Annotated in this window: 46 protein-coding genes (1 of these 46 only partly in view); 28 read left to right on the forward strand and 18 right to left on the reverse strand. The window is 72.9% G+C overall.

All coding sequences use genetic code 11. The features are described from left to right. Nucleotides 1-104 precede the first annotated feature (104 nt). Nucleotides 105-452: an oxidoreductase C-terminal domain-containing protein gene (locus ACWDRB_RS50480; RefSeq protein ID WP_449907130.1), complete on the forward strand. Its 348-nt coding sequence runs from the start codon at nt 105-107 to the stop codon at nt 450-452. A 188-nt stretch (nt 453-640) separates the two neighbouring features. On the opposite strand, the gene ACWDRB_RS50485 is transcribed toward ACWDRB_RS50480, so the two are convergent. Next, nucleotides 641-1,537 (reverse strand): LysR family transcriptional regulator, encoded by an 897-nt coding sequence (locus ACWDRB_RS50485; RefSeq protein ID WP_449907134.1) that lies wholly within the window; start codon nt 1,535-1,537, stop codon nt 641-643. A gap of 292 nt (nt 1,538-1,829) precedes the next feature. Between ACWDRB_RS50485 and ACWDRB_RS50490 the strand changes: the two genes are divergently transcribed. Next, entirely contained in the window at nt 1,830-2,078 is a 249-nt protein-coding gene (locus tag ACWDRB_RS50490) for a hypothetical protein (RefSeq protein ID WP_449907137.1), read from the forward strand. A 25-nt stretch (nt 2,079-2,103) separates the two neighbouring features. On the opposite strand, the gene ACWDRB_RS50495 is transcribed toward ACWDRB_RS50490, so the two are convergent. Beyond that, entirely contained in the window at nt 2,104-2,925 is an 822-nt protein-coding gene (locus tag ACWDRB_RS50495) for a helix-turn-helix domain-containing protein (protein ID WP_449907140.1), read from the reverse strand. Nucleotides 2,926-3,025: 100 nt separating this feature from the next. On the opposite strand from ACWDRB_RS50495, the gene ACWDRB_RS50500 reads away from it, so the two are divergent. Beyond that, nucleotides 3,026-4,003, forward strand: a complete 978-nt coding sequence (locus ACWDRB_RS50500; RefSeq protein ID WP_449907143.1) for an NmrA/HSCARG family protein — start codon at nt 3,026-3,028, stop codon at nt 4,001-4,003. A gap of 16 nt (nt 4,004-4,019) precedes the next feature. On the opposite strand, the gene ACWDRB_RS50505 is transcribed toward ACWDRB_RS50500, so the two are convergent. After that, entirely contained in the window at nt 4,020-4,331 is a 312-nt protein-coding gene (locus tag ACWDRB_RS50505; protein WP_449907146.1) for an SCO4225 family membrane protein, read from the reverse strand. Nucleotides 4,332-4,699: 368 nt separating this feature from the next. On the opposite strand from ACWDRB_RS50505, the gene ACWDRB_RS50510 reads away from it, so the two are divergent. Beyond that, a complete protein-coding gene (locus ACWDRB_RS50510; RefSeq protein ID WP_449907149.1) occupies nt 4,700-5,707 on the forward strand; it encodes a carboxymuconolactone decarboxylase family protein in 1,008 nt (335 codons plus the stop codon). A gap of 166 nt (nt 5,708-5,873) precedes the next feature. Here ACWDRB_RS50510 and ACWDRB_RS50515 read toward each other — a convergent pair whose 3' ends face one another. From ACWDRB_RS50515 to ACWDRB_RS50525, 3 genes are all read right to left on the reverse strand, one after another. Continuing rightward, on the reverse strand, nt 5,874-6,992 hold the full coding sequence (locus tag ACWDRB_RS50515) for a phosphotransferase (protein ID WP_449907152.1): 1,119 nt from the start codon (nt 6,990-6,992) through the stop codon (nt 5,874-5,876). A gap of 13 nt (nt 6,993-7,005) precedes the next feature. Then, nucleotides 7,006-9,561 carry a DUF7825 domain-containing protein gene (locus tag ACWDRB_RS50520; RefSeq protein WP_449907155.1) on the reverse strand — a complete coding sequence of 852 codons (2,556 nt, stop codon included), beginning with the start codon at nt 9,559-9,561 and terminating at the stop codon, nt 7,006-7,008. Nucleotides 9,562-9,654: 93 nt separating this feature from the next. Beyond that, on the reverse strand, nt 9,655-11,109 hold the full coding sequence (locus tag ACWDRB_RS50525) for an MFS transporter (RefSeq protein ID WP_449907158.1): 1,455 nt from the start codon (nt 11,107-11,109) through the stop codon (nt 9,655-9,657). Nucleotides 11,110-11,240: 131 nt separating this feature from the next. Here ACWDRB_RS50525 and ACWDRB_RS50530 point away from each other — a divergent pair, with 131 nt between their 5' ends. Next, complete coding sequence (locus ACWDRB_RS50530) at nt 11,241-12,218, forward strand: Lrp/AsnC family transcriptional regulator (RefSeq protein WP_449907161.1); 978 nt, start codon at nt 11,241-11,243, stop codon at nt 12,216-12,218. A 24-nt stretch (nt 12,219-12,242) separates the two neighbouring features. Here ACWDRB_RS50530 and ACWDRB_RS50535 read toward each other — a convergent pair whose 3' ends face one another. Together ACWDRB_RS50535 and ACWDRB_RS50540 are read right to left on the reverse strand one after the other, a co-directional pair. Further along, entirely contained in the window at nt 12,243-12,818 is a 576-nt protein-coding gene (locus tag ACWDRB_RS50535; protein ID WP_449907164.1) for a TetR/AcrR family transcriptional regulator, read from the reverse strand. A 10-nt stretch (nt 12,819-12,828) separates the two neighbouring features. Beyond that, nucleotides 12,829-13,809: a helix-turn-helix transcriptional regulator gene (locus ACWDRB_RS50540; protein ID WP_449907166.1), complete on the reverse strand. Its 981-nt coding sequence runs from the start codon at nt 13,807-13,809 to the stop codon at nt 12,829-12,831. 88 nt (nt 13,810-13,897) lie between these two features. On the opposite strand from ACWDRB_RS50540, the gene ACWDRB_RS50545 reads away from it, so the two are divergent. Further along, nucleotides 13,898-15,031: an epoxide hydrolase family protein gene (locus ACWDRB_RS50545; protein WP_449907169.1), complete on the forward strand. Its 1,134-nt coding sequence runs from the start codon at nt 13,898-13,900 to the stop codon at nt 15,029-15,031. Between the two features lie 44 nt (nt 15,032-15,075). Here the strand turns inward: ACWDRB_RS50545 and rph are convergent, their stop codons facing one another. Together rph and ACWDRB_RS50555 are read right to left on the reverse strand one after the other, a co-directional pair. Continuing rightward, entirely contained in the window at nt 15,076-17,730 is a 2,655-nt protein-coding gene (rph, locus tag ACWDRB_RS50550) for a rifamycin-inactivating phosphotransferase (RefSeq protein WP_449907172.1), read from the reverse strand. A gap of 31 nt (nt 17,731-17,761) precedes the next feature. Further along, nucleotides 17,762-18,514, reverse strand: coding sequence for a TioE family transcriptional regulator (locus tag ACWDRB_RS50555; protein ID WP_449907175.1), 753 nt, complete (start codon nt 18,512-18,514; stop codon nt 17,762-17,764). A 42-nt stretch (nt 18,515-18,556) separates the two neighbouring features. Between ACWDRB_RS50555 and ACWDRB_RS50560 the strand changes: the two genes are divergently transcribed. Continuing rightward, the gene (locus ACWDRB_RS50560; RefSeq protein WP_449907178.1) at nt 18,557-19,774 is read left to right on the forward strand and encodes an erythromycin esterase family protein; all 1,218 of its coding nucleotides are present in this window, start codon (nt 18,557-18,559) and stop codon (nt 19,772-19,774) included. A 28-nt stretch (nt 19,775-19,802) separates the two neighbouring features. Here the strand turns inward: ACWDRB_RS50560 and ACWDRB_RS50565 are convergent, their stop codons facing one another. From ACWDRB_RS50565 to ACWDRB_RS50575, 3 genes are read right to left on the reverse strand one after another with little or no spacing between them, the layout of a single operon-like run. Continuing rightward, on the reverse strand, nt 19,803-20,945 hold the full coding sequence (locus ACWDRB_RS50565) for an NAD(P)/FAD-dependent oxidoreductase (protein ID WP_449907180.1): 1,143 nt from the start codon (nt 20,943-20,945) through the stop codon (nt 19,803-19,805). Between the two features lie 50 nt (nt 20,946-20,995). Continuing rightward, the gene (locus tag ACWDRB_RS50570; RefSeq protein ID WP_449907183.1) at nt 20,996-22,108 is read right to left on the reverse strand and encodes an ABC transporter substrate-binding protein; all 1,113 of its coding nucleotides are present in this window, start codon (nt 22,106-22,108) and stop codon (nt 20,996-20,998) included. Beyond that, nucleotides 22,105-23,235: an ROK family protein gene (locus ACWDRB_RS50575; protein ID WP_449907186.1), complete on the reverse strand. Its 1,131-nt coding sequence runs from the start codon at nt 23,233-23,235 to the stop codon at nt 22,105-22,107. Before ACWDRB_RS50575 ends, ACWDRB_RS50570 begins: the two co-directional genes overlap by 4 nt. Before the next feature lie 103 nt (nt 23,236-23,338). Here ACWDRB_RS50575 and ACWDRB_RS50580 point away from each other — a divergent pair, with 103 nt between their 5' ends. The 7 genes from ACWDRB_RS50580 to ACWDRB_RS50610 all read left to right on the forward strand — a co-directional run bounded on the left by ACWDRB_RS50580 (nt 23,339) and on the right by ACWDRB_RS50610 (nt 32,993). Next, entirely contained in the window at nt 23,339-24,607 is a 1,269-nt protein-coding gene (locus ACWDRB_RS50580) for an ABC transporter substrate-binding protein (RefSeq protein WP_449907188.1), read from the forward strand. Further along, on the forward strand, nt 24,608-25,507 hold the full coding sequence (locus tag ACWDRB_RS50585) for a carbohydrate ABC transporter permease (protein ID WP_449907191.1): 900 nt from the start codon (nt 24,608-24,610) through the stop codon (nt 25,505-25,507). Continuing rightward, on the forward strand, nt 25,504-26,319 hold the full coding sequence (locus ACWDRB_RS50590) for a carbohydrate ABC transporter permease (protein WP_431924246.1): 816 nt from the start codon (nt 25,504-25,506) through the stop codon (nt 26,317-26,319). The genes ACWDRB_RS50585 and ACWDRB_RS50590 overlap by 4 nt, the downstream gene beginning before the upstream one ends. A gap of 5 nt (nt 26,320-26,324) precedes the next feature. Beyond that, entirely contained in the window at nt 26,325-27,617 is a 1,293-nt protein-coding gene (locus tag ACWDRB_RS50595) for a Gfo/Idh/MocA family protein (RefSeq protein WP_449907195.1), read from the forward strand. Next, nucleotides 27,614-30,385, forward strand: coding sequence for a glycosyl hydrolase family 95 catalytic domain-containing protein (locus tag ACWDRB_RS50600; protein WP_449907198.1), 2,772 nt, complete (start codon nt 27,614-27,616; stop codon nt 30,383-30,385). Before ACWDRB_RS50595 ends, ACWDRB_RS50600 begins: the two co-directional genes overlap by 4 nt. 153 nt (nt 30,386-30,538) lie before the next feature. After that, nucleotides 30,539-32,041 carry a carboxylesterase/lipase family protein gene (locus ACWDRB_RS50605; RefSeq protein WP_449907201.1) on the forward strand — a complete coding sequence of 501 codons (1,503 nt, stop codon included), beginning with the start codon at nt 30,539-30,541 and terminating at the stop codon, nt 32,039-32,041. Nucleotides 32,042-32,153: 112 nt separating this feature from the next. Beyond that, nucleotides 32,154-32,993, forward strand: coding sequence for a helix-turn-helix domain-containing protein (locus ACWDRB_RS50610; RefSeq protein WP_449907204.1), 840 nt, complete (start codon nt 32,154-32,156; stop codon nt 32,991-32,993). Nucleotides 32,994-33,075: 82 nt separating this feature from the next. Here the strand turns inward: ACWDRB_RS50610 and ACWDRB_RS50615 are convergent, their stop codons facing one another. Continuing rightward, on the reverse strand, nt 33,076-34,074 hold the full coding sequence (locus ACWDRB_RS50615) for an ArsR/SmtB family transcription factor (RefSeq protein WP_449907206.1): 999 nt from the start codon (nt 34,072-34,074) through the stop codon (nt 33,076-33,078). A 96-nt stretch (nt 34,075-34,170) separates the two neighbouring features. Here ACWDRB_RS50615 and ACWDRB_RS50620 point away from each other — a divergent pair, with 96 nt between their 5' ends. The 6 genes from ACWDRB_RS50620 (at nt 34,171) to ACWDRB_RS50645 (ending at nt 43,401) form a co-directional block, all read left to right on the forward strand. Continuing rightward, nucleotides 34,171-35,739, forward strand: coding sequence for a serine/threonine-protein kinase (locus ACWDRB_RS50620; RefSeq protein ID WP_449907209.1), 1,569 nt, complete (start codon nt 34,171-34,173; stop codon nt 35,737-35,739). 1 nt (nt 35,740) lies between these two features. Further along, nucleotides 35,741-37,453: a protein kinase domain-containing protein gene (locus tag ACWDRB_RS50625; protein ID WP_449907212.1), complete on the forward strand. Its 1,713-nt coding sequence runs from the start codon at nt 35,741-35,743 to the stop codon at nt 37,451-37,453. Beyond that, a complete protein-coding gene (locus ACWDRB_RS50630; protein WP_449907215.1) occupies nt 37,450-38,781 on the forward strand; it encodes a serine/threonine-protein kinase in 1,332 nt (443 codons plus the stop codon). The genes ACWDRB_RS50625 and ACWDRB_RS50630 overlap by 4 nt, the downstream gene beginning before the upstream one ends. Continuing rightward, a complete protein-coding gene (locus ACWDRB_RS50635; protein ID WP_449907218.1) occupies nt 38,778-40,283 on the forward strand; it encodes a serine/threonine-protein kinase in 1,506 nt (501 codons plus the stop codon). The genes ACWDRB_RS50630 and ACWDRB_RS50635 overlap by 4 nt, the downstream gene beginning before the upstream one ends. Before the next feature lie 31 nt (nt 40,284-40,314). After that, nucleotides 40,315-41,331 (forward strand): aminotransferase class V-fold PLP-dependent enzyme, encoded by a 1,017-nt coding sequence (locus tag ACWDRB_RS50640; protein WP_449907221.1) that lies wholly within the window; start codon nt 40,315-40,317, stop codon nt 41,329-41,331. 243 nt (nt 41,332-41,574) lie between these two features. Continuing rightward, nucleotides 41,575-43,401 (forward strand): rhamnogalacturonan lyase, encoded by a 1,827-nt coding sequence (locus ACWDRB_RS50645; protein ID WP_449907223.1) that lies wholly within the window; start codon nt 41,575-41,577, stop codon nt 43,399-43,401. Nucleotides 43,402-43,405: 4 nt separating this feature from the next. On the opposite strand, the gene ACWDRB_RS50650 is transcribed toward ACWDRB_RS50645, so the two are convergent. After that, entirely contained in the window at nt 43,406-44,521 is a 1,116-nt protein-coding gene (locus tag ACWDRB_RS50650; RefSeq protein WP_449907225.1) for a TetR/AcrR family transcriptional regulator, read from the reverse strand. A gap of 112 nt (nt 44,522-44,633) precedes the next feature. Between ACWDRB_RS50650 and ACWDRB_RS50655 the strand changes: the two genes are divergently transcribed. From ACWDRB_RS50655 to ACWDRB_RS50675, 5 genes are all read left to right on the forward strand, one after another. Continuing rightward, nucleotides 44,634-45,671 carry a LacI family DNA-binding transcriptional regulator gene (locus tag ACWDRB_RS50655; RefSeq protein WP_449907227.1) on the forward strand — a complete coding sequence of 346 codons (1,038 nt, stop codon included), beginning with the start codon at nt 44,634-44,636 and terminating at the stop codon, nt 45,669-45,671. 14 nt (nt 45,672-45,685) lie between these two features. Further along, nucleotides 45,686-47,776: a beta-galactosidase gene (locus tag ACWDRB_RS50660; RefSeq protein WP_449907230.1), complete on the forward strand. Its 2,091-nt coding sequence runs from the start codon at nt 45,686-45,688 to the stop codon at nt 47,774-47,776. 31 nt (nt 47,777-47,807) lie between these two features. Next, nucleotides 47,808-48,533, forward strand: a complete 726-nt coding sequence (locus ACWDRB_RS50665) for a ThuA domain-containing protein (protein ID WP_350736561.1) — start codon at nt 47,808-47,810, stop codon at nt 48,531-48,533. 8 nt (nt 48,534-48,541) lie between these two features. Continuing rightward, a complete protein-coding gene (locus tag ACWDRB_RS50670; protein WP_449907233.1) occupies nt 48,542-49,576 on the forward strand; it encodes a Gfo/Idh/MocA family protein in 1,035 nt (344 codons plus the stop codon). A gap of 160 nt (nt 49,577-49,736) precedes the next feature. Further along, nucleotides 49,737-51,032 carry an ankyrin repeat domain-containing protein gene (locus ACWDRB_RS50675; RefSeq protein WP_449907236.1) on the forward strand — a complete coding sequence of 432 codons (1,296 nt, stop codon included), beginning with the start codon at nt 49,737-49,739 and terminating at the stop codon, nt 51,030-51,032. Here the strand turns inward: ACWDRB_RS50675 and ACWDRB_RS50680 are convergent. Continuing rightward, entirely contained in the window at nt 51,019-51,744 is a 726-nt protein-coding gene (locus tag ACWDRB_RS50680) for an alpha/beta fold hydrolase (RefSeq protein ID WP_449907239.1), read from the reverse strand. The two genes, ACWDRB_RS50675 and ACWDRB_RS50680, sit on opposite strands and share 14 nt — an antisense overlap. A gap of 104 nt (nt 51,745-51,848) precedes the next feature. Here ACWDRB_RS50680 and ACWDRB_RS50685 point away from each other — a divergent pair, with 104 nt between their 5' ends. The 3 genes from ACWDRB_RS50685 to ACWDRB_RS50695 are packed head-to-tail and all read left to right on the forward strand — an operon-like array spanning nt 51,849 to nt 55,483. Next, nucleotides 51,849-52,724: a helix-turn-helix domain-containing protein gene (locus tag ACWDRB_RS50685; protein WP_449907242.1), complete on the forward strand. Its 876-nt coding sequence runs from the start codon at nt 51,849-51,851 to the stop codon at nt 52,722-52,724. 57 nt (nt 52,725-52,781) lie between these two features. After that, nucleotides 52,782-54,443 carry a PP2C family protein-serine/threonine phosphatase gene (locus tag ACWDRB_RS50690; protein ID WP_449907245.1) on the forward strand — a complete coding sequence of 554 codons (1,662 nt, stop codon included), beginning with the start codon at nt 52,782-52,784 and terminating at the stop codon, nt 54,441-54,443. Next, a complete protein-coding gene (locus ACWDRB_RS50695; RefSeq protein ID WP_449907249.1) occupies nt 54,440-55,483 on the forward strand; it encodes a cobalamin B12-binding domain-containing protein in 1,044 nt (347 codons plus the stop codon). The genes ACWDRB_RS50690 and ACWDRB_RS50695 overlap by 4 nt, the downstream gene beginning before the upstream one ends. Before the next feature lie 32 nt (nt 55,484-55,515). Here the strand turns inward: ACWDRB_RS50695 and ACWDRB_RS50700 are convergent, their stop codons facing one another. Together ACWDRB_RS50700 and ACWDRB_RS50705 are read right to left on the reverse strand one after the other, a co-directional pair. After that, nucleotides 55,516-56,418 (reverse strand): carbohydrate ABC transporter permease, encoded by a 903-nt coding sequence (locus ACWDRB_RS50700; protein WP_449907252.1) that lies wholly within the window; start codon nt 56,416-56,418, stop codon nt 55,516-55,518. Further along, nucleotides 56,415-57,123 carry the 3' portion of a carbohydrate ABC transporter permease gene (locus ACWDRB_RS50705; RefSeq protein WP_363980023.1) on the reverse strand. The gene runs 173 nt beyond the window's last position, so only the last 709 of its 882 coding nucleotides appear in the window; the start codon falls outside the window, past its right edge; the stop codon is at nt 56,415-56,417. Before ACWDRB_RS50705 ends, ACWDRB_RS50700 begins: the two co-directional genes overlap by 4 nt.

The following is a 57,123-nucleotide window of genomic DNA, read 5'->3' on the forward strand; positions in this document are numbered from 1 at the left end:
CGCCGCGATCTGGCACAACCACGCAACCAACGCCCCGATCACCCGGTCACTGACCGCCTACGACCACTGACCGGAGATCGGACTTACTCGTCTAGGACAACGCCGTGATCCACGGCACCGCCGCCGCGGCCACCATGGTCGGCAAGCCCTCGACCATCGGCCACGTCGCCTACTTCTTCTCCACCCAGTACGGTTCCACCCTCGAATACCTCGGACTCCCCACGACCTGGGACCGCATCATCACCCGCGGCGAGCACGCCACTCACGGATTCACCGCCTTCTGGCTCGACCACAGCATCCCCGTGGCCGCCCTGACCATCGACAACCGGGGCGCCGCCGATCACCTGCGCACCCTCATCGCCACCGGGCACCCCGCCGACCCGCAACAACTCGCCGACCCCGACACCCCCTTGCCGAACCTCCTGCCGAACGCGCCGAGCCGTACCTCGTGAGACCCTTTCGTACGACAGGCCAAAGGGGCCGAATCAGGCCAGGGCGGCGCGAGTACCAGGCTGCTCGCTCGGCTGCGAGCCCCGTGGGCGGCTACCGACGGCGGAGGGCTGGTCGTCACCGCGCACCGCCCGATCGAAGCGGCGAGCGGATCACGCCTCACATCGTCGACGTCGCCGGCCGGACCCCCTTAGCGCTTCTCCTGTGGTTCGCCGGTGATCCAGTTCCAGTTGGCGATCGTGGTGCGCATCAGGCGGGCGGCGGTGGACAGGTGGCTACCGGCGCCCCAGTACAGGGTGACCGCGCGTCGGCAGTCAGGGCTGTCGACAGGGACCCAGGCGGCTGGGACCCGCGTGGAGCCGGTCCGGGCGAAGGCGGGGACGAGACCGATGCCGAGCCCAGCGCTGATCAGGGCCGCGATGGCACTGGGCTCGTCGACCTCGCAGACGATCTTCGGGGTATGGTCTCGTGCGGCGAAGAGCCGGTCCAGGAGTCGGCGTTGCCAGTGCCCTTTGCGGGCGCTGACGAAGGGCTGGCCGGTGAGCTCGTCGATGCTCACCGACGTACGGCTCGCCAGCGGATGGCCGAGCGGCGTGGCTACACCGACCGCCTCATCGAGCAGTTGGACCGCCTCCAGGCCCTCAGCGGAAATCGGCTGGGAGGCGACGCACAGGTCGACGTCCTGGGCCCGCAGGTGACGGCCCATCTCCTCGGCCGCCATCCAGCGGAGTTCGACCTCGATGGTCGGGTGAGCTCGTTTGAAGGCCGCCAGCGGCCCGGTGAGCGTGAGGAAGGTCTCCGACGCGAGCCGTACGGTGCCCACACCCTCGCTGACGGCCTCGGCGACGGCTCGCCGCCCCGCATCCAGCTCCCCCAGGGAGCGTTCGACGTAATCGCGGAAGAGCTTGCCCGCGTCATTCAGTCGCAGCCGGCCGCTCCGGTCGAACAGCGGTGTGCGCAGCTCGCTCTCCAGCCGGGCGATGGTACGGCTCAGCGACGGCTGGGCGACGCGAAGCTCCTCGGCCGCGCCGCTGAGATGTTCCAGCCGCGCCACCACCAGGAACTGCCTGAGCGAGTTCAGCTCCATCACGTCTCCAGGTACATAGCACTCCGGCGATATTAACCATAGTCAAGATAGCCTGTGAGCCATAGCGTCTGGATCTGTTCGCCCATCGAGTGGGGAGGATCCCTCACGGGACACGCGCCGGCTGTCTGGCACACCTGAGGCATGCGGACGAATGCCTCAGGATCGGCGCGACATGCCACGGGTCGGATGAGACCGAACACATACCGATCACGGTAGCCGGACGGAGCGCAGATGTGACACTGAGCCGCCTGGACCCGGCAGTCCGTACGTCCTGCTCGCCGCGGGGATCGGCGTGCTGGGGGCCGGCTTCGGGCTGCTCATGCAGAACCTGGTCGTCCTCGCGCAGAACGCGGCCTCCCCCGCGGATCTGGCCGCCACCACCTCGGCCACGGTGTCCGTCCGCGGGCTGGGCCTCTCGCTCGGCGTGGCGATCTTCGGCAACCTCCTGACCCGGGAACTCCAGGTCCGCGCCCCGAGCCCGGAGGCGACCCCGACGTCCTGTTCTGGGGCGCGCCGGCCGCGGCCGTGCTGGTGGCGCTGATGATCCTGCTGCCCTCGCCCCGCGGTCAGGCGCTCAGCGAGTCGAGCAGCCGCAGGCGCTCGGCCGAGTCCGTCCCGGGCGCCGCGCCGAGGAAGATGATCCGCTGGCCGGGGTCGTCGGGCACGCGCATGGTCTCCTCGTTGAGCTCCAGCGGCCCGACGAGGGGATGGTTGATCCGCCGTACCGAGTAGGTGCACTCGGCGACCCGCTGGCCGCCCCAGACGCGGGTGAAGTCGGGGCTCTTGATGCTCAGCTCGCCGATCAGCTCGGCCAGCAGGGGATCGTCCGGCATGTCGCCGGTGGCCATGCGCAGGTATGCGGCGACCTCGCCGGCGTGCGTCTCCCAGTCGGGATACAGGTCGCGCATGGCCGGGTCGAGGAACATCGTCTTGGCCAGGTTCACCCGCTGACCGGGGTTCAGGCCGTACAGCGCGTAGCCGAGCCGGTTGCCGCCGAGCAGGTCGAAGTACCTGCCGAGGATGATCGCCGCCTGGTCGGCGACCCCCTCCACCAGCGCCACCACCGACGGACGCAGCCGCTCGGGGCCGTAGGGACGGCGCGCCACCTGCACCTGTTCGGGACGGGCGAGCCGCACCAGGTGCATGCGCTCATCGGCGGTCAGCTGGAAGGCGTTGCCCAGCGCCTCCAGCACCGAGTCCGACATCTGATGGCTCTCGCCCTGCTCCAGGCGCGTGTAGTAGTTCACGCTGATCCCGGCCAGCTGCGCCACCTCGTCGCGGCGCAGCCCCGGCACCCGGCGCGCCGCACCGTAGGTCGGCACGCCGCCGGCCTCGGGCGTCAACGCGGCACGGCGGGCGCGAAGGAACTCCCCCAACTGCTCTCCCATGCCCCCATTGTCGCCGCATCCGCCGGCCGCTCCCATCCCCTGTCATGGGTACCCAGGACAGGGGCAGGCGCCCACGCGAGAACGCCGCCAAGGTGAAGGCATGACCGACAAGAAGATCATCGCTGTGGTCGGGGCCACCGGAGCGCAGGGCGGCGGACTGGTCCGCGCCATCCTCGCCGACCCCGACGGACCGTTCACCGTCCGCGCCCTCACCCGCGACACCGCCTCCCCGCAGGCCCGCGCCCTGGCCGAGCAGGGCGCCGAGGTCGTGTACGCCGACCTCGACGACGAGGACAGCGCGCATCACGCCTTCGCCGGGGCCTGGGGCGCGTACGTCGTGACCAACTTCTGGGCCCGGCGCACCCCCGAGCAGGAGGCCGCCCGCGATGCCGCCCGCATGGAGATCGACCAGGCGCACGCGGCCGCCCGCGCCGCCAAGGCCGCCGCGCTCAGGCACGTCGTGTGGTCCACGCTCGAGGACACCCGGCCGCACTTCGCCCACCTGGGCCGCCGGGTGCCGACGCTGCTCGGGGAGTACGCGGTGCCGCACTTCGACGCCAAGGCCGAGGCCAACGCGGCCTTCACCGGTCTCGGCGTGCCGACCACGTTCCTGCAGACCACCTTCTACTACGAGGCCTTCCTCCAGGGACAGGGCCCGCACCGCGACGCGAGCGGCCGCCTCGTGCTGACCCTGCCCATGGCGGGCAACCCGATGTCCATGATCGCCGCCGAGGACATCGGCCGCACCGCACTCGGCATCTTCCGGCGGGGCCCGGAGTTCGTCGGCCGCACCGTGAGCATCGCCGGCGAGCACGCCGACGGCAAGGAGCTCGCGGAGAAGTTCACCACACTGCTCGGCGAGCCGGTGACCTACGCGCCGCTGACCTACGACCAGATGCGGGCCGCCGGATTCCCCGGCGCCGTCGAGATCGGCAACATGTTCGAGTTCTACTCCGAGGCGTCCGCCTACTTCACCGGCGTACGCGACCTCGGCCTGGTACGCGAGCTCAACCCCCGGCTGCGCTCCCTCGACGACTGGCTGAACGAGCACCGCGACGAGATCACGGCCGCCATCTGACGGCCGCGGCGTACGATCACACTCCGTCTCCGGGGACCGGACGCCCCCGGAAGATCCGCCAGATCAACCACGCCTGCAGCAGACCGGCACCGGCCAGGACCACGGTGAGCAACACCGGGTTCGCGATCTGAGGCGGCACCAGGTCCCATCCCCACCGGATCAGCCAGCCGAGGGGGAAGGTGACGCCGACGAGCGCGACGCCGCTCAGCAGAATCGGATCCCGCACCGTCAGCAGGATCACCAGCGAGACCACGCCGAGAACCAGCACCAGAGCGGCGTAGACGACGGCGAGCACAGCCGCGACCTTGCCGTTCCTGTAACGGCGCATCCGACCACGTCCTTCACGGGAGACGACGGCGTCCACCCACGATCCTTTCACGGACGCCCGGCCACGACCCTCCTCGACGCCTCGAGCGCAGGGGCGGTGTCGCGCCCGCGGCTTCTCCCACGGCATGTCGAGCACGGCATGTCGAGCACGGCATGTCGAGGGCGAACCCGACCGCGTGGCCGAGCGCCGTCGCCTGCCCGGCCACGCCCGACCCTCGGTGGCGGTGTCGTCGTCCGTACTCCACCCGCCGTAGCCGCACCTCCCGATACCCCCCGGGGAGTATAGGGCGGTGACGTCGCCGGGACGACGACACCACCACGCCCGGACCGCGATGCTCGACACCTCATCCGGAAGAAAGGCATCGCCCCATGTCATCGACCCTGGTACGGCACATCACCCCCGTCCTCCCGCACCGCGCCCGCGGTGTGGTGGCCGAGGTGTACGCGCAGGTCAACGCCGAGTTCAGCAGCATCGGACCGGCCGTGATGATGATGTCGCCCTCCCCCGAGCTCATGGCCGCGGGCTGGTCGCTCATGCGCGAGAGCCAACTGGCCGGCGACGTCCCCGCGCTGGAGAAGGCCGTCGTGGCGCTGGGCGCGGCGCAGGCCAACGACCTCGACTACGACATCCAGGCGTTCCTGTCGGTGCTGCGCCTGCTGGGCGAGCCGCACCTGGCCGAGGCCATCGAACGCGGCGACCCGCCCGCCGACGCCAGGCTCGCCGCCCTGCTGGACTGGGCCGCCTCCACCGGAGTGGCCGCCCGGGAGCCGCAACGGCCTCCGTTCCCCGCCGGACCCGAAGCCGCCGAATTCCTCGGCACGCTCCTGTTCACGCACTTCGTCGACCGGGTCGCGGCCGCCATGCTGCCCGCCGGGCTGACCCCCGGCACCCTGGCCCCCGACGACGAACCGCCCTTCGACGGCGCCCCCGTCCTGCGCCCGCTCGACCAGGACCTGCGCCCCGGCGCCACACTCCCCCTGCTGGACGGGCTGCCCACCGCGCCACCCCCGCCGTGGGCGGCCGACCACCCGATCGGCGCCGCGTACGCCGCCCTCACCGCCACCGCCGCCCAGGGCGCCGGCCTGCTCACCCCTGAGGCCGCGGACGTGACGGCCGAAGTGATCGCCGAGCACCGGGGCCGCCTGCTGCCGGTCGGCGACCGGCTCGACCGGCCGCTGGCGGGCCTGACACCGGACGAGCGGGCGGGAGCGCGGGTCGCGATCCTCGCCGGCCTGGCGCCGCACGCCATCACCGACGAGCACGTCGCCGCCTGGCGCGCCACCGACCGCCGCTTCAGCGACCACTGCACCGTCTTCCTGCTCGCCTACGGCGCCATGACCGCCGTCACCCACATCGAAGCCGACCTCACCACCTGACCCCGTACGGGACGGGCTGACCGCCGCGATCATCGTCGACCAGCAGCGCCACCCCCACCTGCGCTCCCCCACCAGGGACGGCCGCTCCGGCACGACCTGCCACACCACGCAGGCGATACCGCGGACGGCCGCCCCCACCGGGACCGCTACACCACAGACGGGCCTCTCACCGGCGGCGCGGCGCGAACGGCGGTAACTCCGCCACGTCCACATCCGCGTCCGGCCACCGCCGCCGCAGCGCCTCGCCCACCCGCCAGCCCCACCCGGCCAGCCCCAGCAGCACGCCGAACGACTCCGCCACCCGGGCCGCCGCCTCCACCGTCGCCACCAGCTGCACCCGGCTGTCATCACCCGCCGCCCGCCCATCCACCTGCGACAACCGTTGCAACCGGAGCAACACGTAGGAGAAGCACGCCGCCGCCAGCCCGAACCCGAACCGCCGATCATCCTCCGCCTCCGGCACCCCCACGGCCAGAGCCCGCCGATACGCCTCCCCCATCCCCCCGTCCACCGACAGCCACGCGGGACCCGGAACGTACAGGCAGACCGCGTCATGCAGCGCATGCGTGAACCCGGCGAACTCGAAATCGATCACCCGCGCGTCCGGCGCCCCCGACGCCCGCACCAGAACGTTGTTCGCCTCCGGATCCCCGTTGCTCAACGCGAGAAAAGGCCCCGGATCCCCCAGCTCCTCCAGCACCACCGCCAGCTCCCGCTCAGCACCACCGGCGACCTCCACCCCCAAGGCCGCGACCTGCAGCCGCCCCTCCTCCCGGAACCCGGCGAACCTCCCCGCGCAGTCCGCCACCCGATCGACCGCCCCCAGAGCCGCCCTGCGCGCGTAATAGACCTCAGCCCGGCCGGCGGTCACGGCGTTGAGCTCACCGCGCGCCCGGGCGAACGCCGCCAGCCGCTCCCCGTGCGCCGCCGCCCCGCCCGCCCGCAGCAGGCCGTCCAACGGCACCCGCGGCGCCAGATCCTCCAGCACCACCAGCCCCGCCGCCGGATCCGCGGCCACCACCCTCGGCGCCAGCCGCACGCCGAGATCGTCGGACAGGAACCCCAGGGCGGCCACCTCGCTCCGCAGCCGCCACGGCTCCGAACGGTCGGGACCGGGCGCATGGGGCCGCATCCACTTCACGATCACCGAGCCGTGCGAGCCGCTCAGCTCCGCCCGCGCGACCGCCCAGGGCTCCAGCCGCCGCCACCCGACGACGGTGGCAGGCGACAGCAGCTTCTCGACCTTACTGACAAGGCTGTTCTCCGTGGGATCGAGGATGATCATCGGCCCGGCGCCTTTACAAAGTAGATTTCTTAGGGAGGGCGACCAGGTGCTGCAGCCGCCGCGCCTCCTGGACCAGCCTGCTCGACCCCTTGCGGGCCGCCACCGCCGTCACGTCCGGCAGCTCGGCCCGTACGCCGGCGATCCTGGCCGCCCGAGCCCCCGCCGCCAGGAGGTCGGCCGCGCCCGCGCGGGGCCGTTCGCCCTCCTGGGGCAGCAGCCCGGGCAGGAGCCGTACGACCACCTCCCACACCGCCTCGTGCGCCCCGGCCTGCGTGGCGTCGTCGAGCACCGACACCACCCGGTTGAGCTTGAGGAACCCCTCGGCGACCAGCTTGGTGAGCGTCTCCGCCAGCGCCTGCGCCGGCACCCGGCCGCGGGCGGCCAGCGTCAGGAGGGCGTCGGTGGCCGCGGCGCGGTCGGCGGCGTTCTCGTGGCCCATGCCGCAGGCGAGCGCATGCGCCACGGCGCTGCCGAGCGGCCCGTCGGCGTGGGCCAGGCCGACCAGCGACTGCGTCTGCGCCTCGCTGGAGTCGATGCAGATCGACATCATCCAGACCATGTGCGCGGCCACGATCTCCGGGTGCGAGGGCATGGCGAGCGGCCACCATTCGAGCGTGAACGCGTAGCCGGTCTGCGGCCGGTAGAGCGGGCGGAGCTCCTCGGGAAGATCGTCCGGCACGTCCAGCACGGGGCGCAGGGCGGGCATGCCCGACAGGTAGTAGCCGTTGCGCTCGGTGCGCAGGTGGACCGTCACCCGCGGATCGGGGGCCCCGCCGTCGCGCATCCAGGCGGCGCACGCGCGGCCCGCCTCGGAGGTCAGCCGCCGCGCCCGCCGCACGCACGCGTCGGGCAGGTCGCGGGGCAGCCGCAGCAGGGCCTGGACCAGGTCGCCGGGCAGTGCCCGCGCCCCGGCGGCCTCCAGCAGCTCGAGGCGGTCGAGCAGCACCCCGGGATCGACGTGGCCACTGCCCGCCGTGGGTGTGGCCAGCAGGACCGGGTAGCCGTCACCCTCCTCGTACGAGCGCGCGAGCTCGGCCGCGCGGCCGAGGTAGAGCTGCTTGAACCCGCCCAGGGTCGGCGGCTGCCGGATGGCGTCCTTGGGCAGCGCATCCCCGGCCCCGGGCGCGGCGAACGCCAGGAACGCCCGGCGCACGGCATGGACCGGGTCCTCGCGGTTGTGACCGAAGAAGATCGAATCGAACGGCTCCAGCCAGGGACGTAACGCCTCGCGCAGCGCGTCGGGCGCCCGATGCGACCACTCGACCAGCCCGGCCAGCAGGCGTTCGTACGTGTGCGGATCCACCTCGGGGACGCTCACCGCGCGTACGAGCTGGTCCGGCGAGGCGTACGGCGGCGGCAACGCCGGCCCTTGCCCCACTGCCGGCAGCGGCGTGACGATCACCTCCTCGGCGGCGATGTCACCCCCGTACACCGCCGAGACCCGCTCCAGCAGCTCCTCGGGCAGCCCGGCCGCCGCCTGCCGCACCGCCTCCCGGCCGGCCTCCCCCGCCCGCGGGGCCAGCTTGACGGCCAGCCGCACGGCCCGCTCCTGCAACGCCAGCGTGTCCTGCGCGAAGATCAGGGACATGGCGGCCAGTACGACGTCCGCGCGGCGGGCGTCACGCAGCACGGCGTCGCCCGCCCACGACAGGGCCGCGCGCAGCAGCTTCTTCTCCGGCCGGAACGCCAGCGCCTCCATCGCCTCGGCGAACAGCTCCTCCTCCAGCCGCCCCGCCTCCTCCAGCCGCCGCAGCTGCGCCAGCGCCAGGTCGGCCACCGCCACCGGCCCGGCGGGCAGCAGCCGGGTGTAGTCTCTGGCCCGCTCGGCGGACTCGTCGATGTCGAGGTCGAGCCGATCGTGCAGGACGGCCAGGGCGCTCAGCGCCGACGGCCCGTCACGCAGCAGCCGCCCCACGATGCCGTCGATGACCGGTTTGCGCTCCAGCAGGCCGTCCTCGACGAGCCGGGCGACGGTCCCCACCTGCGCGGGAAGGGCCTCGCCCAGGCCGTCGACCTCGAAGAGCCGCGGCGCGAACGCGGTGAACAGCGGATCGGTGGCCGCCGTCCCCGGGTGGAGCGCGCGTAACCAGCCCACCATGAACGCGTCGCCATCCGGCGGCTCGATCCCGGTCTCGCGCACGAGCGCCGCGGCCACCTCCCAGTAGCGCATGTCGTTGAGGCGCAGGCGGGCGGCGATGCGGCGGGCCACGTCGGCCCGCCACTCGGCCGGCCGCTGCCGCAGCAGCAGGATCACGCGCTCGTCGTCGCTCTCGACCCACTGGAACTCGCGTCTGAACAGCCACGCCGTGACGGCCGCCGCGCCGCCCAGACACGCCACGCCCGCCAGCCGCAACGGCCTGAGCTGGTGCCGCCAGGACCACCAATCCTCCACCCGCAGCCCCGCCAGGTGGCGCGGCAGCTGCGCCGCCACCGCCTTGCGATCGTCGGCGTCCAGCTCCAGGAGCAGGCGGAAGACGCGGGCCACGTCACCGCCCTTGGCCGGCTTTAGCAGGCGCTCCCACGCGCTCATCCGGCCACCTCCGATGCGGACCGGGAAGAACCGGCGCATGACCACACCTCCGCTGCGTCAACCATGACGGTGACCCTAGCGATCACCCACGACAATCTCGGGCTCTGCGCGTCGACCAGCCCTTCGACGGGTTCAGAGCCTGGATCGGGTCGGCTCGCCCACGGCCGCGCGCTCCCGCTCCGGCTCGGGGGCGACGGGGGCTCTCATGAACGCCGCGGCGACGGCCGTGGCGGCCAGCAGCACGAGACCGAGCCCGAACGCCGGCGCCGCCGCGGCGTTCGCGTCCGAGCCGCCGGCCAGTCCGTGCAGGAAGACGCTGCCGAGCAGCGCGATCCCCAGCGTGCCGCCGAACTGCTGGACGGCGTTGAGCAGACCGGCCGCCGACCCGACCTGATGGGGGTGCAGGCGCGCCAGGGCGGCGGTGAAGAACGGGACGGTGACCATGCCGTTCCCGGCCCCGCACACCGCCAGCGCCACGAACAGCGGCCACGAGTACGCGCCCGCGTAGGCGGCCAGAGCCCCGAGGACCCCGGCGAACAGGACGGCGAGCCCGGCGAACATGACCCGTGACAGGCGGCGCGGCGTCATCCGCGCGCCCACGATCCCGGAGGAGATCGCCAGCCCGACCGACCACGGGAGCAGGGTCAGCCCGGCGGTCAGGACGTCGCGGCCCAGGCCGAGCTGTACCTGCAGCACGACGACCAGCATCAGCCCGTTGGTCACCGCGAACAGCAGCGTCGAGGTCGCCAGCGCGGCCGGGAAGACCCGCTCGCCGAACAGGCTCGGCTCGACCAGGGGAGCACGCCCGCGCCGGGCCCGGCGGCGCTGGTGGAGCCCGAACGCCACCAGGACGAGGACCCCGGCGACGAGCAGGACCGCGCCCCACCCGGGCCGGACGGCGTCGCCGCCCTCGATGAGCGGGTAGACCACCAGCCCGGCGCCCAGCACCGCCAGCCCGGTCCCGGGCAGGTCCAGGCGAGGCGGCCGCGCGGCCCGGTCCTCGCGGAGCAAGGGGCCGACGGCGAGCACGGCCACGGCGAGGGGCACGTTGACCAGGAACGCCGCCCGCCACGACGAGCCGAACAGGTCGGCGTGGGTGAGCACGGCCCCGAGCACGGGCCCGAAGATCACCGACAGGCCCATGACGGGCCCGATGGTGCTCATCGCCCTGGCCAGCTCGGCTCCGGCGAACATCGAGCGGATCAACCCGATCGTCTGCGGGATGATCAAGGCGGCGGCCGTGCCCTGGAGCGCCCGCGCGCCGATCAGCACGCCCGCGCCGGGCGCCAGCGCGCAGCACAACGACGCCAGCGTGAACCCCGCGATCCCGATCAGGAACACCCGCTTGCGGCCGATCATGTCCCCCAACCGGCCACCCAAGATCAGGAACGCCGCGAACGGCAGCGTGTAGGCCGAGCTGAACCACTGGATGGCGGACTCGGAGCCGCCGAGCCCGGCGCGGATCACCGGCGCCGCGACCTGCACGATCGTCGAGTCCAGCACGTTCATCGCCTCAGCGGTCAGCAGCGCGCCCAGCACGACCCACCGCCACCGGTAGGCCACCGTCGGATCCTCCCGAACCGGCATGTCCCAGTCCCCCTCAGTCGTACGGATGACTTCCGCGACCAAGGCTGCGGCCACCGGCATCGGCGATTCCACAATGCCCGAGATGTTCGGGCAATTTTTCCACGAAGCCGGATCTCATGCATGATTTGCTCATGCTCGACGATCTGGACCGCGGTTTGATCCATGCCCTGCACATCGACGGGCGGGCGCCGTTCAGCGGCATCGCCCGGGCGCTGGGCGTGTCCACCCAGACCGTGGCCCGCCGCTACCAGCGGCTGCGCGCGAACGCCTCCCTGCGCGTCGTCGGGCTGCCCGACCCGTCCCGGGTGGGGCACAGCCAGTGGGTGGTCCGCCTCACCACCAGCCCGGTCGCGACCCGTACCCTCGCCCAGGCCCTGGCCCGGCGGCCCGACACGTCATGGATCAAGCTGCTGTCCGGCGGCACCGAGATCTTCGCCATGGTCCACGTCCCGCACGGCGTGGACGACCCGCCCTCGATGCTGCTGCACGACCTGCCCAGGAAGGCAGGGATCACGTCGGTCTCCGCCCAGTACCTGCTCCACCCCTACCGGGGCGGGCCCACCGCGTGGCAGGGCATCGCCCAGGCCCTCGACGAGGGACAGCAGCGGCAGCTCAGGCCGGCCGCGGCTGACGTGCCCGCCGCGCCGTCGGGCCGGCCGTCACTGGACCGCGCCGACCAGGCCCTGCTGGATGCCCTGCGCCATGACGGCCGGGCCGGCTACGCCGACCTCGCCAGGAGCACGGGCTGGTCCGAGGCCACGGTGGCGCGGCGCCTGACCGACCTGCGCGCCCACGGCACGATCTTCTTCGACCTCGAGATCGACCCCGTCCCCCTCGGCGTCGCGACCCAGGCGCTGCTCTGGATGGCGATCGCGCCGGCGCACCTCGACCAGGTCGCCACCGCCCTGGCGGGCCACGACGAGCTCGCCGCCGTCGCCCACACCACCGGCCCCACCAACCTGCTGGCCCACGCGCTGTGCTCCGGCACCGATCACCTGCACCGCTACATCACCCACCGGCTGGGGGCGTTGCCCGAGATCCGCACCATCGAGACCGCCCCCGTCCTGCAGACCGTCAAGCACGCCGGACCGCTCCGGCCCGGCGTCTGATCCTCACGAGCCGGCCGCTGACCCTCACGAGCCGGCCGCGCCGATCAGCCTGGCCGCCGCCGCCCTGGCGCGCAGCATCGCCGCACGGTCGTCGTCGACCACCACGCGCGCGTTGGCGCCGTCGATGAGCAGCAGCAACGCGTCGCCCACCTCTTCGGGCCGCGCCAGGCCCGCCTGCCCGGCCAGCGTGGCGAGCGTCCCGCGCAGCCACGACTTGTAGGCCGAGATCACCGCCCGCGCCGGGTGCCCGGGATCGGGCAGCTCGACCGCCGCGTTGGTGAACGGGCACCCGCGAAAGCCCTCGCGGCCGTGTCCCTCGGCCAGCCAGTCGAAGACCGCCAGCACCGCCTGCCCTCCCCGGACCCCGCTGCCGGCCAGGTACGCGCTCAGGGCGGCCTGCCGGGCGGCGCTGCGGCGGGCGAGGACCGCCGCCACGAGGTTCTCCTTGGACCCGAACTGGGCGTACAGGGTCGGCTTGGACACCCCGGCCCGCTCCACCAGCGTGTCGACGCCGGTCGCGCGGATGCCCTCGGCGTAGAAGACCTCGGTCGCCACCTCCAGCAACCGCTGCCCGCCCGGACTGAGCCGCCGATCCTCCATCCGCTCATACTTACAGGTCAGTAAAGCCCGCGGCAACACCGGCGGCCCGGACGGCCCGGCCGCCCACCGCCCGCAGGTACGCCAGCAGCTCCGGCGGCTCGTGCACCTCGAACTCGCAGCCGAGCATGAGCAGCCGCGCGGCCAGCCACTCCAGGGTGTCGGCGTGTCCGTGCAGCTCGCAGCTGTGCCCGTCCAGGGGCCGGACGTCGCCCGGAGCGGCGCCGAGCCGCTCGATCGCCTCCTCGGCCGGCAGGCGCAGGGTGGCCCGCACCTCGTAGGTGGGGGCGAGCGAGTAGATCTTGCGGGTGATGAAGGCGGCCGCGTCCGGCTCGGGCGGTTCGCGGGGCGCGAACCGGACGCCGGTCGGCCGCGGGGCGCCGAGCCGGTCGACGCGGAAGATCCGCCAGTCGTCGCGGTCGTCGTCGTACGCGAGCAGATACCAGCGGCGCCCGCCGGCCACCAGGCGGTAGGGCTCGACCAGCCGGCTGGACCGGCTGCCGTCGTTCGCCTGGTAGTCGAAGCGCAGGCGTTCGCGGTTGGCGGCCGTCCAGGCGAGCACCGCCAGGTTCTGCGGATCGACGCTCGGCCCGTTCGCGGCCGTCATCGACACCGTGGCGGCCCCGAGCGCGCCGACGCGCTGCCGCAGCCGCGCCGGCAGCACCTGCTCCAGCTTGGCCAGAGCGCGCACGGAGGCCTCCTCCATGCCGTCCACCGGCTGCCCGGCCGCCATGCGCAGGCCCACCGCGATGGCCACCGCCTCCTCGTCGTCCAGCAGCAGCGGCGGCATCGCCTTGCCGGCGATGAGCCGGTAGCCGCCCGCCGCCCCCATCGTCGCCTGCACCGGGTAGCCGAGCTCGCGCAGGCGGTCGATGTCGCGGCGGACCGTGCGAGGGCTGACCTCCAGCCGCTCGGCCAGCTCACTGCCGGGCCATTCGCGCGGGGTCTGCAGCAACGACAGCAGCGCGAGCAGCCGTGCGGGGGTGTCGCTCATGACTCCAAGTATGGGCGTCATGTAGGACATGGATCGACCTAGATGGCTCCTACCGTCGGCACGTCATCACGACCGCAGGAGGACAACCATGGGCACCGAGATCCGCCCTTTTCGCATCGACATCCCCCAGGCCGACCTGGACGACCTGAACGACCGGCTGGCCCGTACCCGGTGGTCCCGGCAGCTGCCGGGTGAGGGCTGGAGCCGCGGCATCCCCGCCGCCCACCTCGAGGAGCTGGCCGCCTACTGGCGCGACGGCTACGACTGGCGCCGGCACGAGGCGCGGCTGAACGGGTTCCCGCAGTTCATGACGGAGATCGACGGCCAGGACATCCACTTCCTGCACGTGCGCTCCGCCGAGCCGGACGCCCTGCCGCTCATCCTCACGCACGGCTGGCCGAACTCCTTCGTGGAGTTCGCCGACCTGATCGAGCTTCTCACCGACCCCCGCGCGCACGGCGGCGACCCCGCCCAGGCGTTCCACGTGGTGGTGCCGTCGCTGCCCGGGTTCGGGTTCTCCGCGCCGCCGCGCGAGACGGGCTGGGACGTCACGCGCGTGGCGCGGATCTGGGCGGAGCTGATGCGCCGCCTCGGGTACGACCGCTACGGCACCCAGGGCGGCGATTACGGCGCGTACGTCGCCCCGGAGGTCGCCACGACCGACCCGGAGCACGTGATCGGCGTCTACGTCATCAGCGGGCTCGGCTTCCCCACCCAGGACGACGTCCCGGAGATGACCGAGGACGAGCGGGCGGCGTTCGCGCGGCTGCAGGAGCAGGACTGGATGAACGGCGTGGACCACCATGGGCTGCTGCGCGCGGCGCCGGCGACCTTCGCCTACGGCTGGCACGACTCCCCGGTCGCGGCGCTGGCCTGGATGACGCACAAGTTCAAGGAGTTCACCGTCGCGGCCAAGACGCCGGAGGAGGTGATCGACCGCGACCTCCTCCTGACGAACGTGAGCCTCTACTGGCTCACCGCAACCTTCGGCACCTCGTCCTGGCCCTACTACGAGAGCACGGGCTTCGGCTGGCCGAAGGGGCAGACGGCGGCGCCGACCGGCGTCTACAGCGGGCCGCCCGGGATCCGGCGGCTCGCCGAGCGGCACAACACCATCCTGCACTGGCCCGAGGACAACACGGCCGGACACCACTTCGTCGCCATGGAGCAGCCCGGCCGCCTCGCGGCCGACCTGCGCGCGTTCTTCGCCAAGGTCCGCTGAGCTTTCCTGGTGCGGCCGCGTTCGGTGACGCGGCCGCACCAGGGTCAGAGCAGTTCGACGTAGCCCTCGGTGCCGTTGACGCGGATGAGCCGGCCGTCCTCGATGCGCCGGGTGGCGTTCTCCACGCCGACGACCGCGGGCAGGCCGTACTCCCTGGCGACCACGGCGCCGTGGGTCATCACCCCGCCGACCTCCATCACGACGCCCTTGACCGAGACGAACAGCGGCGACCAGCTCGGGTCGGTGTAGACGGTGACGAGGATGTCGCCCTCCTCGACGTCCGCCTCGTCCATGCTCAGCACGATGCGGGCGCGCCCCTCGACCACGCCCGACGAGACGGCGATGCCCGCCATTGCGCCTTCGGGCAGGGCGCCGGTGTCGTACTCGCCGGAGATCACCTCGCCCTCGGAGGTGATGACGCGCGGCGGCGTCAGCTTCCGGTCCTCCTCGAACGCCTCCCGCCGCTCGTCGACGAGCGCGGGGTCGATCCGCCCGCTCCGCACGACCTCCCTGAACTCCTCCAGCGACAGGAAGTACACGTCCTGCGGCTCCCTGATCACCCCGCGGGCGACGAGCTCGGCGGCCTCGGCGAGCAGCGCCCGCTTGTACAGCTCGTAGCGCTGGAGCAGGGCGTGCTTGGAGTACTCGCGGTAGCCGATGAAGTGGCGGATGAGGCTCATCTGCCGGGCCGCCTTCTTCGCCTTCCGCTCGCCGCCCGGCAGCGCCCTGAGGCGTTCCAGCAGGCCGGCGATGGTGCTCTCGGCCTCGGCGCGGCCGCGTTCGACCTTGCGGGCGCGCTCGCCGGGCGCGAAGTTGCGGACGTTGCTCAGCAGGAGCGGGACGAGCTGGGTGGGGTCCTCGCTCCACCGGGTCCGGGTGACGTCGATGTCGCCCGAGCAGTGCATCCCGTACGTGCGCAGGTAGCCCTCAAGGGCGCGGCGGGCCTCGGGACCGCCCTCCAGGCCGTCGAGCCCGGTGAGGAGCGTGTCCCGTCCGGCGCGTTCGAGGTGCTCGACCACCGCCGGGTACGGGCGGACGGCGTCCGCGACGTCCAGCAGGTCGAGGCCCATGGCGGCCACCACGTTGTGGTCGGCGGACTGGGCGATGGCGTCGGCGGCGTTCTGCACGCCGAGCCAGGCCTTCATGCGCTTGTTGACCCAGTTCACCGCCTGGATGCCGACGAAGGCCGCCGCCACGCTGCGCGGATCGAACGTGAGCCGGGCCAGCACGTCGTGGTCGTCCAGGATGTACGCGAACAGCTCGTCCCCCGACTTGCCCGCGATGCCGCGGCGCAGCTCCTCGACGGTCCGCTCGTTCTCGGCGATCAGCTCGGGCACGGCCTCGGTGTCGTCCTTGCCGGACATCTTCAGATATTGGCGGGCCATCGGCAGCAGCCCGCCCTCGCCGAAGTCCAGCATCGAGGTCTTGCCGTGGGCCAGGTCGCGCACGAAGTCCTTCCTGGTCAGGACCTGGCGCAGGGCGTTGGCCATGAGGACGTCCACCTGGCCGAGGCTCTTGAGCGTGACCGCGCGCGCCCACGACGAGGACAGCTCGGGCGAGACGTCCTTGTAGAACCGGCTGCCGGACACCGTCCCCGCCGAGCGGCCCAGCCGGTCGTGCAGGAGCGCGAACAGCGACAGGCCCAGGGGCTTGAAGGCGTCGGTCATCATCTGGCGGTGGCCGTACGACATGAAGACGTGGTTCTTGCCGTCGGCCGTCCCGGGCACCGGGTAGAGGGTGGTGATCGGGCGGCTCTGCAGGATCTGGAACTCGCCGCCGGCCAGGCCCCACTCGATGTCCTGCGGACGGCCGAAGTGGCTCTCGATGCGGCGGCCGAGGCGTTCGAGGCGGAGGATCTGCTCGTCGCTCAGGGTCTGCACGTGCCGGCGCGCGGGCTCGATCTCCCGCTCCTCCGTGCCGCCGTCCGGGGACGGGCGCAGCTCGATGTCCTGGGTGACGACGTTGCGCGCGGCGATCTCGCCCGCGCGTACGCGGTAGTTGTCGGCGTTCGCCACGCCCGACACGAACGCCTCCCCGAGGCCGAACCCGGCGTCGATCGAGACCACCTTCCGGTTGCACGTCACCGGGTCGGCGGTGAACATGATGCCCGCCGCCTCGGGGAAGACCATCTGCTGCACGACCACGGACACGCGCACCGCGCGGTGCTCGAAGCCGCTCTTGATCCGGTACGCCACCGCCCGGTCGGTGAACAGCGACGCCCAGCAGCGCCGCACGCTCGCGAGCACCGCAGGGGCTCCCCTGACGTTCAGGTACGTGTCCTGCTGCCCGGCGAACGAGCTGGACGGCAGGTCCTCGGCGGTGGCGCTGGAGCGCACCGCGCAGGGCACGTCGCCGAGCTCCCCGAGGCGGCGCAGGATGTCGTCCTCGATCTCGGCCGGTACGGGCAGCGTCTCGACGGCCTCCCGCAGGCGGGCGGACGCCTCGGCGATCCCGGCACGGTCGTCCGCGCGCAGCCCGGAGAGCCCGTCGATCAGCGCGGCGATCGTCGCGTCCGACTCGACGACCGCGCGGTAGGCCTCGGTGGTGACGCAGAAGCCCGGCGGCACCCGCACCCCCTCGACGGCGGACAGCTCGCCGAGGTTGGCCCCCTTGCCGCCGACCAGGGGGAGAAGCGTCTTGTCGATGTCGTGGAAGCCGAGCACGTAGGCACCCATGGCGTGTTCCCGTCTGCCTGTCATGGCCAATTAGGATACAGAGCTGACCTGTATCTTAATCCTCCGCGACCGCGGCGGGACCTCCGGGGTGACTCAGGTACGCGTCGAGCCCGGCGGCGCCGGTCAGCATGGCGCGACCGCGGGCCGTCAGCCGGGTCTGCCAGTCGCGCAGGGTCGCCTCCAGGGGCGCGATCCCCCCGGCGGAGCGCACCTGGGCGAGCAGCGGAGCGATCTGCTCGAGCAGGTAGCCGCCGCGTCTGAGCTGGTGGGCCAGCCGGGCGTCGCGCACGTCGGCGGCCGTGTAGACGCGGTAGCCGGTTTGAGGGTCGCGGCTCGGGTTGACCAGCCCGGCGCGCTCCCACTTGCGCAGCGTCGCGGGCCTGATGCCGAGCCTCCTGGCCAGCGGGCCGATGAAGGTGACGCCGCCGGGCCCGGGCCGCTCCACCGGCGCCGGCGCTCCGAGCCTCTCCTCCGCCGTCAGGTCGCGCAGCGCCCGCTCCACGGCCAGCAGCGTCCGGCGGTCGTCGAGCAGTTGCGCGTGGCTCTCGTCGATGAGCCGCAGGGCCTCCTCGACCGCGCCTCCGTTCACCTCCCGCATGATCGAGGTGGCCGTCTGGTGGCCGTGGCCGGGGATGAGGGAGAGGAAGGCGCGCAGGGCCTCCCGGTGGACGGGGGTATAGGTGCGGTAGCCGTGGGGAGTGCGCGCGGCCGGCGGGAGGATGCCCGCCTCTTCGTAGTTGCGGATCGCCTGCGTGGACAGGCCGTGCTCGCGCGCCAGATCCACGGGCCGGAGTCGCTCGCGGGGCATGGGCAAAGTTTACACAGAAGGTTCAACGATACGGTTGAAGGCATGGAATCCGCGATCCTTGACTCCGGCTGGCCCTTCGAGGGCGCCGCGATCACGAAGCTGCTCAGGTCGTTCCCGGCCCCGCCACACCTGCTCGGCCTCGGCGAGCCCACGCACGGCGAGGAGGCGTTCCTCCGGCAGCGCAACGAGGTCTTCCGCCACCTCGTGGAGCACGAGGGCCATCGGTCGATCGCGATCGAGAGCGACTGCCTCGCGGCGCTGGTCGTGGACGCGTACGTCACGGAGGGCGTGGGGACGCTCGACGACGTCATGCGGCGCGGCTTCAGTCACGGGTTCGGCGGCTCGGCCGCCGACCGGGAGCTCGTGAGCTGGATGCGGGAGCACAACCGGCACCGGCCCGCGGCCGAGCGGATCCGCTTCTTCGGCTTCGACGGGCCGCTCGAGCTGGCCGGGCCCGGCAGCCCCCGTCCGGCCCTCGCCGGGCTGCACGGCTATCTCGCCGCCCACCTCGACGCGCCCTCCTTCGACACCCCTTTCGACACCGTCGACCGGCTGCTCGGCGCCGACTCCCGGTGGACGAACCCCGCCGCCACCATGGACCCGGGGCAGTCCGTCGGCCGCTCGCCCGACGCCGTCGAGCTGCGCCTCATGGCGGACGACCTCGTGGCCCTGCTCACGGCGGAGTCACCGCGCCTGATTGCCGCGACCTCGCGGGAGGCGTGGTGGCGGGCCTGCCTGTTCGGGCGTACGGCCACGGGCCTGCTCCGCTACCACGCGGGGATGGCGGACACGTCGCCGGCCAGGGTCATGCGCCTCATGGGGCTGCGGGACACGATGATGGCCGAGAACCTCCTGGCGATCGCACCCCGCTACGGTCCGGCGCTGGTCCACGCCCACAACCGGCACCTCCAGCGGGACAGGAGTGTCTGGCAGACGGAGGGCTGGCAGGGCGGCGACCTGCTGCTGGAGTGGTGGAGCGCCGGCTCGATCGTCGCGGCGCAGCTGGGCGACGCGTACGCCTTCATCGCCTCGACCGCGGGCGGCGCGGCGACCCCGCCGGACACCCTGGAAGGCGTCCTGCACGCCGCCCTGCCGCACGGCGGTTACCTCATCGCCTCCGAACGCCTGGCCGGGGCGCTGGAGGGCATCGAGCTGGCTCCCCAGACCGACACGAGCTCCGGCTACTTCGCCCTGGACCCCGGCCAGGTGCACACGACCGACGGCATCCTCTTCCTCAAGAACATCCCGCCGACCGGGTGACCACGCCCCCTGCCTCCTTCCGGGGACCCTACTGCTGCCCCGGCCGCCGCGCCGGGGCAGGGGCGGGCCCGGCGGTGCCGTCGGCGAAGCGGGACGGCCGGAACGGCGCCAGCAGCGGCGACTCCTCGCCGTACACCTCCCCCGCCACCTCCCCCATGAGCAGCGGCGCCAGCGTGACCCCGCTGTGCGTGGCCACCGTGTACACGCGCCGCTCCGCGTCCGCGAAACCCGCCACCGTGAGCCCGTCCCCCGGCATCGCCCGCCGGCCGACCACCGCCCGCTCCACCGTGGCCCCGTCCACGGCCCGCAGCACGCGCGCCATCAGGGCCAGGATCGAGTCCTGGACGTCGCCGGGCACCGGGACCTCCGGGTCCGCCCGCCCGTCCAGCGGCAGCGACTGCAGCAGCAGCCGCCCGCCCCCGTCCGGCCGCAGGTTGAGCCCGTCGGAGTGGAGCACGCGGGACAGGCGGGCGGGCACCGGGGTCGTGGTGACGAGGAAACCGTTGGTGACCGCGCCGGACACCGCCGGGTCGAGCATGGGCACCTCGGCCCCGGCCAGCGCCGCCACCCCCTGCGTCCAGCGACCGGCGCAGGTGACCACCACGTCGCCGTCGAAGGCCCGCCCGTCGGCCGCCGTCACCTTGACGCCCGACGACGAGGTCTCGATCGCGGTCACCTCGGCCCCGCACGCGAGCGCGGCCCCGGCGTCGCGGGCCTCGCCGAGCAGGCTCCCGAGCAGGCGCAGCGGGTGCACGTGCGCCTCCTCGGGGAAGAACACGTACTCGGTGCCGGGAGGCGGAGGCGCCAGGTCGGGCTCCAGGGTCAAGGCGCGCGCGGCGGTGATCCGCTCGACCGGGTAGCCCATGTCGGCCAGCCGCTGTACGCGGGCCTCCAGGCGTTCCTTGTGCTCGTCGGAGACCGCGCACTCGAGGTTGCCCGTGGGGAAGAACCAGTCGCCGGGGAGCCGGTGGTGCGCCCGGACGGCGGCGTGGTTGAGGTCGAAGTACTCCTTGGGCGTCTTGTCGTTGGCATTGACCCACGCCAGGGACGTGGAGGTCGTACCGGATCCCGGAGTCCGCGCCTCCAGGACGGTGACCTGCGCGCCGCGCCGGGTGAGTCCCGCCGCGACCGCCGCTCCGACCACCCCCGCACCGATGACGACGACTCGCACGCTGACTCCTTCCGCTTCCGCTTTGAGGTCAATAGTGACCTTCCGTGCTCTCAGCCGGTATGCAGGACCCGAAAGCGATCCGGTTCCGCCGGATCCCGATCAACGACCTGGACCGGCGTCCAGGCCCACTGCCAGACGCTGATGCCCGGCGTGCGGGAGAACCGGATCTGCCCGCGGGTGCCTTCGACTGCGACGCGCGGCCAGGATGCGGCGGTGCGCGCCCGGTCCGCGCCGTACGTACGCAGCATCTCGGCCAGGACCGTGATGGTGTCGTAGCCCTCGAAGGCGACGAAGGAGGGCGCTTCGGCCAGCCGCTCGCGCAGGGCCGTCTCGACTCGCGTACCGAGTGGGCCGAGGCGCTCGGGCAGGTAGCGCAAGAACGGGATCGCGGCGCCGTCGTCGCCCAGCGACCTCACCCATCCGGCGAACTCCGGTTGCCCGGCCGGAGCACCGATCATGATCTCGGCCAGGCGCCGGTCGCGGCGGACGGACTTGACGATCGGCACCGCCGGCTCCGGGTGGCCGACCAGAAGGAGGAGGGCTGTCGCGCGATTGCCGGCGAGTTCGTCGCACACGGCCGCGGGGGTGAGCGCGCGCATGTCGAGCTCGATGACGGTGCCGCCGCGTGGAGCGAGGTGGTCCCGCAGGATGCGGGTCCCGGATGCCCAGTAGACGCTCGGGTCGGCTGCTACGGCGATGCGGCTGTGGCCGGCGCCGAGGAGGTGGTCCGCGTAGATCTGCCAGCCGTGGGACTGCGCCGGGGCCAGGCGCGCGACCCATCGCGTCGGCTGTTCGGTGAGCGTGTCGAGAACCGCCGACGAGCAGAGGAACGGCAGGCCGAGGGCGTCGGCCCGGGCGGCGGCGGCGCGAGCGACGACACTGTGATACTCCCCCGCCAAGGCGGCCACGCCCAGGCCGACCAGTTCGTCCACGGCCGCCGCGGCCTTCTGCGGATCAGCCGCGGTGTCTCGGACCACCAGCTCGAGCGGTCTTCCGGCGATCCCGCCGGCGTCGTTGACCTCGCGAACGGCCAGCTCGAGTCCGGCGAGCAGGTGCCGGCCCGCCTCGACCCAGCCCGGCCGGGTCAGTGGAACGAGAGCGCCGATCTGGACGGGTGATCCGTCAGCCCGCTCCGCTCCAGCTGGCGGTGGGCCGCTGGTCATGCGGGGCCCACGCCGAACATCGCGTGCTCGGCGTGGTCGAGCGCCAGCCGTACCGCCCCGAGCGCGACGGACTCGCCGCCCAGCTCCGAGCTCTCCACGCGTACGGGGAACAGGCAGAGCTCGGCGAGTTCCTCGCGCAGGGGCGCGGCCAGCAGCTCGCCCGCGCCCGACAGGCCGCCGCCCAGGACGACCAGTTCCGGGTCCATCGTGAGCACGGCGGCGCCGACGCCCTTGGCGAGGTCGCGGGCGAAGGCGCGGACGATGCCCGCGGCCTCCGCGTCGCCCTCCCGCACGGCCTCGAACACCCGCTTGGCCGCCTCCCCGGAGGGGGCGTCCCCGCCGTAGGCGAGGAATCGGTCGAACGCGGTGTACCACCCGAAGGCGCGCATGACGCCGATCTCCCCCGCCGCGCCGTTGCGGCCCGCGTGCAGCTTGCCGCCGATGAGCAGGCCCGCCGCGACGCTGCGCCCGGCCAGCAGGCAGATCACGTCCTTCGCACCGACGGCGGCGCCGCACCAGTGCTCGGCCAGCGCGGCCAGGTTGGTGTCGTTGCCCACCAGGACCGGGCCGTCCGCGAGGCCGTCGAGCGCGGCGGGCAGGTCGACGCCCGCCCAGCCGGGCAGCCGGTCGCTGATCAGTATCCGGCCGTCGGCGGGGTCGACCACGCCTGTCGTGGCCACCCCCAGCGCGCGTACCTGGCCGGGCTCGACGCCGACCGCGCGGAGCGTCCTGCGCACCACCGACCTGGCCGCCGCGATCCTGTCGGCGGTGCCGGTCTCGGGGGTGACGACCGTGCGCCTGCGGTCGACGATGCGCCCCTTGAGGTCGGCGGTGAGCGCCAGGACCTTGTGCGGGCCGATGTCGAGGCCGACGACGTGGCCGGCCTCCGCGCGGAAGCGGTAGCGCTTGGCCGGCCGGCCGACCGGGCGCGGATCCCCGACCTTGATGCCGACCTCCTCGACGAGCTCGTCGAGCCCGGCGATGACGTCCTCGACGGTCGCCCGGGAGATGGAGGTGGTCTTCACGAGCTGCGTCAGGGTCAGCTCGTCCGCGGCGTGCAGCGTGCGCAGCACGGCGGCGGCGTTGAGGCGGCGCAGGAGCGCCGGATCCTGTCCGGTCAAGGTCACGATCCGATGGTAGGGCATTGCGAATTATTTGAGGAACTACTAAAAATAAGACCCACCCGCGGCGCGGTGCCGCCGGTCGGCCACCCCCTAGAGAGGACCCCAGGTGAACAAGGCCATCGTGCTGGCCACCGCTGCCCTGACACTCGCCGCGTGCGCGCCGGCAGGGTCACAGCAGCCAGTGGCGAACGGCAAGAAGGAGATCTCCTTCCTGGTGTTCGAGACGCCCAACCTGACGCCGGAGTACTGGGACGCGGCCATCAAGCGCGTCACCGACAAGCACCCCGACATCGCGGTGAAGAAGCTCGTGGCGCCGAGCGCGGGCGAGCGCAACGCGTACGCCAAGCAGCTGCTCGCCTCGGGTCAGCTGCCTGACGTCATGCAGGCCATCGCGCCCAGCGGGCTCGCGGAGAGCGGCAACCTGTACGCCTGGAGCGAGGAGGAGCTGAAGAACTACGCCCACCCGCGCTCCAACCCGCTGGGCGGCAAGATCTACCAGCTCCCCTACAACTCCCAGCCGACCCCGCTGGTCTACTACAACAAGAAGCTCTTCGCCGAGGCCGGCGTCGACGCGCCGCCGAAGACCTACGCGGAGCTGCTCGACGTCTCGGCCAAGCTCAAGGCCAAGGGAATCAACCCGTTCGTGGTGGGCGGCGGCGGCAAGGACGCGTTCGCGGCCGGCTACATCTGGATCGCGCTCGTCGGCGCCGACGTCTACGCCCGGCAGCCGGACTTCCTGGTCAAGCGGCGCGCCGGGCAGGTCAGGTTCGGCGACCCGGCCTTCGTCAAGGCGACCCAGAAGTTCGCCGACCTGGTCGGGAAGGGGTACGTCGACAAGGCCGGGCTGTCGCGCGACTACCCGTCGACCGAGAAGACGTTCCTGGACGGCAAGGGCGCCATGTACCCGATGGGGTCCTGGTTCGCCGCCGCAGCCGACGCAGGGAAGCCGCCCTTCGAGATCGGCGTCTTCGCCTGGCCCACCGACGACGGCCAGGTGGTGGTGCCCTCGTACACGGGCGGCGGCCCCATCGTGAACGCCAGATCCAAGAACCTCGAGGCGGCCAGGACGTTCGCGCTGGAGTTCAATCAGGACGCCGCCAACAACGACGTGCTCGTCAGGAGCGACGCGGCCATCATCGCGATCAACGGCTATCGGCCGCCGCCGATGGGCCCGGTCTACAACGCCACGCTCGAGGTGTTCAAGGCGGGCAGGGCGGTCAACGCCTTCACGGTCGAGACCGGCGACGACTCGCTGCTGCCGGGCGTGGGCGACAAGGTGTTCGCGCTGGCCCAGGAGATCATCGCGGGCAAGACCGACGGCGCCGCGGCGGCGAAGGCGCTGGACGCGGAATGGGTCAAGGCGGGCGGCCGGTAGATGTTCCTCGACAAGCGGGCCGCCGCGCGCACCGCGGCCGTCCCCTGGCAGCGGCTGACGTACCTGCTGAGCTTCGTCGCCCCGGGCGTGCTGGTCTACGCCTGCTTCGTGCTCGCGCCGATCCTGCTCAGCTTCGGCTACAGCCTCACCGACGCCAGCCTGTTCGCCACGCGGACGCGCTTCGTCGGGCCGGACAACTACCTGCGCCTGCTGGCCGACCCGTCCTTCCTGACCTCGTTGAAGGTCACCACGATCCTGACGCTGATCATCGTGATCGTGCCCAACGTGGCCGGCGTCGGCGTGGCCGTGCTGCTCGACCGCGCCGGCTGGCTCTACCGGGCGCTGCGCAGCGTCTTCTTCGTCCCCGTCGTGCTGAGCTCGGTGGTGGTGAGCGTGGTGTGGATGGCCATGCTGCAGGACGAGGGCCTGGTCAACCGGCTGCTCGGGGTCCGCGTCGGCTGGCTGTCGGACCCCGACCTGGCGCTGTACTCCATCGGCTTCATCATCAGCTGGCAGATGCTCGGCTTCTGCTCGGTGGTCTACCTGGCCGCGCTGCAGGGCGTGCCCCAGTCGCTGCACGAGGCGGCGGCCATCGACGGCGCGGGCTCCTGGACCCGCTTCCGCAAGGTCACCTGGCCGCTCCTGGCGCCCGCGCTGACCACGAACACGGTGATGCTGCTGATCACCGGGTTCAAGGCGTACGACCACATCCAGGTGCTGACGGCGGGCGGTCCGGGGCTGGGCACCACGGCGACCGTGGCCTTCAACGTCATCCAGGTCGGCTTCACCGCCAACCGCACGGGCGAGTCCTCGGCGATGGCGATCCTCATGCTCGTGATCGTCGCGACGGTCTCCGCCGTCGCGCTGCGCCTGCTCAACCGCCGGGAGGTGGACCTGTGAGGTGGCTGCGCCCGCTGGTCTCGATCGTGGTGGCCGGCGCGTTCTTCCTGCCGCTCTACCTGGTCGTGGCCAACGTCTTCAAGCACGGGCCGGACATCACCGCCTCCCCGGCGGCGCCGCCGATCCCGCCGACGCTGGACAACCTCACGCAGGCGCTGACGCGCCCCGACCACCTGTTCTGGAACGGGCTGATCAACAGCGTCTCAGTGACCCTGCTGTCGATCGTGATCCTCACGGTCGTGTCGGCCATGCTGGGCCACTACATCTGCCGCACCCCGTCGCGCTTCGCGCGGATCACGCTGCTGGTGCTGCTGGCCGGGCTGATGATCCCGCCGCAGGTGATCCTGGTGCCGGTCACGCAGGTGCTCAACCTGACCGGCCTGATGGGCACGATCAGCGGGCTGGTGCTGTTCAACGTCGGGTACTACGTGCCGTTCGGGGTGTTCGTCTTCTCCGGTTTCATCCGGGCCATCCCGGTCGAGCTGGAGCAGGCCGCCTCGATCGACGGGGCGGGCCCGTTCGGCACGTTCTGGCGGGTGGTCTTCCCGCTGCTGCGCCCGGCCACGGCCAGCGTGCTGATCTTCCTGGGCGTGTGGATCTGGAACGACTTCCTCAACCCGCTCATCATCCTCGGCCCGGCCGGCGGCACCACGGTCACCGTGGGCGTCTACCGCGCGCTCGGCCAGTTCCAGCGGGACTACGGCGACATGTTCGGCCTGATGGTGCTGTCGGCACTGCCCATCCTCATCTTCTACTTCGCGCTGCAGAAGCACTTCGTCAAGGGACTCACCGGGGGAGCGGTCAAAGGATGATCAACTTGAGGGACCACATCGGGGAGGCCCTCGACCGGCCGATCACCCTGGCCGTGGTGGGCGCGGGCGCGCGCGGCACGGCCTACGCCGAGCTGGCCGCGCGCCGGCCGGACCGGGCGCGGATCGTGGCGGTGGCGGAGCCGCGCGCGGCCGCCCGGCAGGAGTTCGCGGCACGCCACGCGCTCCCGCCCGAGCGGGTCTTCCGCGACTGGAAGGAGCTGGCAGGCCTCGGCAGGATCGCCGACGCGGTGATCGTGGCCACGCTGGACGCCGATCACCTGGCGCCGGCCGAGGTCTTCGCCGAGCAGGGCTACGACATCCTGCTGGAGAAGCCCATCGCCCCCACCGAGGCGGACACGGTGGCCATCGGCGAGGCGGCGGCCCGTACCGGCGCCATGATCGCGATCTGCCACGTCATGCGCTACACCCCCTACACGCGCAGGCTCCGCGAGGTGCTCCCCCGGATCGGCGACGTCGTGAGCGTGGAGCACCTGGAGCCGGTCGGGTGGTACCACTTCGCGCACTCGTTCGTCCGCGGCAACTGGCGGCGCGCGGACGAGGCCACGTTCGCGCTGCTGGCGAAGTCGTGTCACGACATCGACTGGCTGGGCCACGTCGTGGGGCGCAGGGCCGAGCGCGTGTCCTCCTTCGGCGGGCTGCGCCACTTCCGCGCCGAACGGCGGCCTCCGGGCGCCGCCGACAGGTGCCTGGAGTGCCCGATCGAGCCCGGGTGCCCGTACTCGGCCGTGCGGCTCTACCGCGACGGGCTGCGCGACGGCGGCACCAAGCAGTACTTCACCCGGGTCATGACCGGCGGCCCGCTCACCGAGGAGGCCGTCACCGCGGCGCTGGCCGAGGGCCCCTACGGGCGCTGCGTGTACGCCAGCGACAACGACGTGGTGGACCACCAGGTGGTGACCATCGAGTACGAGGGCGGGGTCACCGCGTCGTTCACGATGACCGCGTTCACGCCGCTGGAGAACCGGCACACCAAGCTGTTCGGCACCGCGGGCCAGCTGACCGGCGACGGCCGCTTTATCCGCATTTATGACTTTTTGTCGGAAGAAACGACGATCATCGACACCTCGCTGGACGGCTCCAGCGCGGCGGAAGGCCACGCCGGCGGCGACGCCGCCCTGATCGAGTCGTTCGTCACCGCCCTGCACGAGGGGCGGCCCGAGCTGATCCTTTCCGGGATCCAGGAGAGCGTCGACAGCCACCGCGTGGTCTTCGCCGCCGAACGGGCCCGCCGTACCGCGACCGTACAAACCCTCTTGAACGGAGAGCACCCCCTATGAGGCACCGCGCCCTGCTCGCCCTCGCCGTGCTGACCACCTCGGTGGTCGGTCTCACTCCGGCGCCCGCCCAGGCCGGCGCGTCGGAGTGGCAGGACATCCGCAAGCTCCTGTCGGCCATCGACGACGCCTACACCGCTCCCCCGGCCCTCAACGCCGTGCAGACCGCCCGCTACACCGCCGGCCTGCTCCTGGGCAACGGCGACCTGCACGTCACGTCCGACGCCCGCGACCAGCGGCAGACGTACTACCTGTCCAAGTCCGACTTCTGGCACAGCGGTAACGGGCAGCTGCCGTTCGGCACGATCTCCATCGGCCCCGCGCACGCCGCGGCCACCCCCGCCGCCAAGGACACCCTCGAGTGCACCGCCGCCTGCGTGATCGACGGAGACCCCGAGACCCGCTGGGTGTCGCGGACCGGCGCGAGCGCGTCCGACCCGCAATGGGTCACCGTCGACCTGGGCGGGGTGAAGACGGTCGACCGCTGGGTGGTCAGGCACAACGGCTACCAGGGCAGGGCCGCCAACTTCCAGGCGCTCAACACCCGGAGCTTCGCCCTGCAGAAGAGCGACGACGGCGTCACCTGGACCGACGTGGACATGGTCACGGGCAACACGGCCGAGCTGACCGACCGGACCGTGCCCGCCTTCACCGCCCGCCACGTGCGCCTGCTGGTCACGGGTGCGGTGCGCGACCCCGCCGACCCGAATCAGAAGGCCTTCGTCCGGGACCTGCAGCTGTTCGAGGGCCAGAGGAACGTCCTCACCGGCGCGCTCGGCGACGACCCGAACTACCGCCAGCGGCAGGACATCCTCAACGGGGAGGTCCGCGGCTCCCAGACGGTTGACGGCCGGGTGCTGAGCACCCGCACCTGGACCGCCGACGGCGAGAACCTGCTGGTCACCGAGCTGTCGATCCCCGACGGCGCGCAACCGCTGCCGCTCCAGGCCGACCTGACCGTGCCCGCCGGCACGACGGGGGTCGCCGGGGACGGTCAGGTGTGGATCACCCGCACGACCGGCGCGGACGGCGAGAGCGGCTGGGTGTCCAAGGCGGCCGCGTCGGCCAGGGTCATCGGCTCGCGCACCCCGGTCACCGCGAGCACGCCGTCGGGCAACCTCGCCCGCCTCGCCTTCGAGCTGGCCCCCGGCCGGCCCGTGCGGCTGGTCACCACGCTGCACGGCAACGGCGGCTACGCCAACCCCACGCCGCTGAACGACTTCGTCACCGAGGCGGTGGACCGGGTACACGGCCTCGACGGCCGTGACCTCGACCGGGCCCGGTCCGCGCACCGCGAGTGGTGGAAGCGGTTCTGGCTGAAGTCGTACGTCGACACCGGCGACCCGATCCTCAACAAGTACTACTACGGCGCCCTGTACGCGATGGGCGCCGCCAGCCGCGCGGGCTCGTTCCTGCCCGGCACCTATTCGCCGTGGCGCACCATCGACCAGACCGGCGGCTCCAACCGCTACTGGCTGAACTACAACACCCAGGCCCCGTTCTACGGCGTCTATTCCGCCAACCGGCCCGAGTTGGCCGCCCCCTACTACAGGACGGTGGTGGCCGAGCTTCCGTACCAACGCAACTCCACTCATGCCGCCGGGTACAAGGGGCTGACCTTCAGCCGGACCATCTACCCGTACAACCAGACCCGTCCCGCCCCTGCCGAGGTCCCGGTGACCGGCCCCAAGTCGCCGAAGAAGCTCGCCGACCAGAAGACCAACGGGACATTCGCCGCCATCCCGTTCCTGTGGAACTGGGAGTACACCCGGGACGAGGAGTTCCTGCGCACCACGGCCTACCCGTTCCTGAAGGAACTGGGTGAGTTCTGGATGGATTACGTGGTCAAGGGCGACGACGGCAAGTACCACGTCCTGAACAGCGCCGTGAACGAGGGCGGCGACGACGTCGACTCGACCTACGACCTCGGCTACATCCGGCGGACGCTGACCGCGCTGATCGAGTACAGCCGGGTGCTCGGGGTGGACGCGGAGCTGCGGCCGGTCTGGCAGGGCTACCTGGACGACCTGGCGCCGTACCCGACGGCGACCATGGACGGCCTGGACGTCATCCTGCTCGCCACCAAGATCGAGAACCCCATCAAGGGCAACGCGCTGCTCAACAAGAACGACCAGCCCATCAACCTGGAGGGCGTCGTCCACCCGAGCGACAACCTGGCCATCGGCGGCGACCCGGAACAGCTGCGGAAGGTCCGGAACACCCTGGAATGGGTTGATCCGTTCCTGCCGGGATCGCGCGGTTCCTCCATCAACGGGTTCCCGAAGACGTTCACCATCGCGGCCCGCGCGGGCTGGGATCCCGAGGACCTCATCGGCAGGTTCACGGCCGTGATCAAGCTGTTGTGGCGGCCGAACCTGACCGTGGCGCAGTCGGGCGGCGGCCTGGAGACCTCGGGCTCGCTCGAAACCGTGAACTCCATGTTCCTGCAGACGTTCGAGGACGTGATCCGGGTCTTCCCGGACTGGCCCACCGGCCGTGACGGCAAGTTCGTACGACTGCGCGCCAAGGGCGCGTTCCTGCTCTCCGCCGAGCGGCGAGCCGGACGCGAGGTCTCGTCCATCACGCTGACCAGCGAGAAGGGCGGACGGGCGACCCTGGCGAGCCCGTGGCGCTCGGGCCGCCCGGCCGTGGTGGACACCGCCACGCACCGGCCCGTGCCGCTCACCTTCGGCCGCGCCGCGAACACCGGCGAGACGACCTTCGCCTTCGACACCCAGCCGGGCCACACCTACACGGCGTCCGCCCGCTGACCACACTCATGCGCGGGCCCGTTCGCGGGCCCGCGCCGTCTCCTGCGACGGAACATTCGTCCAAGACACCCTGGCCCCGCGCTTGTGATGCTCGATCTCGCGTCAGGCACGGCTCCACGTGCGACGGCCGCGGAGCTCCGAGCGACAGGAGAGATGATGACGAACACCGTGGACAGCGCGCCAGGGGTTCAGGTGGCGAGTGGCCGGCTGCGGGGCCGGACGAACCGGGGAGTGGCGGCGTTCCTCGGGATCCCGTACGCCGCCCCGCCCTTCGGAGCGCGCCGCATGCGGCCTCCGGAGCCACCCGCGCGGTGGGAGGGCGAGCGCCGCGCCGCCGATTACGGGCCGACCTGCCCGAAAGGCGACGACGGCCTGGAGAGCGCGGCGCTGTTCCCGGAGGTCGTGATCCCTGGCGAGGAATGCCTGAACCTCAACGTGTGGACCCCCGGTCCCGGGGGATCCGGCCTGCCGGTGCTGGTCTGGATCCACGGCGGCATGTTCACGCAGGGGTCCGGATCCGTCCCCGGCTACCGTGGCACGTCCTTCGCCCGCGACGGGGTCGTGTGCGTCACGATCAACTACCGGCTCGGCGCCGAAGGGTTCCTCCACCTCGATGACGGCACCGCCAACCTGGGGCTGCTGGACCAGATCGCCGCGCTCGAGTGGGTCCAGGACAACATCGCCGCGTTCGGCGGCGATCCGGGGCGGGTGACCGTCGCCGGCCAGTCCGCCGGGGCCATGAGCGTCGTCACTCTCATGGCCATGCCCCGCGCCCGAGGACTGTTCCGCCAGGCGGTCGCCCAGAGCGGGGCGGTCGCGCAGACGCTCACGGCCGAGGCCGCCGCGGGCGTCGCCTCAAGGCTGGCCGAGTCGCTCGGGGTGGCCCCGACCCGCGAGGCCTTCGGCGAGGTGCCGGTCGAACGGCTCGGGCGGGCGGCGTCCACCCTCCTCAAGGAGGTCCAGGCCGCCTCGGATCCGGCCAGGTGGGCGAGCCTCCCCTTCGCCCCGGTCGTCGACGGCGACACCCTGCCCGACCACCCGCTCGACGCGTTGAGGAAGGGCGCCGGCAGCGGCGTACGGCTCCTCGCCGGGTGGAACCGGGACGACACCCGGATCGGCCTCGTCCCCACCGGCATGATCGACATCGTCGACGAGCCCATCCTCGCCGCGGTCGTGGGCGCCCTCGGCGCGCCCGGCGGGACGGTCGAGCGCTACCGGGCGGCGCGGCCGGGAGCGAGCAGCGGCGACCTGCTCGCCGCCGTGACCACCGACTGCTTCGTCCGGGTTCCGGCGATCCGGGTCGCCGAGGCACGCCTCGAGGCCGGCGAGGCGTGCCTCGCCGGCACCTGGATGTACCGCTTCGACCACGAGTCGCCGAGCTTCGCCGGCCGCCTCGGCGCCGCCCACGCCGTGGAGCTCCCGTACGTGTTCGACCTCCTCGACGAGGAGTCGAGCCACACCCTCATCGGCGACGAACCACCCCAGGTCGTCGCCGATACGGCCCACGGCGCCTGGGTCCGCTTCATCGCCGACGGCGACCCCGGCTGGCCCCGATACGACCTGGCCGGCCGGGCCACCGCGCTGATCGACGAAGGAATCACCGTCGTCGACGACCCCGGCGGTGCCGAGCGCGACGTGTGGACCGGCCGGCTCTGACCGGGACTTGTCATCCGGTGGCCGGCCGTGCGGCCCGACTCGGCCACCGACCGGCAGCTCGCCGCTGACCGGGGATTGTCGCGTTGTGGACACCGCGAACTACCATGTCGGCGTGCGACCAGCCGAGCCGGTTCGCGCCGGTGCGCCTCGATGGCAGATCACGGTCCCGTCGCGTCCCGGCCGGCTGCCGGGGGTCGTGATGGCGGGGTTCAGCGACCGGGCGAACGAGTTCCGCGACGTCGCGCTGGTCCCGCACCCCGCGGTCACGGTGATCTTCGACCTCGGCGACCAGCCGTTCGTCGTCGAGGACGGCCGTGGTGCGCGGCAGCGAGAACGCGTCGTCGCCGGACTCGCGCCCAACGGGGCCCGAGGACGGGGGATGGCCAGAAGTTCCGAGTGCCTGCAGTTGCGGCTTTCGCCGATGGTCGCGCACGCGGTCCTGGGTGCCTCCTCGGAGCTGGGCGGGACGGTGGTCGCCCTCGATGATCTCTGGGGACGAGACGCCGTGCGGACCCAGGAGCGATTGCGTGCCGCCGGGTCGTGGGAGGAGCGATTCGCGATCGCGGAGGCCGCGCTGGCCCGGCGGGAGGACGCGGGCCGCGCTGTCGACCCGGAAGTCGCCTTCTCCTGGGGGCAGATGGTGGCCGCCCGAGGGCGGATCCGGGTCGAACGACTGGTCACCGAGACCGGATGGAGCCGTAAGCGCCTCTGGTCTCGGTTCCGCGCCCAGGTCGGCCTCACCCCCAAGCGGGTCGCCCAGCTCATCCGCTTCGACCACGCGGCCCACCGTCTCGCCGCCGGTCACCGTGCCGCCTCGGTGGCGGCGGAGAGCGGCTACGCCGACCAGTCGCACCTTCACAGAGACGTCGTGGCCTTCGCCGGGATGACGCCGACCGCGGTCGCGCTCTCGCCGTTCCTCGCGCTCGACGACGTCGCGTGGCGCCATCGATGAACTCCTGCATGGGCACCTCTTCACCGGCGCCGCGACACACGCGAAGCTGGCGCGGGCAGGCCTGGCACGTCGAACAGGACCGCTACTTCGAGGCCGGCGGCACAGGCCCGAGCAGGCCGCTGCCCAGCGGGGTCAGCAGGTTGAGCACGGCGGGGCCCCTGCGCACGCTCCTGATCAGGCCCGCCTCCCGCAGCACCTTCGCGTGCCGGCTGGCCGCCGCCAGCGACACGCCCGCCCGCCGCGCCAGCTCCGTGGTGGTGGCCCCGCCGTCGGCGGCCTGCAGGACGGCGGCGCGGGCTGCGCCGATCAGCGCCTCCACCGAGCCCGGCGTCCGCTCGCCCGGCTGCCACCGGAACGCGGCGTCGATGGGATAGATCAGCACCGGCGGCAGTTCGGGGTCGGCCAGCGAGACCGGCACGCGGCGGCAGAAGAAGGACGGCACCAGCGTCAGCCCCCGGCCGCGCAGGTGCAGGTCGCGGTCCACGCTGTAGTCGACCTCCAGCACCGGCGAGCGCCAGCGCATCAGCGGCTTCATGCTGCTCAGCAGGCCCTCCACGCCGGAGTTGAGCAGGTGGCCGGCGCGCCAGGCCCGGTCGGCCTCCACCGCGGGCTGGATGAGGTCGCGGTACGGGGCGATGGCCGCCGCGTGGTAGCCGGCCAGGGCGGCGGCCAGCTCGGCCACGGGCGCGGACGGGCGGTCGGCGAGCGCGCCCAGCCAGGCGGGGATGGGCACGTGCCGGGCGAGCAGCTCCAGCTCGTGGCGGAACCGGCGGCTCGGGGTGGCGCGCAACGCGTCGAGCCCGGCCTGCAGACCGTCGCGGGCCGCCGCCGGTGTGAGGAAGTCGGGGAAGTACGGCGCCTCGGGCGCCAGCGCGGTCAGCCAGCGCAGGCCGGAGGCCATCCTGGAAAGCCTGGCCGGGCTCTCGCGCAGGGCGCGCTCCCAGGGCCGGAAGGCCGGCGCCTTGTCCTTGTCCTGCAGCCGGAAACTGCTGAGCACGACCTCCCACAACGGGTCCGCGCGCGCGGCCACTGTCGTGCGCGCCACGTCGTCCGCCGTGAAATGAATGCGCAGCAGCCCCACGAACCCTCTTCTCGGACACCGGCGAGCAGCTTGTTTTCACTAGGCTGCAAAGGGTCTGGCCGAGGCATCGTACCAACGACCACCATGTGACCAACGATGATCGACAATCCCCCCGAGTCCCTGTTGTCCGAGCGCTACCGGCTGATCCGGGCGCTCGGCCGAGGCGGCATGGGCACCGTCTGGCTCGCCCGTGACGAGACGCTCGACCGCGAGGTCGCGGTCAAGGAGGTGCTGCTCTCGCCCGACATCGCGGCGGAAGAGCGCGCCGAGCTGTGCGAGCGCACGGTGCGTGAGGCGTACGCGGCGGCGCGGCTGAGCCATCCGGGCATCGCCACCGTCCACGACGTGTTCTCCGAGGACGGCCGCCCGTGGATCGTCATGGAGCTGCTGCGCGGGCGCACGCTGCAGGACTCGATCCGCGACGACGGCCCGTGGGCGCCGCAACGGGTGGCCCGGCTCGGCGCCGACCTGCTGACGGCCCTGTCGGTCGCGCACCGGCAGGGCATCCAGCACCGCGACGTCAAGCCCGGCAACGTGTTCCTGTGCGACGACGGCCGGGCTGTGCTGACGGACTTCGGCATCGCCAGGATCGACGGCCAGGTCACCATCACGCAGTCGGGGCTGCTGATCGGCTCGCCGGGGTTCATCGCGCCGGAGCGGTTGCGGGGCGAGCGCGGCGGGCCGCAGTCGGACCTGTGGTCGCTGGCCGCCACGCTGTACACGGCGGTGGAGGGCACCTCGCCGTTCCACACCGCGTCACCGCTGGCGACGCTGCACCGGGTGCTCACCGAGGATCCGCGGCCGTCCGCGCGGGCGGGTGCGGCGCTGGGGCCGGTGCTGCTGCGCATGTTGTCGCGCGAGGCCGCCGACCGCCCGGACCCCGCGCTGGCGGGCCGGTGGCTGGAGGCCGCCGCCTCCGGCGTACCGGCTCCCATGGACCGTCCCCGGCGTCCGCGCCCGCACCTCGGCAGGGCCGTCCCGGTGGCCGCCGCCGTCGCCGGGCTCGCCGTCGTCGGGACCCTCGCCTGGTACGGCGTCGCCCGCGACACCCCTGACCCGCCGCCGCCCCGCGCGGCCGCCCCGCCCGCGTCCGCCGCCGCTCCCCCGGCCGCAACCCTGCCGTCGAAAGAGCCGGCGAAGGGCAGGTTCACGGTGCCGGTCGACTTCTGCACGCTGCTCACCGGCGGGCAGGTCAAGGAGACGGCGTACGGGCGCGAGCTGAAGCGCGACCACGAGGAGGACGGCTGCGCCTGGACGAAACGGAAGGTCGGGCTCTCCGTCAAGCCCACGAAGGCCCAGAACAAGGACTACTGGGAGGCCCTCCCCGTGGAGGCGCACGAGGAGTTCCTCAACAAGCGGACCATCAACGGCGACGGGTCCAGCGGCGGGGTGTGGCAGTGGGGCGCCGTCGGGATGCAGTGGCCGATCGGCACGACGTCCACCGCCGCCGCCCCGGTCGCCGGGGTCGGTGAGGAGGCGTTCCAGTACGACGTCTCCGAGCGGAAGTCGGGCACCATGGTGAGGTCCAACGTCGTGTTCCGGGTCAGCAACATGGTGGTGGAGGTCGAGTACGTCGACTTCGACGGCACGGAGGCGGCGCGGGTGCGCTCGGCCGCGCTGCGGGCCGCCAAGCTGACGGCCGCCGCGCTGAGCAGGCGGGGGTGACATGACGACGCTGATCGGAGGCAGGTACCGGCTCATCGAGCCCGTCGGCGGGGGCGGCATGGGCGTCGTCTGGCGCGCCCGCGACGAGAGCCTCGGGCGGGAGGTGGCGGTCAAGCGGGTGCGGCTGGCCCCCGGGCTGGACGCCGCGTCTCGGGCCGCCCTGTGCGACCGCGCGCTGGCCGAGGCGAGGACGGCCGCCGCGCTGCGGCATCCCTCGATCGTGGCCGTGCACGACCTGATCGTCGAGGACGGGGATCCGGCGATCGTGATGGAGCTGGTCCACGGGCCGTCCCTGGAGCAGGTCCTCCGCGAGAACGGGCCGCTGCCCGCGCGCCGCGCGGCCGAGATCGGGCTGCGGGTGCTGTCCGCGCTGGCGGCCACGCACGCGGCGGGGGTGCTGCATCGGGACGTCAAGCCGGCCAACGTGCTGCTGGCGGGGGACGGGCGCGTGGTGCTGACGGACTTCGGCATCGCCACCCTGGTCGGCGGCCTGCCCGGCACACCGGTCGGCACCCCGGGCTACACGGCCCCCGAATGTCTGCACGCTCCCGGCACAGGCCACGCTCCCAGCGCAGAGCACGCCCCCAGCGCAGACCATGCCCGCACCACAGACCACGTCCCCGCCGCGGACCACACCCTCATCCAGCCCACAGGCCCGACCGATGGTCACGCCACCGACCGGACCGTGGTTCAACCCACCGGCCCGACCGGTGCGGGTCCTGCGGATCGGACCGCCATCCAGCCGACCGGCCCGACGTCGCCACGAGCAGCCGGGCCCGGCTCGGATGCCTGGTCGGCGGCCGCGGGACCGGCCTCGGATCTGTGGTCCCTGGCCGCCACCCTCTACACCGCCGTCGAAGGGCGCGGCCCGTTCGCCAGGGACAGCGCCGTCGCCACGCTGAGCGCCGTCCTCACCGAGCCACCCACCCCTTCGGGGAGCGTGCTGTGGCCGGTGCTGGCCGCCGCGCTGGACAAGGATCCACACAAGCGTCCCGGTGCAGAACGGCTCCGGGGCTGGCTGGAGGCGGTCGTGCAGGGGCCGGCCGCTACAGCCGTACTTCCCGAACCGCCGCGGGCCACCCCGCCCGGGGTGCGGCTGCCGGTCGTGCTGGGCGCCCTGGCCGTCGCGGCCCTGGTGGGCGCGGGCGCGGTCGTCGTACCCCAGCTCGGGAGAACCTCCGCGGCGGCCCCCGCGTCCGTCGCCGCCGCACCGTCGGCGACGGACGGGGCGGGGCGGTTCGCCGCCCTGCCGCGCGCGTGCGGCCTCCTCACCCCGGAGCAGGCCGCCAAGACCGTCCCGAAGGCGTTGATCATGCCGAGGGAGAACGCCGAGTGCACCTGGCATCAGAGCCTGGCCAAGGAATCCCGGTCGCTGCGGCTCGAACTGGAGATGCAGGAGCCGACCGACACCCACGCGGAGATCGCGCTGGCCGCCGACGACTTCAACTCGCGGCGGAACGAGGCCGAACGGAGCAGGAAATACTCCTCCCTGGGCAAGAGCTCCGAGATCACCGACCTCAAGGGACTCGGCGACGAGGCGATGACGTGGACCGTCACCGACGATCGCCGGCCGCAGACCGAGGTCGCGATCGTCTTCCGGGTGAGTAACCTGGTGGCCAAGCTGACGCTGCGGCGTGAGGTCGCCAAGGACCCCACACTGCCCGAGCAGGCGGGTGCCGCGGCCCGTTCGGTCGTCGAGGCGCTGACGCGATGAGGGGCACCGTACTGGCGGGACGCTACACCCTGGTCGAGCCGCTCGGCCCAGGTGGCGGCACCTGGCTGGCCAGGGACGAGGTCCTGCACCGCGACGTGGCGGTCAAGCGAATCCCCCTCACCACCGCCCAGCCGGGCTCAGGGGCGGGTGAGCGGGAGCGGGTGCTGGCCGAGGCCAGGTTCGCGGCGTCGCTGAGCCATCCCGGGCTCGTCACCGTGCACGACGTCCTCGCCTCCGGCCCTCAACCCTGGGTCGTCATGGACCTCATCAGGGGCGGCTCGCTCGACCGGATCACCGCCGCCGAGGGGCCGCTGGAGCCGGGCCGGGTCGCCGCGATGGGGCTGCGGCTGCTCGACGCGCTGGCCGTCGTCCACGCGCACGGGCACGTGCACGGCGCGGTCACGCCGGGCAACGTCCTCATCGCCGCGACCGGCGAGACCGTCCTGGCGGGCCTCGGCACCACCACGCCGGACGCCGCCCCCGCCGTCGATGTGCGCATGCTCGTCACCACCCTCATGTTCGCCCTGGACCGGGGCTCCACGCCCCACCCGGGCGACGCGGCCGCCTCCCCAGCGCTCCTTCCCCAGCTGCGGGAGGCGGCCGCGTTCCGGGCCGCGCTCGACCGGACGCGGGACGGGGCGGAGGTCCGTGCCGTCCTCGCCGAGGCGGCGGCCCGCGCGGCGGCCGTCGCGGCCGAGGTGCGGACCGTGCCCACCGAGGTCAGGTCCGCGAGCGGGCGCCGTACGCTCTGGGTGTCCGTCACCGCCGCGACCGCGCTCGTGGCCACCGTGGCGGCCCTCGCCGTCGCCAGACCCGGCACCGCGACCCGCGACTCGACCGCCGCCACCACCCCCGCCACTCCGACCGCGACCCCGAGCCGGTCCCGGACCGCGGCGGCGGCCCCCTCCCCCGACCCGTGCGCGGTGGTCGTCCCCACGGACCGGGTGCTGCCGAGCAAGTCGTCCACGTGCTCCGTCACCGTGGACGGCGCCGGCGTCACGATCAAGACCCAGCAGAACGTGGACACCGCGCGCAAGGTGTTCGACGCCCTCCGCAAACGCCGGCAGTCGCAGACCGGCACCTCGAAGGTGGAGCGCGCGGTCACCACCCCCGTCAAGAACGTGCCCGGCCTCGGCGACGAGTGCTTCTCCCAGGACACCACCGTGGGCATCCTGTCCAGCGTGAGCAGCAACGTCTGGCTGCGTGTCCGCACGATGGTGATCGAGGTGTCCGTGATGGGGAACGGCTCCGCGGTCACCTCCGAGATGCGGGACACCGCCATGCGCGCGGCGCGCACCACCGCGGCCAGACTCCAGGGGAAATCATGAGCGGCGACCGCTTCCACCCGATCGGCCCTCTCGCCCAGGGCGCGCCCGGCCGCGCTCTGCGGGTGTTCGACCGCCGCACCGGTATGGAGGTGGCGGCCAAGCGCCTGCCGCTCCCGGAGGGCCGGGCCGACTTCGACGAGGTACGCCGGCAGGCCATGGCCGCGGGGAGCCTGCGGCACCCGTCGATCCACCCCGTCCACGAGGTCGTCGGCGTCGGCGCCGAGGTGTGGATCCTCTCCCCGATCGTCAACGGCTGGTCCCTGCGCGCCGAACTCCACCAGCGCGCCGCCCTCGGCCCGGCCGCGGCCGCCGCGATCGGCCTGCGCGTGCTGGACGCGCTGACGTACGCGCACCGGCACGGCGTCACCCACGGCAACCTGCACCCGGGCAACGTCCTGCTGGCCCCGGGCGGCCACGTGGTGCTGAACGACTTCGCCATCCCGGCCCTGGCCACCGAAACGGCCGCCAGGCTGCCCGGCTTCACCGCACCGGAGCTCACCCCCGACGACGGTGACGGGGTCGTGCCGGGGCCTGCCGCCGACCTTTGGGCGCTCGGCGCGATCCTCTACGCGGCGGCGCTCGGCAGGCCGCCCTTCGTCCGGGCCACACCCGCCGCCACCGCGGAGGCCGTCCGGCAGGGGATCGCGATCGAGGCGAAAGACCCGTTCACCGCCCTCCTGCGCGACCTCCTCGACCCCGACCCGGCCCGCCGCCCGGACGCGGCCGCCGTCCACGCGGCCCTGCGGGGCGCCGCCGCGCGGCCGGCCTTCGAGGTCGCGACCGTCACGGTCGGCGGCGTCGAGATCGTCGGCCGGCCCGTCCCTGCCGACGCCCCCGCCCCTCCCCCGGCCCCGGCCAAGAGCTCGCCGCGCGTCAGGCCGGCCGCCCTCGTCCCCGCCGTGGCCGCCGCCGCGGTCCTGGGGGCGGGCCTCGCGCTGCTCGTCCCCGTCGGCGCCACCGCGGTGCCCCCGGCCGCCGCCTCCGGCACGGGCCCGGCCGCCGCGCCCGTGCCGGACGACATCCCGCCGTTCGCCAAACCCCCCGAACCGTGCAGGCTGGTCTCCGACGACCTCGTACGGGAGCTCGCCCCCTCGGCGGGCAAACCGTTCACGTACGTCAAGGGCGACTTCACCTCGTGCTCGTGGAAGAGCGACTACGCGATCCCGGAGGCCAAGCGCGGCGAGCTGTCCATCACGCTGAACACGCTGGACAGCGAGACGATGTCGGACGCCACGTTCGACCTCTCGAAGCGGGTCGCGTCCCGGCTGCACACGAACTACCGCGAGGTCGACGGCCTGGCCCACGACGCGTTCACCTACACCGACGCCGCGACGAGCAGCCTCAGACGGTACAAGGTGACGTACGAGTTCCGGCTGAGCAACCTCCACGGAACGGTCGAGTACGGCCGCTCGGTGGGCGTCGACCCGGACGGCTCCATCGCCGGGAACGCCGAGAAGCTCACCCGCCTGGTCATCGGCCGCCTGCTGAAACGCCCCAGCTGAAACCGGCGGCCGGCGACCTTAGGCTGGCCCCATGGACATCGCCTCGGCGCACGAGCTCTGGGACGCCGCCCCCGGCTGGCTCAACACCGCCTCCTACGGCCTGCCCCCTCGCCACGCCTTCGAAGAGCTCCAAGCCATCCTCACCGAATGGCGGCACGGCAGCGGCGACTGGAAACCATGGGACGCCTCAGTGGGCCGTTCCCGCGCCGCCTTCGCCCGGCTCGTCGGCGCGCCCGTCGCCGACGTCACCGTCAGCTCCACCGCCTCCCAGATCATGTCCACGGTCGCCACCGCGCTGCCGCCGGGCGCGCGCGTCGTGGTGCCGGAGATCGAGTTCACCAGCAACCTGTTCCCGTGGGCTGTGGCCGCCGAGGTCGAGACCGTGCCCGCCGACCGGCTGGCCGACGCCGTCACCGGCTCCACCGACGCCGTCGCCTTCAGCCTCGTCCAGTCCGCCACCGGGTACGTCGCCCCGCTCCAGGACATCGTGGCCGCCGCCCGGGCCCACGACGCGCTGGTCATCGCCGACGCCTCCCAGGCCTGCGGCTGGCTGCCGGTCCGGGTCGAGGGCATCGACGCGCTGGCCTGCGCCGCGTACAAGTGGCTGATGGCGCCGCGCGGGGCCGCGTTCGGCTACCTGTCGCCCCGCCTGCGCGAGCGCATGCGCCCGCTGGCCGCCAACTGGTACGCCGGGGCCGACGAGGGCGGCTCCTACTACGGCCCGCCGCTGCGGCTCGCGCCGGACGCCCGCGCGTTCGACCTGTCGCCGGCCTGGTTCTCCTACGTCGGCGCCGCCCCGGCCATCGAGCTGCTCGACGAGCTCGGCGTCGAGCGGATCCGCGACCACAACGTCGCCCTCGCCAACCGTTTCAGGGCCGGGCTCGGCCTCGAACCGTCCGACTCGGCCATCGTCTCCGTGGACGCCCCCGGCGAGCGCCTGGAGGCGGCCGGCATCCGCGCGGCCGTCCGGGCGGGCAAGGTGCGGGCCAGCTTCCACGTCTACACCACCGCCGACGACGTCGACCGCGCGCTGCACGCCCTCACCTGACGAGGCCGTGACTCGGTCATGACAGCGGACCCTTGCGAGTGGGAGACGGGGCCGCTTTAATACGCCGGGCCGCGGACGCGGCGACCCCGTTTGCCGACGAGGAGACATTGTGGCCATTTCCGCAGGTCTGACATTCGTCCCTGACATCCGCGGTCCCGGCCTGCGTCCGTTAACGCTAACACCCCGATGAAACTTTCTTTTTCGCCCATCGGGAAAGCGCTTACCAAGAAGGGAACCGAGCGAATGCGCTTACGACTGGCCGGCGCGATGGCAGTCCTCGCCCTGACCACGGTGATCAACGGCGTCCCCGCCCAGGCCGCCCCGCCCACGAAGCAGATGGAGGACCTCGACCGCGGCCTGACCAGCGTCCGGTCCGGTTCGGGCAACCTCGTGTCCTGGCGGCTGCTCGGCACCGACCCCGACGGCGTGGCCTTCAACGTGTACCGGGGCTCGACCAGGGTCGCCACGAACCTCACCGCCTCCACCAACTACCTCGACAACGGCGCCGCCGCCGACGCCTCGTACACGGTCAGGGCGGTGGTCGGCGGGGCCGAGCAGGCCGCCTCGCCCGCCTCGCTCCGCTTCACCGGCGGCTCGTACCTCGACGTGCCGATCCAGCCGCCGTCGGGCGGCACGACGCCGGACGGGGTCGCCTACACCTACAACGCCAACGACGCCAGCGTGGGCGACGTGGACGGCGACGGCCGGTACGAGATCGTGCTCAAGTGGGACCCGACCAACGCCAAGGACAACTCCCAGTCGGGCTACACCGGCAACGTGTACGTGGACGCGTACCGGCTGGACGGCACCCGCCTGTGGCGCATCGACCTGGGCCGCAACATCCGCGCGGGCGCCCACTACACCCAGTTCCAGGTGTACGACTACGACGGCGACGGCCGGGCCGAGGTCGCGATGAAGACCGCCGACGGCACCAGGGACGGCGTGGGCACGGTCATCGGCAACGCGTCGGCCGACTACCGCAACTCCAGCGGCTACGTCCTGTCCGGCCCCGAGTTCCTGACGATGTTCGACGGCCAGACCGGCACCGCCAGGTCCACGGTCTCCTACGACCCGCCCCGCGGCACCGTGTCGAGCTGGGGCGACTCGTACGGCAACCGCGTGGACCGCTTCCTGGCCGGCACCGCGTACCTGGACGGCGAACGCCCCTCGCTGATCATGGCCCGCGGCTACTACACCCGTTCCGTCATCGCCGCCTGGGACTTCCGCAACGGCACGCTCACCAAGCGCTGGACGTTCGACAGCAACTCGGCGGGCTCCCAGTGGACCGGCCAGGGCAGCCACAGCCTGTCCGTCGGGGACGTCGACCAGGACGGCAGGGACGAGATCGTGTACGGCGCCATGGCCGTCAACGACAACGGCACCGGCATGTGGACCACGGGCACCGGCCACGGCGACGCCCAGCACCTGGGCGACTTCGACCCGGGCAGGGCGGGCCTGGAGTACTTCAAGGTGAGCGAGTCGGGCTCCCAGCCCTCCTCGCTCTACATCGACCCGCGCACCGGCCAGATCCTCTGGTCCACCCCCGCCAACGGCGACAACGGCCGCGGCGTGGCCGGCGACATCTCGACGGTCAGGATCGCCAGTGAGTTCTGGTCCGCCGCCGACGGCAACCTGCGCAGCGTCACCGGCAACAACGCCGGCCGCAAGCCGTCCTCGGTCAACTTCCTCGTCTGGTGGGACGCCGACCCGCTCCGGGAGCTGCTCGACCAGACCAGGATCGACAAGTACGGCACCAGCGCCGACACCCGCCTGCTGACCGCCTCCGGCGTGCACTCCAACAACGGCACCAAGGCCACCCCGTCGCTGTCGGCGGACCTGTTCGGCGACTGGCGCGAAGAGGTCGTCTGGCCCACCAGCGACAACCGCGCCCTGCGGATCTACGCCACGACCACGCCCACCGACCGCCGCATCCACACCCTGATGCACGACCCGCTCTACCGGGTGTCGGTCGCGTGGCAGAACACCGCCTACAACCAGCCGCCGCACACGAGCTTCTTCATCGGCGACGCCATGCCCACCCCGCCCAGGCCGAACATCTACGTCCGCTGACGCACTACCGGTCGGTACGGGGGAGGGCGGGTCCGGTGACGGCCGCGGCGTGGGCGGCGCCCCGGCCGTGGGCGCGGGCGACGATCCGGCCCGCCTGGACGCGTACCGCGGCCTCGGTGGCGTCGTCCGCGTCCGGGACCCCGGCGGCCGAGGCGACGGCGGCGTGCTCGTCGAGGACGAGGTGCAGGCCCGGCCGGGGATCCGGGCCGAACACCCGGCGCAGGCTGCCGGCGAGGTCGCCGATCCTGAGCCGTACGAGCCGCCCCAGTTCGGCGGGATCGCCGGTCACCACGGCGATGGTGACGCGATCCTCCGGGCGGGCGGCGCGGACGGCCTCCTCGGCCGCCTCCAGCCGGCCGGTCCCCAGGACGGCGATCACGCCGTCGGCGTCGAACCTCGTCCGGCGGCCGGTGAGCTCGTCCGGTAGCTCCGCAGGCGGCTCCCAGGTGTCCCGGACGGCTCGCGCGGGGGTGACGTAGGGCAGGTGGGGCGGGTCCCACGTGTCGGCGAGGTCGAGGCCGGCCAGGTGCCGGCAGGCGCGGGCCACGTCGAAGGGGTCGCCGAAGCCGGGCGCCGTCTCGGCCAGGTGAGCGGCTCCGCTCAGCAGCGTGAGGACCAGCTCGGCCAGCCGCACCCGCCGCGCGTGGCCCGGCGCGCGCGGCTCCAGCGCGAGGGCGAGCAGCAGCGCCTCCAGCCTGGCGAGCTGCCCCAGCGCGGTGCGGCCGGGTTCGTCGTCGAACACCCCGGCCAGCGAGCGCGACTGCAGCCTGCCCCCGGCGGACGTGTCGCCGGTCAGGGGCAGCCGTTCGAGCCACACGCGGGCGAACGCGCCCAGCGCCTCGGCCACGCCGGACGGCGGCGGGCCCTCCTCGGCCACGCTGGACGGCGGCGAGCTCTCCTCGGCCGTCACGGGCCCGATCGAGCCGACCAGGACCGCCAGGTAGAGGGCGCGCTTGCCCGGGAAGTTCGAGTAGACCGCGCCGCGGGTCAGCTCGGCCCGTTCAGCGATCCGGTCGACCTTGGCCTCGGCGTATCCGCGCTCGGCGAACTCCTCCCTCGCCGCCGCCAGCACGGCAGCTCGGGTGCGTTCCTGCTGCTGCGCCCGGGTCAGCCTGACCATCGAGCCACACTCCCAACATTCAGATGTTCACATCATCCGAATGATAGCGCTCTTGACATCGACACGTCCCACGAGCGAACCTGACTACGTAGTCATAACCCAGGAGCCGCGAGTGTCCGACGCCAGGCGAAGGCCCCCGAGCAGCACCGACGTCGCCGCCCTCGCGGGCGTGTCGCAGAAGACGGTCTCGCGAGTGCTGAACGGCGAGCCGTACGTCACCGAGGAGGTCCGCGAGCGGGTGCTGGCCGCGGCGCGCGAGCTCGGCTACCGCCGCAACACCGCGGCCAGAGCGCTCCACCTGGGCCGCTTCCACCGCATCGGGGTCGCCTCGATCGGCAGCTCGCTCTCCGGCCCGGCATCCCTGCTCGTCGCCCTGGAACGCCAGGCCAGGCAGATCGGGTACGCGTTCGCGGTCGCCTACGCGGGCGAGGGCGCCGGCGTCACGAGCGCGGTCGAGTCGCTGCTGGCCCAGGGCGTGGACGCCGTCGTGATCTCCGACCCGATCGACGACCCGATCAACGGGGACCAGGACCTGCGCGTCGACCCGGACGTGCCCGTGCTGAGCTTCCGGCCGATCCCCGGGCTCGACGGGCCGCGCGTCGTGGTCACCGGCCCGTCCGGCGTGGAGGCCGGCAGGCAGGCGACCGAGCACCTGCTCGGCCTGGGGCACACCACCGTCTGGCACGTCGCGGGGCCGCACCGGTGGCCCGCGGCGCGCGACCGGGCGCGCGGCTGGCGGGAGGCGCTGGCCGCCGCCGGGGCTCCCGAGCCGCCGGCGCCGGAGGGCGACTGGTCCCCCGCCTCCGGGTACGCGGCGGGCCGGGCGCTGGCGGCGGACCCGCGGGTCACGGCGGTGTTCGCAGCCAACGACGACATGGCGATCGGCGTGCTGCGCGCCCTGGCCGAGGCCGGTCGCGCGGTGCCGGACGAGGTGAGCGTGGTCGGCATGGACGACATCCCGGCGGCGGCGTACCTGTCGCCACCGCTGACCACCATCCGCCAGGACTTCGAGGCGATCGCCCGCCACGGCCTCGCGCTGCTCGCCGCCGAGATCGAGCGCTCCCCCGGCGAGCCCGCCGAGCCCGGCGAGCCCGCCGACCTGCCCGCGTACCTCGTGGTGCGCCGATCGACCGCACCGCCCGCAAAGTGAGGAAGGGAACCCCTGTGCCGCGAGTACTCTTCGGCGCCGCCTACTACCCCGAATACCACCCCGCCGACCTGCTGAAGACCGACCTGGACCTGATGGCCGACGCGCGTTTCTCGGTGATCAGGGTCGGCGAGTCGGTCTGGTCCACCTGGGAGCCCGCGAACGGCCGCTTCGACCTCGACTGGCTGCAACCGGCGCTGGACGGCGCGCACGAGCGCGGCATCGGGGTCATCCTGGGCACGCCGACGTACGCGGTGCCGCCGTGGCTGGCCCGGCTCTACCCGGAGATCGCCGGGGAGCGGGCCACCGGGCAGCGCATCGGGTGGGGAGCCCGGCAGGAGATGGACTTCACGCACCCGGCGTTCCGCTTCCACGCCGAGCGGATCACCCGCAAGGTCGTCGAGCGGTACGCCGGCCACCCGTCGGTCATCGGCTTCCAGGTCGACAACGAGCCGGGCCTGCACCTGCTGCACAACCACGGCGTGTTCCAGCGGTTCGTCGACTGGCTGCGCGAGCGCTACGGCGACGTGGAGACGCTGAACCGGGAGTGGGGCCTGGTCTACTGGTCGCACCGGCTGTCGGACTGGGCCGACCTGTGGCGGCCGGACGGCAACGCCCAGCCGCAGTACACGCAGGCGTGGCGGCGCTTCCAGGCCGACCAGGTGACCGAGTTCATCGGCTGGCAGGCGGACATCGTGCGCGAGTACGCCCGTCCCGAGCAGTTCGTCACCACGTGCATCGCCTACGACCGGCCCGGGGTGGCCGACGACGAGCTGACCCGGCGGCTCGACGTCGCCGCGGGCAACCCGTACTACACGATGCAGGACGGCCTCGCGCTGCCCGCGCCGCAGGACGCGCCGCAGAGCTGGATGACCAGGAGCGCCTGGGCGCTCTACCTCAGCGCGGACCGGATGTTCTCCTCCCGCCAGGAGCCGTTCCTGGTGACCGAGACGAACGCGCAGGCCATCGGGGCGCCCTGGGTGAACCAGCCCGCCTACGACGGCCAGTGGCGGCAGGCCGCGTGGGCGCTCGTCTCCCGCGGTGCCTCCATGATCGAGTACTGGCAGTGGCGGACGCTGGTGTTCGGCACGGAGACGTACTGGGGCGGCGTGCTGCCGCACAGCGGGCGGCCGGGGCGCACGTACCGGGAGATCGCCCGGATCGGGGCCGAGCTGGAGACGGCGGGAGAGCTGGTCGAGGGGCTGGTCCCGGACGCGGACGTCGCGATGCTCTACTCCACGCCGAGCAAGTGGGCGCTGAGCGCCCAGCCTGCGCTCGGGCGGCCGGACGGCGGGCCGGACGAGCGCTCCTACCAGGGCATCTTCGAGCCGTTCTACCGTGGCGCGTTCGACGCCGGCTGCCAGGTGCGGGTGGTGCACGCCGCCCAGGCCGTCGCCGAGGAGCCGGCCGCGCTGGCCGCCCGGCATCCGGTGCTGGTGGCCGCCGGGCTGTACGTGGCCGACGACGCCACGCTGGACTGGCTGACGGCGTACGCGGCGGCGGGCGGGCACCTGGTGGTCGGCCCGCGCACCGGCTACGCCGACGCCGAGGCGCGGGCCCGCAGGGACGTCCAGCCGGGCAGGCTGGCCGACGCCGCGGGCGCCTGGTACGACGAGTTCAGCAACCTGTCCGAGGACGTGCCGGTCAAGGGCCCAGTCGGAGGCACGGCGTTCCCGGAGGGCGCGGCGGGCACCCGGTGGGCGGACGGCCTGCAGGCGGACGGGGCGGAGGTGCTGGCCGGCTACGAGCACCCGCACTTCGGGCGGTTCTCGGCGATCACCACCCGCGCGCACGGGCGGGGGCGGATCACCTATGTCGGCACCGTGCCCAACGCGGCCCTGGCCGAGGCCCTGTTCCGCCGGCTGGTGCCGTCGCCCGGCCCCTGGTCGGAGCTGCCGCCCGGCGTCACCTCGACCGGCGCCACCGCGCGCGACGGGCGGCGGGTTCGTTTCCTGCACAACTGGGCGTGGGAGCCCGCGTCGGTGCGGGTACCGGTCCCGGTACGGGATGTGCTCGACGGCTCCGCCCACGAGGCCGGCGCCGAGTTGCCGCTGGGACCGTGGGACGTGCGGGTGCTGTCGGAGACGGCAGGCGGCGACGTACGCTGATCTTGCGCCCGTACGGCCAGGAAGGAAACGCATGGCGGTCAACGTCACTGTCTGGAGCGAGAACTATCACGAGCCGCGCGAGGAGGCGGTACGCCGCATCTATCCCGACGGCATGCACGGCGCCATCGCGGAAGGGCTGACCGAGCTGCTGGGCGAGCGCGTGAGCACGCGTACCGCCGTGCTCGACGAGCCCGAGCACGGCCTGACCGACGCGGTCCTGGCCGGCACCGACGTGCTGACCTGGTGGGGCCACATGGCGCACGAGGAGGTCGACGACAAGGTCGTGGAACGCGTGCGGCGGCGCGTGCTGGGCGGCATGGGCCTGCTGGTGCTGCACTCGGCCCACTACTCCAAGATCTTCCGTGCGCTGATGGGCTCCACCTGCACGATCAACTGGCGCGACGCCGGCGAGCGCGAGCTGGTCTGGACGGTCGCGCCCGGCCACCCGATCGCGCAGGGCGTCCCCCGTCCGCTCGTCATCGAGCAGCAGGAGACGTACGGCGAGCCGTTCGGCATCCCGGAGCCCGACGAGCTGGTGTTCATCAGCAACTTCAGCGGCGGCGAGGTGTTCCGCAGCGGCTGCTGCTTCCGCAGGGGCCTGGGCAAGATCTTCTACTTCAGTCCCGGCGACCAGGAATATCCCGTCTACCACCACCCCGGCGTGCGGCGGGTGCTCGCCAACGCCGTCCTGTGGGCCGCGCCGGCGGACGGCGTGGGCGAGCCGCTCCAGAACGCCCACACCCCCATCCAGTGGTAGGGGGCCGCGTGACCTTCGAGATCGTCAAGGAGGACCGGCCGCTGCGCGGCGTGGTGGTCGGCGCAGGCTACATCGGCGGCCAGTGGGCGCCCGAGCTGGTCGCCCACCCCGGCACCGAGCTGGTGGGCTGGGTGGACGTGGTGGAGGAGCGCGCCCGGGCCTCCGCCGCCGAGCTCGGCCTCGACGACCTGCCCGTCAGCGCCTCGCTGACCGCCGTGCTCGACGGCGAGGAGCCCGACTTCATCGTCAACTGCACCGTCCCCCAGGCCCACCACGACGTGACGGTCACGGCGCTGCGGCGCGGGGCGGCGGTGCTGAGCGAGAAGCCCATGGCGGTCACCCTGGACGAGGCCCGCTCGATGGTCCGGGCGGCCGACGAGGCGGGGCGGCTGTTCGCGGTCAACCAGAACCGCCGGTTCATGCAGACCCTGGTGGCCTTCCGGCGCACGGTGGCCGACCTGGGGCCGCTGGGGGTGCTGACCTCGGAGTTCTTCATGCCCTACCGTGGGCCGGAGTTCCTGGGGACGCTGGAGCATCCGCTGTTACAGGACATGGCGATCCACCTGTTCGACGCGGCGCGGGCGGTGTCGGGGACGGATCCCGTGTCCGTCTACTGCGAGTCGTTCCGGCCGTCGTGGACGTGGTATCCGGGGGCGTGCTCGGCGACCGCGATCTTCGAGATGACCGGCGGGCTGCGCTACACGTTCGCCGGGAGCTGGTCGGCGCCGGGCCAGGCGACGTCCTGGACGGGCAGCTGGCGGGCGGCCGGTCCCCGCGGGACGGCGCGCTGGGACGGCAAGGGTGATCCGACGGCCGAGGCGGCCGAGGGGCACGTGGTGCGGCCGCACCCGCCGGAGGCCGACGCGTTCCCCGGCCGGCGGCGTTTCCAGGGGCTGGCCGAGGGGCTGGAGGAGTTCGTGACGGGGCTGCGTACGGGGCAGGCGCCGCAGGGCGAGTGCCACGACAACATCCGCAGCCTGGCCATGGTCACCGCGGCCCTGGAGTCGGCCCGCACGGGCGCGCGGGTACCGATCACGCTCTGACGCCCGGGGGGCCGCGCCTCGGCGCGGCCCCCGCTAGGATGGGAGGGCGTTGCCGGGCGCGTCCAGTCCGCGGGGAAGGGATCATCCCACTGGCGGCACACTCCATGTGGTCGACGGACCTCGGCCCGAGCTCGCGGACCCGGGCAGCCGGAGGTTCGCCGTGTCCGATCTTCCCCAGCGCCCTTCGCTGGAGCATCTGCGCAAGCAGGCCAAACACCGCAAGCGTGCCCGGGGCGTCCCGCTGAGCCGGGCGCAGTTCGAGCTGGCCCGCGAGTACGGCTTCCCGAGCTGGCCGAAGCTGGTCGAGCACGTACGCGTCGCCGCCCTGGAGGGCATCGAGCGGGCGCTCGTCCTGGCCGATCCGGCCGCGCTGGCGGCGTTCCTCCCGGCCCGTGAGCCGGTCGGCGGGCTCCCGCCGCTGCTGGTGCTGCTGCGGCGGGCCGTCGCCCCCGACGAGCGGGTACGCGAGTGCGCCCGGCTCCTGCTGGACGCCGGCGCCGACCCCGGCAGCCACACCGTGGAGTGGGGCGGCGAAGGCAGGCGGACGGCGCTGTTCGACGCCGTGGAACGGGGCGACCTGGCCCTGGCCCGGCTCCTCGTCGAGCGCGGCGCGCCCGCGGACGAGGACGCCTTCTACCACGCGTGCGAGCAGTCGGACCCGGCCTTCCTCGACCTCCTCCACCGGCCCGGCTTCGAGCGCATGGTGGCGCACAAGCTGGACTTCGAGGACGCGGCGGGGCTGCGCTGGTTCCTCGACCGCGGCGCCGACGTGAACGCCTGCCGCGCCCTGCACCACGCCATCGCCCGCGGCCGGGGCGTCAGCATCCTGACGATGCTCCTCGACGCCGGGGCCGACGTGAACCTGCCGTGGGACCGCTGGGACGTCGGCCGCCGCCCCCTCGCGCTGGCCGCCCGCTGCGGCCATCTGGCCGCGTACGAACTGCTGGCCGCGCGGGGCGCGACGGCCGACCTGGACCCGGTGGACGCCGCCGTCCTGGCGGTGGCCCGGGGCGAGTCGGCGCGCCTGCCCGCCGCGCCGCCGCCGGCTCTCGGCAACCCGGCGGACACCGGGGACTACGGCTGGGCGCTGGGCCAGTTCGCCCTGCTGGGCCGGACCGACGTGGTGCGGGCCCTGCTGGACGCCGGTATGGCGGTGGACACGCGCGGCTGGAGCAACTTCACGCCGATCGACCAGGCCGCCATGCACGGCCGAACGGCGACCGTGCGGCTGCTCATCGAGCGCGGCGCCGATCTGGACGACCGCGCCTTCGACGACGAGGGCCCGACGCCGCTGGACTGCGCGCTGTGGGGGCTGCGCCACAACCGCGCGGAGGACGGCGACTACGTCGGCACCGTGGAGGCCCTCCTGGAGGCAGGTGCCCCCACCCGCCTGGACCCGCCCACGGGCGACCCGGCCATCGACTCCCTCTTGCTCAACAGGGTCAGTCGAGCTTGAGCAGTAGTTCGGCGAGCTCGGCCGGCATGGTGATCATGCAGTCGTGGCCGGTCTCCAGTTCCCACACCTGTGCCGGAAGGCCGTTGGGCTGCGTCTCGGGGACGGGCCGGCGGGTGATGCCGTCCGGCTTGCCGACGGTGCAGTGGATGTGGGTCCGCGGGATCGTGTTCACGGCCGGGTTGTCCAGCCGGACCGGCTGCTGGAGGGAGCGCACCGGCTGATCCGACAGCATCGTGCGCAGCCAGGCGACGTCCGCGGGGTCGGTGACCCCGAACAGCCCCGCGGGCGGCGGCAGCTCGGGCAGCGGCGGAACCCGCCAGCCGCTGCCGGACTGCGCGGCGCGGTCGATCAGGGCCCGGGTCACGGGCTGGACGTCGGCCGCGCTCTCACCGTCCTCCGGGACCATCGCGTCGAGGTAGACCAGATGTGCGATCCGATCCGGGACCTGGTTAGCGGCGGACGAGATGACCAGCCCCGCGTAGCTGTGTCCCACGAGTATCACCTCGGTGAGGTCCTCCTCGAGGATCAGCCCGACGATGTCGCCGACGTGCGTGTCCAGCCCGACCTCGGGGCTGAGCAGATGCGCCTTGTCGCCGTGGCCGGTCAGCGACGGCGCGACCACCCGGTGTCCGGCCGACTCCAGCAACGGGACGACCCGCTCCCAGCACTGTCCGCTGTGCCAGGCGCCGTGTACCAGCAAATATGTTGTCATGGTCCGCCAGGCTGCCGACCAGGCCCGGACGGAGCCAGAGCCCCCGCGATCCTGGGGGTGACAGGACCAGGCAGGCAGGCGGCCGCGCGGATTACAGTGCGGGGATGAGCGAATCGAACCTGCTGGGTGATTACGTGCGCGCGCGCCGCGAGCTCATCACTCCCGAACAGGTCGGTATCCCCGTTTCGGGGGTGCGGCGCGTGCCGGGCCTGCGCCGGGAAGAGGTCGCGATGCTCGCCGGCATCAGCGCCGACTACTACCTGCGCCTGGAACAGGGCCGCGACCGCAACCCCTCCGCGCAGGTCCTCGAGGCCCTCGCCCGCGTGCTGCGGCTCGACGACGACGCGACGGCGTACCTGCTGCGCCTCGGCGCCGGCCAACCCCGGCGGCGCCGGCGGCGGCCCAGGAAGGAGACCGTCCCTCCGGGCGTCGCCCAGCTCGTCGCCATGCTGCCGCTGCCCGCGTACGTCGAGGGCCGCTACTTCGACGTCCTCGCCGCCAACGCGCTGGCCACCGCTCTGTCGCCGCGCCTCGTGGCGGGCGCCAACCGCCTGCGGGACTTGTTCCTCGACCCCGCCGAGCAGGCGCTCTACCCGGACTGGGAGAACGCCGCCGCCGGCATGGTCGCCGGCTTCCGTGAGTCCGTCGGCACCGACACGGACGATCCCCGATGCATCGAGCTCGTCGGCGAGCTCTCCCTCGCCAGCCCCCGCTTCAGCCGGCTCTGGGCCCGGCACGACGTGGAGGCGTGCGAAGGCGCGCCCAAGCACATCGATCACCCGCAGGTCGGTGGCCTGCGGCTGAACCGGGAGCGGCTGGGCGTCAGCGGCGCTCCGGGCCAGACGCTCGTCGTCTACCACCCGGACCCTGGCACTGACGACGCCGACAAACTCGCCCTTCTCGCCTCGGCCACCGCCACAACGGCCCACGAGGGCGAGCAATCGATTTCCCTGAAGATCCGCACGCCGCGCGAGGGGTGAAAGATACTGCAAAGAACCAGTATGACGTGACGAAGGCCACGGCCCCCAGCACGTAGAGTGACGGTTCTGGAGAGGGGTCTGGGGCGAGGCACGATCGGGATGGTGTGGGACGACGCGCCGTACCCGATGCTGACGGTCGATAGCGCCGGCATCATCGAGCAGGCGAACGAGGCGGCCCGGCTGCTTCTCGCCGGCGCGGCCGTCGGCGTGCCGCTGGCGCGGGTGGCCCCGGCCTGGCTGTGGCAGGCCCATCGTGAGGTCTGCGCCGGGCGCCGTGTCGATCAGCGGGCCGATCAGCGGGTGGGTCAGCGGGTGGGTCAGCGGGCCCGCGGGCCGGTCGGCGGGCCGGTGTTCGAGGCGCATCCGGTGCACGCCGGGCGCGATCGGGTCACGTGGTGGCTGGTCGACGTCGACGATCACCAGCGGGCCGTCGAGGAGCTGCGCGCCGAGCGGGAGTGGACCGCGTTCATGGTGGAGGCGTCCGTCGAGCTGCTGTCGTCGCTGAACCTGGAGCGTTGTCTGGAGGCGACCGCGCGCCTGGCCGCCCGGCGGCTCGCCGACGCCGCGCTGGTCGTCATGCCGCTGGCCCCGCGCCAGTACATGGTCGTCTACTGCGATCCGCGGGGCGAGGTGTCCCGCGAGCGCGCGTCCGTCGATCCCCGTACGCTCCCGGGGCTCGCGGAGGCGCTGCAGGGTTTTCCTCCGGCGCCCATCCGGTGGGTCGAGCCGGCCGAGGCGCCCGGCTGGGTGCTGCGCGACCGGGGCGGCGAGGTGGGCGGCGAGGTGGGCTCCGTGGCGGTGACCGCGCTGCCGGGCCATGGCCTGGCCGCGGGCGCGCTGGTGCTGCTGCGCCGTACCCCTCAGGCCGGTTTCTCGGACGCCGAGAGGGTGTTCGCGCCGCTGTTCACCGCGTGGGCCGGCGCGGCGATCTCGGTCGCGCGGCTGTACGCCGAGCAGGCGGCCATCGCCGAGACCCTGATGGCCGAGCTGCTGCCGCCCACGGCGCCGCCGCTCGAGGGCGTGGAGCTGGCGGCCCGCTACCGGCCCGCGGGCGACAGCGAACGCGTCGGCGGCGACTTCTACGACGTGCATCCCGTCGGCGGCTCCGGCCGGGAGTCGCTGGTGGTGCTCGGCGACGTGTCCGGCAAGGGCCTGGAGGCCGCCGTGCTCACCGGCAGGATCCGCAACATCCTGCGCGCCCTGGTGCCGCTGGCCGACGACCACCATCGGGTGCTCGAACTGCTGAACGGCGCGCTGCTCACCCACGGGGATCCGACGAGCTTCGTCACGCTCGTCCTGGCCTCGATCTCGCGCCGCGCGAACCAGGTCGTGGTGCGGCTGACCAGCGCCGGGCATCCGCCGCCGCTGATCCTGCGCAACGACGGCCGCGTGGAGCCGGTCCACGCCGCCGGCACGCTGATCGGCCTGGTGGAGCACATCACCAGCGTCACCGAGCCGGTGCTGCTGGAGCCCGGCGAGACGTGCCTGCTCTACAGCGACGGCATCGTCGAGGCCAGGGGCGGACCGCTCGGCGACGAGTTCTTCGGCGAGGAGCGGCTGTGCGAGCAGCTCCGGCAGTGCGCCGGCATGCCCCCCGAAGCCCTGGCCGACCGCGTCCAGATGCTGGCCTGCCAGTGGGTCGGCGCCGGCGAGCACGACGACATGGCGGTCGTCGCCATCACCGCGCCCCGCGAGCCCTCTCACGGCGCGCCGCCATGACACACGACGTCGAGGAACGGGTCGAGACGTTGTGGGCGGCGGCGACGGCCGGTGACGAGTACGCCGCCGCCGACGCGGCGCTGGCCGCGCTCGACGCCGGGATGCCCATGGAGACCCTGCTGCTGGACGTCGTCGCCGCGGTGCAGTCGCGCGTCGGCCTGGAATGGGTGGCCGACCGCATCACGGTCGCCCAGGAGCACACCGTCACGGCCGTCAACGAGCGCGTGCTCGCGACGCTGGCCCATCTGCCCTCCGCACGGCGGAGTCCGGAGCCGGGCAGGGGCCGCATCACGGTGGCCTGCGTCCACGGCGAGTGGCACGCGTTCCCGGCGCGGCTGCTGGCCGAGGTGCTGCGCCTGCGCGGCTGGCACGTCGACTACCTGGGCGCGCAGGTGCCCACGCCGCACCTGGTCGCGCACCTGCACCGGACGGATCCGGACGCGGTGGCGCTGTCGGGCTCGCTCGCGCCCCGGCTGCCCGCCGCGCACGCGGCCATCACGTCGTGCCAGGCGGTGGGCACGCCGGTGCTGGCCGGCGGCGCCGCCTTCGGCCCGGACGGACGCCATGCCCGGCTGCTCGGAGCCGACGCCTGGGCCCCCGACGCGTGTGCCGCCGCCGACCTCCTGGCCGGCGGGCCGCCGCCGTGCCGCCCGGCGTCCGGCCGGAGCGCCGAGGAGCGGCCGCACCTGGCCGGGCCCGAGTACACCGACCTCACCGGGTCCGCCGTGGACCTGGTGAGAGGCGTCGCGGAAGAGCTGTCCCGGCGCGTCCCCGAGCTGGCGCCGACCTACGCGGAGCGCAGGCTCGGACATCCCGCCGAGGACGTCGCGTCCATCATCGACCACCTGCGGGCCGCCCTGTACGTCGACGACCCCGAGCTGTTTTCCTCCTTCGCGGGCTGGATGGCGGACGTCCTCGCGGCGCGGGGTATCCCGGCGCGGGTGCTGCTCCCCGTCCTGGAGGCGCTGGCCGAGCGCCTTCCCGGCTCCCCCCGCGCCCTCGTCATGCTGGAGGGGGCGCGCGACGTGGCGCGTCGGTAGCGCCGTCTGGGAGGAATGGCGGGGCTTCGTCCCTAGTTCTTGATGCCCGTCAGGGTGACCCCCTCGATGAAGTAGCGCTGCATGAAGAAGAACAGCGCGATGATCGGCGCGATGATGGCCGCCGAGGCCGCCATGAGGTAGCCCCACTGGGTGATGTACATGCTCTGGAACGACGCCAGCCCCAGCGACAGCGTGTAGTTCTCCTCGTTCTGCAGGTACAGCAGCGGCCCGAGGAAGTCGTTCCAGGTGCCGATGAACGTGAAGATGGTCACCACGATGATCGCGGGTTTGGACAGCGGCATGACGATCGTCCAGAACACCCGCCACGGCGAGGCCCCGTCGATGTAGGCGGCCTCGTCCAGCTCGAACGGGATCGTCAGGAAGAACTGCCGCAGCAGGAAGATGTTGAACACTCCCCCGCCCGCCCCGGCGAACCAGCTCGGCACCGTGAGCGGCGCGATGGTGTCGATCGCGTCGAGCTGCTGCCACATGACGAACGTCGGGATGAGCGTCACCGCGTACGGCAGCATCACGCCGCTGAGCAGCAGCGCGAACACCACGTTGCGCCCGCGCCAGCGCAGCCTGGAGAAGCTGAAGGCCGCCACCGCGCAGGTCAGCACGGTGCCCAAGACGCTGATGACGGCGATGACCACCGTGTTGAGGAAGTAGCGGGCGAACGGCTGGGTGGTGAGGGACTCGCTGAAGTTCGACCACTGGAACGGCGAGGGGATCCACTGGGGCGGCGAGACGAACATCTGCGCGTCCTGCATGAGCGCGCTGCGCACCAGCCAGACGAACGGCAGCAGGGTCGGGATCGACCCCGCCACCAGCGCCACGTAGAGCAGGATCCGGCCGTACCTGCGCGGTTTGCGCAGCCCCTGGGTCGGGGCCACGCCGCGCGCGGTGGTCTTGTCCGGTGTCGCCAGGGCGGTCATCGCGCGCCTGCCATCTCGTAGTAGACCCAGCGGCGGGCGTTTCTGAACATGAGGAACGTGACCACCATAATGATCATGAACAGGGTCCAGGCGAGGGCGCTGGCGTAGCCCATCTCGCTCTCGGTGAACGCCTTGCGGAACAGGTAGTAGACGTAGAAGAGCGTGGCGTGGTTGGGGCCGCCCTCGGTCATCACGTACGCCTGGTTGAACACCTGGAAGGTGCCGACCACGCCGACCACCAGGTTGTAGAAGATGGTCGGCGTCATCATCGGCAGCGTCACGTGCCAGAAGCGCCGCCACGCGCCGCCGCCGTCGATCGAGACGGCCTCGTACAGGTGCCTCGGCACGCCCTGCAGCCCCGCCAGGAAGATCACCATGGTGTTGCCGAAGCCCCACGTGCTCATGATGATCATCGAGGGCACCGCGGTCGACTCGGCGTAGATCCACTGCGAGCCCGGCAGACCTCCCTGCCGGAGCAGGGAGTTCAGCAGGCCGAAGTCCGGGTTGAAGATCCAGATCCACAGGACGACGTTGGCGATGGCGGGGACGAGCGTCGGCAGGTAGAAGATCGTCCGCCAGACGGCCAGGCCGCGCACCTTCTGGTTGAGCAGCATGGCCACGGCGAAGCTGACGATCAGCACCAGCGGCACCGCGCCGAGCGTGTAGTACGTGGTGGTGGACAGCGACTTCCAGAACAGCTCGTCC

This window comes from Nonomuraea sp. NPDC003707 (assembly GCF_053587055.1).

What these genes read in the sequence shown, in the direction of transcription:
- ACWDRB_RS50485 (WP_449907134.1), bottom strand. Translation starts at nt 1,537, where the DNA reads ATGGAGCTGAACTCGCTCAGGCAGTTCCTGGTGGTGGCGCGGCTGGAA.
- ACWDRB_RS50495 (WP_449907140.1), bottom strand. Translation starts at nt 2,925, where the DNA reads ATGGGAGAGCAGTTGGGGGAGTTCCTTCGCGCCCGCCGTGCCGCGTTG.
- ACWDRB_RS50500 (WP_449907143.1), top strand. Translation starts at nt 3,026, where the DNA reads ATGACCGACAAGAAGATCATCGCTGTGGTCGGGGCCACCGGAGCGCAG.
- ACWDRB_RS50505 (WP_449907146.1), bottom strand. Translation starts at nt 4,331, where the DNA reads ATGCGCCGTTACAGGAACGGCAAGGTCGCGGCTGTGCTCGCCGTCGTC.
- ACWDRB_RS50510 (WP_449907149.1), top strand. Translation starts at nt 4,700, where the DNA reads ATGTCATCGACCCTGGTACGGCACATCACCCCCGTCCTCCCGCACCGC.
- ACWDRB_RS50515 (WP_449907152.1), bottom strand. Translation starts at nt 6,992, where the DNA reads ATGATCATCCTCGATCCCACGGAGAACAGCCTTGTCAGTAAGGTCGAG.
- ACWDRB_RS50520 (WP_449907155.1), bottom strand. Translation starts at nt 9,561, where the DNA reads ATGCGCCGGTTCTTCCCGGTCCGCATCGGAGGTGGCCGGATGAGCGCG.
- ACWDRB_RS50525 (WP_449907158.1), bottom strand. Translation starts at nt 11,109, where the DNA reads ATGCCGGTTCGGGAGGATCCGACGGTGGCCTACCGGTGGCGGTGGGTC.
- ACWDRB_RS50530 (WP_449907161.1), top strand. Translation starts at nt 11,241, where the DNA reads ATGCTCGACGATCTGGACCGCGGTTTGATCCATGCCCTGCACATCGAC.
- ACWDRB_RS50535 (WP_449907164.1), bottom strand. Translation starts at nt 12,818, where the DNA reads ATGGAGGATCGGCGGCTCAGTCCGGGCGGGCAGCGGTTGCTGGAGGTG.
- ACWDRB_RS50540 (WP_449907166.1), bottom strand. Translation starts at nt 13,809, where the DNA reads ATGAGCGACACCCCCGCACGGCTGCTCGCGCTGCTGTCGTTGCTGCAG.
- ACWDRB_RS50545 (WP_449907169.1), top strand. Translation starts at nt 13,898, where the DNA reads ATGGGCACCGAGATCCGCCCTTTTCGCATCGACATCCCCCAGGCCGAC.
- rph (WP_449907172.1), bottom strand. Translation starts at nt 17,730, where the DNA reads ATGACAGGCAGACGGGAACACGCCATGGGTGCCTACGTGCTCGGCTTC.
- ACWDRB_RS50555 (WP_449907175.1), bottom strand. Translation starts at nt 18,514, where the DNA reads ATGCCCCGCGAGCGACTCCGGCCCGTGGATCTGGCGCGCGAGCACGGC.
- ACWDRB_RS50560 (WP_449907178.1), top strand. Translation starts at nt 18,557, where the DNA reads ATGGAATCCGCGATCCTTGACTCCGGCTGGCCCTTCGAGGGCGCCGCG.
- ACWDRB_RS50570 (WP_449907183.1), bottom strand. Translation starts at nt 22,108, where the DNA reads ATGACCAGCGGCCCACCGCCAGCTGGAGCGGAGCGGGCTGACGGATCA.
- ACWDRB_RS50585 (WP_449907191.1), top strand. Translation starts at nt 24,608, where the DNA reads ATGTTCCTCGACAAGCGGGCCGCCGCGCGCACCGCGGCCGTCCCCTGG.
- ACWDRB_RS50600 (WP_449907198.1), top strand. Translation starts at nt 27,614, where the DNA reads ATGAGGCACCGCGCCCTGCTCGCCCTCGCCGTGCTGACCACCTCGGTG.
- ACWDRB_RS50605 (WP_449907201.1), top strand. Translation starts at nt 30,539, where the DNA reads ATGATGACGAACACCGTGGACAGCGCGCCAGGGGTTCAGGTGGCGAGT.
- ACWDRB_RS50620 (WP_449907209.1), top strand. Translation starts at nt 34,171, where the DNA reads ATGATCGACAATCCCCCCGAGTCCCTGTTGTCCGAGCGCTACCGGCTG.
- ACWDRB_RS50625 (WP_449907212.1), top strand. Translation starts at nt 35,741, where the DNA reads ATGACGACGCTGATCGGAGGCAGGTACCGGCTCATCGAGCCCGTCGGC.
- ACWDRB_RS50630 (WP_449907215.1), top strand. Translation starts at nt 37,450, where the DNA reads ATGAGGGGCACCGTACTGGCGGGACGCTACACCCTGGTCGAGCCGCTC.
- ACWDRB_RS50635 (WP_449907218.1), top strand. Translation starts at nt 38,778, where the DNA reads ATGAGCGGCGACCGCTTCCACCCGATCGGCCCTCTCGCCCAGGGCGCG.
- ACWDRB_RS50640 (WP_449907221.1), top strand. Translation starts at nt 40,315, where the DNA reads ATGGACATCGCCTCGGCGCACGAGCTCTGGGACGCCGCCCCCGGCTGG.
- ACWDRB_RS50645 (WP_449907223.1), top strand. Translation starts at nt 41,575, where the DNA reads ATGCGCTTACGACTGGCCGGCGCGATGGCAGTCCTCGCCCTGACCACG.
- ACWDRB_RS50650 (WP_449907225.1), bottom strand. Translation starts at nt 44,521, where the DNA reads ATGGTCAGGCTGACCCGGGCGCAGCAGCAGGAACGCACCCGAGCTGCC.
- ACWDRB_RS50665 (WP_350736561.1), top strand. Translation starts at nt 47,808, where the DNA reads ATGGCGGTCAACGTCACTGTCTGGAGCGAGAACTATCACGAGCCGCGC.
- ACWDRB_RS50680 (WP_449907239.1), bottom strand. Translation starts at nt 51,744, where the DNA reads ATGACAACATATTTGCTGGTACACGGCGCCTGGCACAGCGGACAGTGC.
- ACWDRB_RS50685 (WP_449907242.1), top strand. Translation starts at nt 51,849, where the DNA reads ATGAGCGAATCGAACCTGCTGGGTGATTACGTGCGCGCGCGCCGCGAG.
- ACWDRB_RS50695 (WP_449907249.1), top strand. Translation starts at nt 54,440, where the DNA reads ATGACACACGACGTCGAGGAACGGGTCGAGACGTTGTGGGCGGCGGCG.
- ACWDRB_RS50700 (WP_449907252.1), bottom strand. Translation starts at nt 56,418, where the DNA reads ATGACCGCCCTGGCGACACCGGACAAGACCACCGCGCGCGGCGTGGCC.